Source organism: Hymenobacter coalescens (assembly GCF_054783195.1).
The window spans coordinates 57,335-113,498 of record NZ_BAAGRA010000016.1 but is presented as its reverse complement, the minus strand read 5'-3'; the positions used below and the strand labels follow the sequence as shown (position 1 = coordinate 113,498).

General features: G+C 63.6%; 51 protein-coding genes (2 of these 51 cut by a window edge). 37 read left to right on the top strand and 14 right to left on the bottom strand.

Features of this window, described 5'->3' with window-relative positions; genetic code table 11:
- Positions 1–3,540 carry the 3' portion of a pectinesterase family protein gene (locus ACYVKQ_RS11935; RefSeq protein WP_460675563.1) on the top strand. It extends 60 nt beyond the left edge of the window, so the window shows 3,540 of its 3,600 coding nt (coding positions 61–3,600); its start codon lies beyond the left edge, outside the window; the stop codon is at positions 3,538–3,540.
- Between the two features lie 120 nt (positions 3,541–3,660).
- Here the strand turns inward: ACYVKQ_RS11935 and ACYVKQ_RS11930 are convergent, their stop codons facing one another.
- Complete coding sequence (locus ACYVKQ_RS11930) at positions 3,661–4,083, bottom strand: hypothetical protein (protein ID WP_460675562.1); 423 nt, start codon at positions 4,081–4,083, stop codon at positions 3,661–3,663.
- A gap of 123 nt (positions 4,084–4,206) precedes the next feature.
- On the opposite strand from ACYVKQ_RS11930, the gene ACYVKQ_RS11925 reads away from it, so the two are divergent.
- The 6 genes from ACYVKQ_RS11925 (at position 4,207) to ACYVKQ_RS11900 (ending at position 9,570) form a co-directional block, all read left to right on the top strand.
- Complete coding sequence (locus ACYVKQ_RS11925; protein WP_460675561.1) at positions 4,207–4,803, top strand: HupE/UreJ family protein; 597 nt, start codon at positions 4,207–4,209, stop codon at positions 4,801–4,803.
- Positions 4,804–4,984: 181 nt separating this feature from the next.
- Positions 4,985–7,345, top strand: a complete 2,361-nt coding sequence (locus ACYVKQ_RS11920; RefSeq protein ID WP_460675560.1) for a M1 family metallopeptidase — start codon at positions 4,985–4,987, stop codon at positions 7,343–7,345.
- Between the two features lie 163 nt (positions 7,346–7,508).
- Entirely contained in the window at positions 7,509–7,928 is a 420-nt protein-coding gene (locus ACYVKQ_RS11915) for a hypothetical protein (RefSeq protein ID WP_460675559.1), read from the top strand.
- Between the two features lie 236 nt (positions 7,929–8,164).
- Positions 8,165–8,578, top strand: coding sequence for a hypothetical protein (locus ACYVKQ_RS11910; RefSeq protein WP_460675558.1), 414 nt, complete (start codon positions 8,165–8,167; stop codon positions 8,576–8,578).
- Positions 8,579–8,721: 143 nt separating this feature from the next.
- A complete protein-coding gene (locus tag ACYVKQ_RS11905; RefSeq protein ID WP_460675557.1) occupies positions 8,722–9,096 on the top strand; it encodes a PH domain-containing protein in 375 nt (124 codons plus the stop codon).
- 78 nt (positions 9,097–9,174) lie between these two features.
- The gene (locus tag ACYVKQ_RS11900) at positions 9,175–9,570 is read left to right on the top strand and encodes a hypothetical protein (RefSeq protein WP_460675556.1); all 396 of its coding nucleotides are present in this window, start codon (positions 9,175–9,177) and stop codon (positions 9,568–9,570) included.
- A 92-nt stretch (positions 9,571–9,662) separates the two neighbouring features.
- Here the strand turns inward: ACYVKQ_RS11900 and ACYVKQ_RS11895 are convergent, their stop codons facing one another.
- Both ACYVKQ_RS11895 and ACYVKQ_RS11890 read right to left on the bottom strand, forming a co-directional pair.
- Positions 9,663–11,039 carry an NAD(P)/FAD-dependent oxidoreductase gene (locus tag ACYVKQ_RS11895; protein ID WP_460675555.1) on the bottom strand — a complete coding sequence of 459 codons (1,377 nt, stop codon included), beginning with the start codon at positions 11,037–11,039 and terminating at the stop codon, positions 9,663–9,665.
- A gap of 258 nt (positions 11,040–11,297) precedes the next feature.
- Complete coding sequence (locus tag ACYVKQ_RS11890; RefSeq protein WP_460675554.1) at positions 11,298–11,987, bottom strand: carboxypeptidase-like regulatory domain-containing protein; 690 nt, start codon at positions 11,985–11,987, stop codon at positions 11,298–11,300.
- A gap of 115 nt (positions 11,988–12,102) precedes the next feature.
- Here ACYVKQ_RS11890 and ACYVKQ_RS11885 point away from each other — a divergent pair, with 115 nt between their 5' ends.
- From ACYVKQ_RS11885 to pruA, 5 genes are all read left to right on the top strand, one after another.
- The gene (locus ACYVKQ_RS11885) at positions 12,103–12,498 is read left to right on the top strand and encodes an ArsR/SmtB family transcription factor (protein ID WP_460675553.1); all 396 of its coding nucleotides are present in this window, start codon (positions 12,103–12,105) and stop codon (positions 12,496–12,498) included.
- Positions 12,499–12,503: 5 nt separating this feature from the next.
- A complete protein-coding gene (locus ACYVKQ_RS11880) occupies positions 12,504–12,824 on the top strand; it encodes a (2Fe-2S) ferredoxin domain-containing protein (RefSeq protein ID WP_460675552.1) in 321 nt (106 codons plus the stop codon).
- Between the two features lie 50 nt (positions 12,825–12,874).
- On the top strand, positions 12,875–13,573 hold the full coding sequence (locus ACYVKQ_RS11875) for a YjjG family noncanonical pyrimidine nucleotidase (protein ID WP_460675551.1): 699 nt from the start codon (positions 12,875–12,877) through the stop codon (positions 13,571–13,573).
- Positions 13,574–13,632: 59 nt separating this feature from the next.
- Positions 13,633–13,932: a hypothetical protein gene (locus ACYVKQ_RS11870; protein WP_460675550.1), complete on the top strand. Its 300-nt coding sequence runs from the start codon at positions 13,633–13,635 to the stop codon at positions 13,930–13,932.
- Between the two features lie 64 nt (positions 13,933–13,996).
- A complete protein-coding gene (gene pruA, locus ACYVKQ_RS11865; protein ID WP_460675549.1) occupies positions 13,997–15,667 on the top strand; it encodes an L-glutamate gamma-semialdehyde dehydrogenase in 1,671 nt (556 codons plus the stop codon).
- A 75-nt stretch (positions 15,668–15,742) separates the two neighbouring features.
- Here pruA and ACYVKQ_RS11860 read toward each other — a convergent pair whose 3' ends face one another.
- Positions 15,743–16,339, bottom strand: coding sequence for a Uma2 family endonuclease (locus tag ACYVKQ_RS11860; protein ID WP_460675548.1), 597 nt, complete (start codon positions 16,337–16,339; stop codon positions 15,743–15,745).
- A 198-nt stretch (positions 16,340–16,537) separates the two neighbouring features.
- Here ACYVKQ_RS11860 and ACYVKQ_RS11855 point away from each other — a divergent pair, with 198 nt between their 5' ends.
- The 12 genes from ACYVKQ_RS11855 to ACYVKQ_RS11800 all read left to right on the top strand — a co-directional run bounded on the left by ACYVKQ_RS11855 (position 16,538) and on the right by ACYVKQ_RS11800 (position 26,058).
- Positions 16,538–16,924, top strand: a complete 387-nt coding sequence (locus ACYVKQ_RS11855; RefSeq protein WP_460675547.1) for an NADH-quinone oxidoreductase subunit A — start codon at positions 16,538–16,540, stop codon at positions 16,922–16,924.
- Between the two features lie 162 nt (positions 16,925–17,086).
- A complete protein-coding gene (locus ACYVKQ_RS11850; protein WP_460675546.1) occupies positions 17,087–17,644 on the top strand; it encodes an NADH-quinone oxidoreductase subunit B in 558 nt (185 codons plus the stop codon).
- 93 nt (positions 17,645–17,737) lie between these two features.
- Entirely contained in the window at positions 17,738–18,307 is a 570-nt protein-coding gene (locus tag ACYVKQ_RS11845; RefSeq protein WP_460675545.1) for an NADH-quinone oxidoreductase subunit C, read from the top strand.
- 176 nt (positions 18,308–18,483) lie between these two features.
- Complete coding sequence (gene nuoD, locus ACYVKQ_RS11840) at positions 18,484–19,674, top strand: NADH dehydrogenase (quinone) subunit D (protein ID WP_460676075.1); 1,191 nt, start codon at positions 18,484–18,486, stop codon at positions 19,672–19,674.
- A gap of 10 nt (positions 19,675–19,684) precedes the next feature.
- A complete protein-coding gene (locus tag ACYVKQ_RS11835; RefSeq protein WP_460675544.1) occupies positions 19,685–20,251 on the top strand; it encodes an NADH-quinone oxidoreductase subunit NuoE family protein in 567 nt (188 codons plus the stop codon).
- Between the two features lie 18 nt (positions 20,252–20,269).
- Positions 20,270–21,613, top strand: a complete 1,344-nt coding sequence (gene nuoF, locus ACYVKQ_RS11830; protein ID WP_460675543.1) for an NADH-quinone oxidoreductase subunit NuoF — start codon at positions 20,270–20,272, stop codon at positions 21,611–21,613.
- Between the two features lie 43 nt (positions 21,614–21,656).
- The gene (locus ACYVKQ_RS11825; RefSeq protein WP_460675542.1) at positions 21,657–22,664 is read left to right on the top strand and encodes an NADH-quinone oxidoreductase subunit G; all 1,008 of its coding nucleotides are present in this window, start codon (positions 21,657–21,659) and stop codon (positions 22,662–22,664) included.
- Positions 22,665–22,751: 87 nt separating this feature from the next.
- A complete protein-coding gene (nuoH, locus tag ACYVKQ_RS11820) occupies positions 22,752–23,822 on the top strand; it encodes an NADH-quinone oxidoreductase subunit NuoH (protein ID WP_460675541.1) in 1,071 nt (356 codons plus the stop codon).
- A gap of 45 nt (positions 23,823–23,867) precedes the next feature.
- On the top strand, positions 23,868–24,443 hold the full coding sequence (locus tag ACYVKQ_RS11815; RefSeq protein ID WP_460675540.1) for a NuoI/complex I 23 kDa subunit family protein: 576 nt from the start codon (positions 23,868–23,870) through the stop codon (positions 24,441–24,443).
- 53 nt (positions 24,444–24,496) lie between these two features.
- Positions 24,497–25,009: an NADH-quinone oxidoreductase subunit J family protein gene (locus ACYVKQ_RS11810; RefSeq protein WP_460675539.1), complete on the top strand. Its 513-nt coding sequence runs from the start codon at positions 24,497–24,499 to the stop codon at positions 25,007–25,009.
- 67 nt (positions 25,010–25,076) lie between these two features.
- Positions 25,077–25,598 (top strand): STM3941 family protein, encoded by a 522-nt coding sequence (locus tag ACYVKQ_RS11805; RefSeq protein WP_460675538.1) that lies wholly within the window; start codon positions 25,077–25,079, stop codon positions 25,596–25,598.
- A 148-nt stretch (positions 25,599–25,746) separates the two neighbouring features.
- Entirely contained in the window at positions 25,747–26,058 is a 312-nt protein-coding gene (locus tag ACYVKQ_RS11800; RefSeq protein ID WP_460675537.1) for a cupin domain-containing protein, read from the top strand.
- A 65-nt stretch (positions 26,059–26,123) separates the two neighbouring features.
- Here the strand turns inward: ACYVKQ_RS11800 and ACYVKQ_RS11795 are convergent, their stop codons facing one another.
- Together ACYVKQ_RS11795 and ACYVKQ_RS11790 are read right to left on the bottom strand one after the other, a co-directional pair.
- A complete protein-coding gene (locus ACYVKQ_RS11795; RefSeq protein ID WP_460675536.1) occupies positions 26,124–26,501 on the bottom strand; it encodes a hypothetical protein in 378 nt (125 codons plus the stop codon).
- A gap of 89 nt (positions 26,502–26,590) precedes the next feature.
- The gene (locus ACYVKQ_RS11790; RefSeq protein ID WP_460675535.1) at positions 26,591–27,193 is read right to left on the bottom strand and encodes an RNA polymerase sigma factor; all 603 of its coding nucleotides are present in this window, start codon (positions 27,191–27,193) and stop codon (positions 26,591–26,593) included.
- A gap of 228 nt (positions 27,194–27,421) precedes the next feature.
- Here ACYVKQ_RS11790 and nuoK point away from each other — a divergent pair, with 228 nt between their 5' ends.
- The 5 genes from nuoK (at position 27,422) to ACYVKQ_RS11765 (ending at position 34,095) form a co-directional block, all read left to right on the top strand.
- On the top strand, positions 27,422–27,754 hold the full coding sequence (nuoK, locus tag ACYVKQ_RS11785; RefSeq protein WP_460675534.1) for an NADH-quinone oxidoreductase subunit NuoK: 333 nt from the start codon (positions 27,422–27,424) through the stop codon (positions 27,752–27,754).
- A gap of 86 nt (positions 27,755–27,840) precedes the next feature.
- A complete protein-coding gene (gene nuoL, locus ACYVKQ_RS11780; RefSeq protein WP_460675533.1) occupies positions 27,841–29,796 on the top strand; it encodes an NADH-quinone oxidoreductase subunit L in 1,956 nt (651 codons plus the stop codon).
- Between the two features lie 117 nt (positions 29,797–29,913).
- On the top strand, positions 29,914–31,374 hold the full coding sequence (locus ACYVKQ_RS11775) for a complex I subunit 4 family protein (protein WP_460675532.1): 1,461 nt from the start codon (positions 29,914–29,916) through the stop codon (positions 31,372–31,374).
- A 12-nt stretch (positions 31,375–31,386) separates the two neighbouring features.
- Positions 31,387–32,820: an NADH-quinone oxidoreductase subunit N gene (locus tag ACYVKQ_RS11770; RefSeq protein WP_460675531.1), complete on the top strand. Its 1,434-nt coding sequence runs from the start codon at positions 31,387–31,389 to the stop codon at positions 32,818–32,820.
- A 99-nt stretch (positions 32,821–32,919) separates the two neighbouring features.
- A complete protein-coding gene (locus ACYVKQ_RS11765; protein ID WP_460675530.1) occupies positions 32,920–34,095 on the top strand; it encodes a serine hydrolase domain-containing protein in 1,176 nt (391 codons plus the stop codon).
- A gap of 151 nt (positions 34,096–34,246) precedes the next feature.
- On the opposite strand, the gene ACYVKQ_RS11760 is transcribed toward ACYVKQ_RS11765, so the two are convergent.
- The 4 genes from ACYVKQ_RS11760 to ACYVKQ_RS11745 form a co-directional block, all read right to left on the bottom strand.
- A complete protein-coding gene (locus tag ACYVKQ_RS11760; protein WP_460675529.1) occupies positions 34,247–35,578 on the bottom strand; it encodes an OmpA family protein in 1,332 nt (443 codons plus the stop codon).
- A gap of 166 nt (positions 35,579–35,744) precedes the next feature.
- Positions 35,745–36,539, bottom strand: a complete 795-nt coding sequence (locus ACYVKQ_RS11755; protein ID WP_460675528.1) for a 3'-5' exonuclease — start codon at positions 36,537–36,539, stop codon at positions 35,745–35,747.
- A gap of 576 nt (positions 36,540–37,115) precedes the next feature.
- On the bottom strand, positions 37,116–37,769 hold the full coding sequence (locus ACYVKQ_RS11750) for a response regulator (protein WP_460675527.1): 654 nt from the start codon (positions 37,767–37,769) through the stop codon (positions 37,116–37,118).
- Between the two features lie 127 nt (positions 37,770–37,896).
- Entirely contained in the window at positions 37,897–40,977 is a 3,081-nt protein-coding gene (locus ACYVKQ_RS11745; RefSeq protein ID WP_460675526.1) for a two-component regulator propeller domain-containing protein, read from the bottom strand.
- A 195-nt stretch (positions 40,978–41,172) separates the two neighbouring features.
- Between ACYVKQ_RS11745 and ACYVKQ_RS11740 the strand changes: the two genes are divergently transcribed.
- The 3 genes from ACYVKQ_RS11740 to ACYVKQ_RS11730 all read left to right on the top strand — a co-directional run bounded on the left by ACYVKQ_RS11740 (position 41,173) and on the right by ACYVKQ_RS11730 (position 42,822).
- Complete coding sequence (locus ACYVKQ_RS11740; protein ID WP_460675525.1) at positions 41,173–41,847, top strand: MCP four helix bundle domain-containing protein; 675 nt, start codon at positions 41,173–41,175, stop codon at positions 41,845–41,847.
- Positions 41,848–42,077: 230 nt separating this feature from the next.
- Positions 42,078–42,482, top strand: a complete 405-nt coding sequence (locus ACYVKQ_RS11735) for a hypothetical protein (RefSeq protein WP_460675524.1) — start codon at positions 42,078–42,080, stop codon at positions 42,480–42,482.
- 19 nt (positions 42,483–42,501) lie between these two features.
- Complete coding sequence (locus ACYVKQ_RS11730) at positions 42,502–42,822, top strand: hypothetical protein (RefSeq protein WP_460675523.1); 321 nt, start codon at positions 42,502–42,504, stop codon at positions 42,820–42,822.
- 160 nt (positions 42,823–42,982) lie between these two features.
- Here ACYVKQ_RS11730 and aspS read toward each other — a convergent pair whose 3' ends face one another.
- Positions 42,983–44,743, bottom strand: a complete 1,761-nt coding sequence (aspS, locus tag ACYVKQ_RS11725) for an aspartate--tRNA ligase (protein WP_460675522.1) — start codon at positions 44,741–44,743, stop codon at positions 42,983–42,985.
- A 242-nt stretch (positions 44,744–44,985) separates the two neighbouring features.
- Between aspS and ACYVKQ_RS11720 the strand changes: the two genes are divergently transcribed.
- The gene (locus ACYVKQ_RS11720) at positions 44,986–45,444 is read left to right on the top strand and encodes a hypothetical protein (RefSeq protein WP_460675521.1); all 459 of its coding nucleotides are present in this window, start codon (positions 44,986–44,988) and stop codon (positions 45,442–45,444) included.
- Between the two features lie 145 nt (positions 45,445–45,589).
- Positions 45,590–46,171: a hypothetical protein gene (locus ACYVKQ_RS11715; protein ID WP_460675520.1), complete on the top strand. Its 582-nt coding sequence runs from the start codon at positions 45,590–45,592 to the stop codon at positions 46,169–46,171.
- A gap of 75 nt (positions 46,172–46,246) precedes the next feature.
- Here the strand turns inward: ACYVKQ_RS11715 and ACYVKQ_RS11710 are convergent, their stop codons facing one another.
- Positions 46,247–47,026: a LytR/AlgR family response regulator transcription factor gene (locus ACYVKQ_RS11710; RefSeq protein WP_460675519.1), complete on the bottom strand. Its 780-nt coding sequence runs from the start codon at positions 47,024–47,026 to the stop codon at positions 46,247–46,249.
- A 15-nt stretch (positions 47,027–47,041) separates the two neighbouring features.
- Positions 47,042–48,310: a sensor histidine kinase gene (locus ACYVKQ_RS11705; RefSeq protein ID WP_460675518.1), complete on the bottom strand. Its 1,269-nt coding sequence runs from the start codon at positions 48,308–48,310 to the stop codon at positions 47,042–47,044.
- Between the two features lie 286 nt (positions 48,311–48,596).
- Here ACYVKQ_RS11705 and ACYVKQ_RS11700 point away from each other — a divergent pair, with 286 nt between their 5' ends.
- The 3 genes from ACYVKQ_RS11700 to ACYVKQ_RS11690 all read left to right on the top strand — a co-directional run bounded on the left by ACYVKQ_RS11700 (position 48,597) and on the right by ACYVKQ_RS11690 (position 56,033).
- Positions 48,597–51,197 carry a DUF5686 and carboxypeptidase regulatory-like domain-containing protein gene (locus ACYVKQ_RS11700; protein WP_460675517.1) on the top strand — a complete coding sequence of 867 codons (2,601 nt, stop codon included), beginning with the start codon at positions 48,597–48,599 and terminating at the stop codon, positions 51,195–51,197.
- 103 nt (positions 51,198–51,300) lie between these two features.
- Positions 51,301–52,203, top strand: coding sequence for an ABC transporter ATP-binding protein (locus ACYVKQ_RS11695; protein ID WP_460675516.1), 903 nt, complete (start codon positions 51,301–51,303; stop codon positions 52,201–52,203).
- Positions 52,204–52,349: 146 nt separating this feature from the next.
- Positions 52,350–56,033, top strand: a complete 3,684-nt coding sequence (locus tag ACYVKQ_RS11690) for a M1 family aminopeptidase (RefSeq protein WP_460675515.1) — start codon at positions 52,350–52,352, stop codon at positions 56,031–56,033.
- Positions 56,034–56,104: 71 nt separating this feature from the next.
- Here ACYVKQ_RS11690 and ACYVKQ_RS11685 read toward each other — a convergent pair whose 3' ends face one another.
- On the bottom strand, positions 56,105–56,164 hold the 3' end of the coding sequence (locus ACYVKQ_RS11685; protein WP_460675514.1) for a hypothetical protein. The gene runs 279 nt beyond the window's last position; 60 of the gene's 339 nt are visible here — the last part of the coding sequence; the start codon falls outside the window, past its right edge — the gene reads right to left on this strand; the stop codon is at positions 56,105–56,107.

Sequence of the window (56,164 nt, the reverse complement as noted above, 5' to 3'; positions counted from 1 at the left end):
CTCTGCCTGCTACTGTTCTCGGCGCTTAGCTCGCCGCTGCTGGCTTACGACCTGGTGGTGGCCAAGGATGGCAGCGGCAACTACACCACCGTGCAGGCGGCCATCAACGCCGCGCCCACAGGCCGTACCGCCGTCTACTCCATCTTCATCAAAAACGGCCGCTACAAGGAGAAAATCAGCGTGCCGTCGAACAAGCCGTTTCTGCAGCTGGTGGGCGAAAGCGTGGCCGGCACCGTCCTCACCTACGACGACGGCGCCAGCACGCCGGCCCCGGGCGGTGGCACGCTGGGCACCCAGAATTCGGCCAGCTTCTCCGTCAACGCCGACGACTTTTCGGCCCTGAATATCACGTTTGAGAACAGCTTCGGCGACGGGTCGCAGGCGGTGGCCGTGCTGCTGAACGCCGACCGCGCCGCCTTCAAGGGCTGCCGCTTCCTAGGCAACCAGGACACGCTCTACACCAAGGGCAACGGCACGCCGCGCCACTACTTCAAGGACTGCTACATCGACGGCAACGTCGACTTCATCTTTGGCTCGTCGGTGGCCCTGTTCGAGAACTGCGTGGTGTACGCCAAGGCGCGCACGGCCGCCGGCAGCTCGTTTATCACGGCCGCCAATACGCCCGCGGGCCAGACCTACGGCTACGTATTCAAGAAAACCAAGCTGCCGGCCAACACCGGCGGCACGCAGTACTTCCTGGGCCGCCCCTGGCAGAACTCCACGGGCTCGTCGCCGCTGGCGGCCAACAAAACCGTGTTTATGAGCAGCACCGTGGGCGCGGGCCTGCTGCAGCCGGCCGGCTGGACCACCTGGGACGCGGGCACCAACACCGGGCTGATTACCTACGCCGAGTTTCAGAGCAAGTACTACAGCGGCCCGCTCATGCCCACCGCCCAGCGCGTGAGCTGGTCGCAGCAGCTGGCCCCGGCCGATACGGCGCAGTACTCGCGCGCCAACCTCTTCGGCACCTGGGACCCCTGCGCCGTGGCCACGGGCTTCTGCACGGGCACCGCGCCGGACATTGCCGTGTCGAACTTCCGCGCCGTGAAGGGCGCCTCGCAGGCCACCCTGAGCTGGAACATCAGCTGGGCCATGAGCCAGATCAAGTACGAGCTGTTTCGCTCGGCCGACAACACGACCTTCAGCAAGATCTACGAAGTGACGGCTCTCAGTGACTCGACCGTCAACTTCCAGACCACCGACGCGCTGCCGGCCGCCGGCTCGGCCTACTACTACCTGCGCGCTTCCAAAACCGGCGCGGCCACGCACACCACCGAAACCATTCAGCTATCGAGCATCCCGACGCTGACGGCGGCCGCCAGCCTGGGTGCCTTTGCTCAGTACCAGACCGGCGCCTCGGCCGTGCAGTCGTACAGCCTCACGGGCGTGAACCTGACCGACAACGTGACTGTGACTCCGCCCGCGGGCTACGAGGTATCGGCCAACGGCGGCACCACCTGGTTTTCCGCGGCCTCGCCCCTGGTGCTGACGCCGGCCGCCAATGCGTTGGCGGCCACCACCATTAGCGTGCGGCTGAACGCCACCGCGGCCGGCACCTACGCCGGCAACATCACCCACGCGAGCAGCGGCGCCACCGCCGTATCGGTGGCCGTGACGGGCGCCAAGGTCAACACCGCGCAAGTGGTGACGGCCCCGCTGCAGTGGTGGCCCTTCCGGCTCTCGGCCCAGGACAGCGCCGCCGTGCGCTCGGCCGGCGTGACGGCCAGCTCGGCCACCCTGCGCCGCCTGGCCGTGTCCGACGCCTCCACGGTAGCTGCCATCCGCGGCTACTCCAGCAAGTTCGGGCAGGCTGCGGCCCTGATTGCCGCCGGCTCGTGGTCGACGGCCGCCACGCCGCCCGCCCCCGTCACCGTGGGCGCCAGCCTCGACCGCCGCTTCTACCAACAGTTCACCATCACGGCCGCGGCCGGGCGCACGCTGCGCCTCGATACGCTGCAGATGACGGCGGCCTTCTACAACTCGTCTAACGGCCGCATGGCTCTGGTGTACTCCCTCACGGGCTTCACCTCCGCCGATTCGACGAACATTCCGACCGGCGGCAAAGTGGGCGCGGCTTCGCTGCCCGCCGCCAACTACGGCGCCTTCAACGCCCCGATCATCCTGGCTAACCAGACCGGCGGCCCCACCAACGTGTACCGCTTCCCGCTGAGCACGGCCACCACGGGCCTTACCCTGACGGCCGGTCAGACGCTGACCGTACGCGTGTACTTCGGCGCCGGCACCAGCAGCGCGGGCCGTTACGCCCTGCTCAAGGACGTGATGTTCAAGGGCGAGGACGTGACGCCGGTGGCCTGCAACGCGGCCTTCAGCTACGCGGCTGCCACGTTCTGCCAGACGGCCACCAACCCCACCGCCACGGTGACGGGCACCACGGGCGGTACGTTCAGCTCGACCACGGGCCTGAGCCTGAACGCGACGACCGGTGCTATCAACCTAACCGCTTCCACGCCCGGCACCTACACCGTCACCTACACGGCCAGTGCCAGCTGCAGCAGCACCGCGACGGTCACCATTACGGCACCGGCCGCGGCGGGCTTCGGCTACGCCAGCGCCAGCTACTGCACCTCGCAGAGCAGCACCGTAGCACCCATGCTCGGCACGGGCGCCACGGCCGGCACCTTTTCCTCCACAGCCGGCCTGACCATCGACGCCACGACGGGCACCATCACGCCCGGCTCCAGCACGCCCGGCACCTACACCATCACCAACACCGTGGCCGCGGCCGGCGGCTGCGCCGCCGTCACCAGCACGGCCACGGTTAGCATCAGCGCGCCCCAGGTAGCCACGTTCAGCTACCCCGGCACGAGCAGCTACTGCGCAGGTTCCGGCGTTGTCGTCAGCCCCGCGCTGGCCACCGGCGCCACGGCCGGCACCTTCTCGTCGACCCCGGGCCTGACGATCAACGCCACGACGGGCGTCATCACGCTGGCCACCTCCGCGGCGGGCACTTACACGGTGACCAATACCCTGGCGGCCGGCGGCGGCTGCGCGGCCGTGACGAGCACGGCCGTTATTGTGGTGCAGCCCACGCCGGCGCCGCATACCTTCACGGTGCAGTACAACGGCCCGACCACGACGCTGACCTCCAGCTCATCAACCGGCAACCAGTGGCTGCTCAACAATCAGCCGATCCTGGGCGCCACGGCGCAGACCTACGTCATCAACTCGGCCGCGCAGTACGGCTCCTATACCCTGGTGGCCACCAATTCCGCCGGCTGCATGTCGGCGCCGTCGGCGCCGCTGGTGGTGACGGCCACGGCCAAGCCGCTGGCCGGCTCCGCGCTGAACGTATACCCCAATCCGACGCCCGACGGGCAGCTGCGCCTGGAGCTGACGGGCTACGCCAAACCCGCGCAGCTGACCGTGCTCAACGCCCTGGGCCAGGTGGTGCGGCAGCAGGCCGTTCCGGCCGGCCAGTCGAAAGTAGCCGTCGACCTGACGGCGCAGCCCGCCGGCGTGTACCTGCTGCGCGTGAGCACCGACGGCGGTATCGACACCCGCCGCATCGTGCGCCAGTAACCGCCATTTCGCCTTAAGCTAAAAAGCCCCGCCGGCACTGCCGGCGGGGCTTTTTGTTTTCTGGGCGGTGGTTGAACTGCGCAACCGCGCTACCTGGCGGCACTGTTGCGCGCTTGGGTATCAGCGCACCGGCTCGAAGTGCTCCGCGCGCAGCCGGCGCCGGATGGCGGCCGGCAGCGGCTGGCCTTTCTGGTACTGCTTGATAACGACGTCCTCGCGCTTGGTGCCGAAGCGCACCAGCTTGCTGATGCCGATGGCCAGAAACGGAGCCGACACCGCCGCCGAGACGCCCAGCCCCGCCGCGTACGGCCCCGACAGCACCCCGCGCAGCAGCACCAGTCCGCCCAACGAGGTGTACACGGTGCCGCCGTTGCGGCGCTTGCGAAACAGCGCGTGCACGGCCTGCACCGTGTCGGGCGCGGGGCGGCCCAGCGTGGGGTCGGGCGGGGGCACGGGCACGGCGGGCAACACGGGAGTATCCTGGGCCTGGGCGCCGACACCCAGCACTAGCAGGCCAGCGGCGACGAGCAATTGCTTGCGCATACGAAATCGGGCGGGGTTATCGGTGCAAGATACGGAGGCGCGGCAAGCCCGGTGCCGGCCGTGGGTCCACCGGCAGGTTATGGGCGCGGACTCGTTTTGGCGGCCTGGGGCTAGCTTTGCCGCATGTCGGTGTTTCAAACCTACCTCCAGCTCGGCTTTTTCCACATTTTCAACCTGCAGGCCTACGACCACCTCGTATTCCTGCTGGCGCTGTGCGCCCCCTTCGTGCTGCGTGACTGGCGCCGCGTGGTGGCGCTGGTCACGAGCTTCACCCTCGGCCACTCCCTCACGCTGGCCCTGGCCACGCTGGGCCTGGTTACGTTTCCGGCGGCCGTCATCGAGGCCCTGATTCCGGTGACCATCCTGCTAACCTGCGCGGCCAATCTGCGCCGTGCCGGCCACGTGCCGCGGCCCACCGATCCGGTGCTCTGGACGCTGCCCAACGCGCTGGCGGCCGGCTTCGGCCTGGTTCACGGGCTGGGCTTTTCCAACTACCTGCGCGAGCTGCTGGGCCAGCAAAGCCGCCCGGTGCTGGAGCTGCTGGCGTTCAACGTGGGCGTCGAAATCGGGCAGCTGCTGATTGTGGGGCTGATTCTGCTGCTGGGCCTGGTGGTGCTGCGCGTGGGCGGGGCCGGGCGCCGCGACTGGGTGCTGGTGGTCAGCGGGGCCGCGGCCGGCATTGCCGTCATGCTGCTGCTCGGCCAGCACGCCGGCGCGTAATACCCTGACCTTCAAGCTAGGTCGGCACTTTTTTTTCTAAAATCGGCTTTACCCGGTTTGCCGGCGCAGCCCCGGCGCTTTGCCGGCGTCCTTGGCCCTTGCCAAGACACCTAACCACGGCGCTTTTCCGGGCTTTCCGGCCGAGGTGCTATTTTACGAGTCCATTTTCGCCATTCACTGCATGCGTTTTCGCTTACTTCTCGCCGCGGGCCTCACGGCCGTGCTAGCCGCTCCGGCGCTGGCGCAGAGCACCAACTCCGGCACCGACAAATTTGCCCAGCTCGGCACGGAGCTGCCCACGCCGAACTCGTTCCGCACCGCCTCGGGCGCCCCGGGCCGCGACTACTGGCAGCAGCGCGCCGACTACAACATTAAGGTCACGCTCAACGACGAGAACCAGAGCATCACGGGCTCGGAGGACATTACTTACACCAACCTCTCCCCCGATAAGCTCAGCTACCTCTGGCTGCAGCTCGACGCGAACATCTACGCGCCGAACTCCATGACGGCGCTGACGCAGACCGCTTCGCTGCAGGAAAAGCTCTCGTTTCAGGCCCTGGAGCACATTCAGCGTACGGGCTTCGACGGCTCGTTTAAGATTGACGACATCCGCCTGAAGGGCGCGGGCAAGCAGCTGCCCCACACCGTCAACTACACCATGATGCGCGTGGACCTGCCCCAGCCGCTGGCCCCGAAGCAGTCGGTGACCTTCTCGGTGAAGTGGCACTACAACGTGAACGACCAGAAGAAGCTCGGCGGCCGCTCGGGCTATGAGTTCTTCCCGCAGGACAAGAACTACCTCTACGAAATTGCGCAGTTCTACCCCCGCATGGCCGTCTACGACGACGTGAACGGCTGGCAGCACAAGCAGTTTCTGGGCCAGGGCGAGTTTACGCTGCCCTTCGGCGACTACCGCGTGAGCATCACCGCCCCGGCCGACCACGTGGTGGGCGCCACCGGTACGCTGCAGAACGCCGAGCAGGTGCTCACGGCTACCCAGCGCAAGCGCCTGGAGCAGGCCAAGACCGCCTCCAAGCCGGTGGTTATCGTGGAGCAGCCCGAGGCCGTGAAGGCGGAGCAGGGCCGCGCCAAGAACACCAAAACCTGGGTTTTTGCCGCCAAAAACGTGCGCGACTTCGCCTGGGCCTCCTCGCGCAAGTTTATCTGGGATGCCATGGGCCTGACCATCGAAGGCAAGCCCGTGCTGGCCATGTCGTACTACCCGAAGGAGGCCAACCCGCTGTGGGGGCAGTATTCCACGCAATCGGTGGCGCACACGCTGAAGGTGTACTCGCGCATGACCGTGCCCTACCAGTACCCGGTAGCCATTTCCGTACACGGCCCCATCGGCGGCATGGAATACCCCATGCTCTGCTTCAACGGCTACCGCCCCGAAGCCGACGGCACCTACTCGGCCTCGACGAAGTACGGGCTGATTTCGGTGGTCATCCACGAAGTGGGCCACAACTTCTTCCCGATGATTGTCAACTCCGACGAGCGGCAGTGGACGTGGATGGACGAGGGCCTGAACACCTTCATGCAGTACCTCGCCGAGCAGGAATGGGAACGGGGTTACCCCTCGCGCCGCGGCGAGCCGAAGGACATCGTGCCCTACATGAGCATGGCCCAGAACCTGCAGAACCCGATTATGACCAACTCGGAATCGGTGCTGCAGCTCGGCAACAACGCCTACGGCAAGCCCGCCACGGCCCTGAATATCCTGCGCGAAACGGTGATGGGCCGGCAGCTGTTTGACTACGCTTTCAAAACTTACGCCCAGCGCTGGGCCTACAAGCACCCCACGCCGGCCGACTTCTTCCGCACCATGGAAGACGCCTCGGGCGTGGACCTGGACTGGTTCTGGCGCGGCTGGTTCTACGGCACCGAGCACACTGACCTGAGCATCGAGGGCGTGCAGTGGTACAAAGCCGACTCCAAGAACCCCGAAATCGAGAATGCCCGCCGCCGCGAGGAGCTGAACGCCGCGCCGCAGAGCCTCTCGCAGCAGCGCAACCTGCAGGATATCCAGAAGACGCTGGTGGACGACCGCCCCGAGCTGAAAGACTTCTACAACAGCTACGACGCGCTGGCCGTGACGGAAACCGACAAGGCCAAGTATCAGCAGTATGTCTCGAAGCTTACGCCCCAGGAGCGCGAGGTGCTCAACAAAGGGCTCAACTTCTACCAAGTAAGCCTGAAGAACCTGGGCGGCCTGGTCATGCCGGTCGTCATTCAGATGACGTTTAACGACGGCACCCAGGAAGTGGTGAACATCCCGGCCGAAATCTGGCGCAAGAACAATGCGGAGGTCACCAAGGTATTCGTGACCGAAAAGCCGGTGGCCTCGTTTACCCTTGACCCCTACGGGCAGACGGCCGATACGGACCTCTCCAACAACGGCTTCCCGCGCAAGCTGGCGCCCTCGCGCTTCGAGCTGTTTCAGCAGCAGGCCACGCCCGCGACCAACCCCATGCAGCAACGCAACGTGTCGTCGCAGCAGCCGCAGCAAAGCGGCGCCGGCAGCACCGGCGGCTCCAATTAACCTCCGCGCTTCGCGCCCCGAAAAGCCAGATGTACTCCACATCTGGCTTTTTTTATGCCCCTGCCCAGCTTTCGGAAGAGGCCTTGCAACCGCTGAGCCCGCCGGCGTCTCTTCGTGATTGAATAGTGTTTCCTTAATTCTTCACGTTTTAACCCTGCGTTTTATGCGTCACTTGTTCTCTGCCCTTGGCTTGCTTGCGCTGGGCACCCTGGCGGGCTGCAACCACATGATTCGCTGCACCGACGACCCCGAGCCCAGCTGCTACACCGGCACGGTGCTGGGCAAGAACTGCTTCGACGGTGTCCTCATCAAAGTCGACAGCCGCTACGCCATCGGGGGCGCCGCGACCCTTCCCTACCAGGGCGACACCGTCCGCTACACCAACGTCATTGCGGCATCGGTGCCGGGCCAGGAGGCCACGCTTACGACCGGCACGCAGGTGTATTTCAGCATCGACCACAACGCCCCGCTGCCGCCGCGCTTCTGCACGGCGCAGATGCCCGTGGTGCAGCTTCCGATTCCCCACATGGTGCTGACAAACGTCGCGTTTACGGGCTGTCAGAGCGCGGGGGCGGGCAACTAGCCTCTGCACCGAGCTGGCCGGCCCTGAGGCAGCCGTGGGGCGCGAGCCGGTCAGTTCGGCCGGCGTGCCCCGCGGCTGTTTTGTCTTGCCTGCTTGCGCAGCCCTGCTTCCGGTGGTGTTTCAAGATGGCCCATGATCTTTGGCACTTTTGGTTGAAAATCTTTAACCCGATTGCAACGAATTGCGGCCACCGCGGCTCTCCTTTTCACATCTGCTCCTTTACCCTTCCAACCCCTATGAAAACCTCCTTGCTTCTCGCCCCTCTGGCGGCGCTGGTGCTGCTCAGCAGCTGCGAGCGTGACAACTGCGAACCAAAACCCGAGTGCACGGCAGGCACGGTGCTCGGCCACACCTGCATGGCCGGCACGTTGATCCAGCTGCACGGCGCCCAGGCCGGTGGCCAGACCATTCAGTACGACGCCGACGGCACCGGCCCGAAAACCTACCACCACGTTATTTCGACCTACACCGACCTGGGCAAGCTGGGTGAAACGGGCACTACGCTGTATTTCACCTACCGCGCAGGCCGTGGTGCGGCTCCGGAGCTGCAATGCCTGGCCTTCGACGCGCCCGCCAACATGAAGCCTTACACCCTGACTAACCTCTCGGCCACGGCCTGCACCGATGAAGTACGTACCCAAAGCAACTAAACCGGTTTCTCTCAGCCGGTAGCCAAAGGCCCGCCAACCTGCGTTGACGGGCCTTTTTGCGGCGGCGCTGCAGCCTACCGGAGGCGCAAGTCTTAGCTATTCCGCCTACCTTGAGCGTGTCTCAACCCTTAGCTTCTTATTCCATGAGCATCTTCGACGGCCTCCTTGGCAACGCTTCCGAAAACGACACCCAGGAAACCCAGCAGGACCTCGCCCGCATCCTGGCCTCCGACGAGCGGGTGGAAAAAGCCTACGCCATCATCCGCGACCAGATCATCTTCACGAACAAGCGCCTGATCATGGTAGACAAGCAGGGCGTGACGGGTAAGAAGAAGGAATTCCTGAGCGTACCGTACCGCAGCATCGAGCGGTTCAGCATGGAAACCACCGGGCATTTCGACCTCGACGCGGAGCTGAAAATCTGGGTACGAGGCATGGCGGAGCCGCTGAGCAAAACCTTCCGCAACGACCAAAACATCCACGACATCAGCAGGGCCCTGGCCGAGTACGCGCTGTAGAGCCGGGCCGCACAAGGGCACAATTCGCCTACGGGCGCCGTTTATCTTCGTGCTCACCTTAGCTCCACTTCTCACCCGATGAAATCCTACTTATTATTTGCGTCGTTGCTGAGCCTGAGCGGCCTGCTCGCCGGCTGCGACGACGATGACCCCACGACCGTGGAATGCGTGGAAGCCACCGTTATTGGTCGGCACTGCAACCAGAATTCCGGCTCTTACGGCTTCGTGCTAAACTTGTCGCAGCCTAATACCAACGCCCAGGCCTGGATCGACTCGCTCGGTAATCAGTATTCCTTCACCGTCACGGCCATCAACCTGCCTGCGCAGCTGCGCCAGCCCGGCAAAAAAGTCTACCTGGTCGCCCGCCAGGCCACCGACGCCGACAAAGCGGCCCTGGGGACGCGCACTACTCAGTGCGCCGCACCACCACCCCTGGTTTTCCTGGAGCTGGTGCAAGACAAGCCCTGCCAGTAAGGCCACAAGTGGCCGATCTAAACGCAAAGGGGAGTGGCTGTTCGCACCAGTCGAACAGCCACTCCCCTTTGCGTTGGGCCGATGCCCTTCCGCTACGCAGCCGGCGTCTGGATGGCGGGCGGCGTCGGATTGTACTGCGGCGTGGCGGCCTGGTGCTCGGCGGCGCGCTTGCCTTTGTCGTCCTTCATGTCGCGGCGGTTGAAGGGACGGATAATGAGGCGCAGAGCCTGATCGGCGCTGAAGTAGCTGAAGGCCCAGTCGACGAAGGCCACCACCTTGTTGCGGAAGCCCACCAGCGTCATCAGGTGCACGAACAACCAGGTTAGCCAGCCGAAGAAGCCGTTGAAGTGCACGTTTTTGGGCAGGTCCACCACGGCCTTGTTGCGGGCCACAATGGCCATGACGCCCTTGTTGTTGTACACGAACGGCTCCGGCGGCTGCCCCTTGGCGAGGCGCCGGAAGTTTTCGGCCAGGTGGTCGGCCTGCTGCTGGGCCACGGGCGCCAGCATGGGCAGGCCCTTGGGCATGTCCTCGGTCACCATGTTGGCCACGTCGCCGATGGCAAACACATTGGGCAGCCCTTCCACCTGGTTCCAGCGGTTTACGGTGATGCGCTTGTTGCGCGTGACCACCGCCTCGGGCACGCCCGGCAGCGCGGCCCCGTTCACGCCGGCGGCCCAGATCAGGTTTTCCGTCGGGATAAAGTCCGTGTCGGAGTAGTAGGCGCGGCAGTCCTCGAAGCGCTTAATGCCCGTGTTCAGGCGCACGTCCACGCCCAGCTCCTGCAGGTAGCGCAGCGCCTCCCGCTGCGACTTCGGCGACATCGGGCCCAGCAGGGCCGGGCCGGCCTCCACCAGGATGATGTTCATTTCCTTGAGGTCCAGCTCGGGGTAGTCCTTGGGCAGCACCGTGCGGCGCATCTCGGCCAGGGAGCCGCTGATTTCGACGCCCGTGGGGCCGCCGCCCACCACCACGATGTTCATCAGCGCCTGCCGCTGCGCGGGGTCTTCCTTGAGCAGGGCCTTCTCGAAGTTCTGGAAGATGTAGCTGCGCAGGTTCAGGGCATTGGGAATGCTCTTGATCTGCATGGCATTGCGCTCAATGCTCTCGATGCCGAAAAAGTTGGTGAGCGAGCCGGTAGCAATGACGAGGTAATCGTAGCTGATGTCGCCGATGTTGGTGTGCACCGTGTTCGAGGCCGTGTCCACGCGCTCCACGTCGGCCATGCGGTAGAAGAAGTTCTTCTGCCCGGCAAAAATCTTGCGGATGGGGTAGGCAATGCTGTCGGCTTCCAGGGCGCCGGTGGCTACCTGGTAGAGCAGCGGCTGGAAGTTGTGGTAGTTGTGGCGGTCGATGACCACGACCTGCACCGGGTCGTGCTTCAGGGCTTGCGCGAGGCGCAGGCCCCCGAAGCCGCAGCCGATGATGACCAGGCGCGGGTGCGCCGATTTCGGAAGGTTCGTATCCATAAGGCAAACCTGGGTTGAGACGGGCCAAAGTAAGCCCGCGGTGGCACAATGCGGCCTGATTTGACTTTACCGGAAAACGGCCTGGGTGGTTACGAACCACGGCGACGCGAAGCCCTGCCTGCTACCCCAAAAACGACACTGCCCGAAACCACAGCTAGTGGTTTCGGGCGGTGTCCATGAAATGGTTCGTTGCGCCGGGCCGAAGAGCTATGGCGTTCTTCGTCCCTTGGCCCCGCAAGAACACGACGAGAGTCGGTGCTACTCGTCTTTCTTCTTGAACTCGCCGTTTTTGATCTGCTGGATGAGCTGCAGCCAGCTGAACGGGTTCAGCAGCGGGTTGTTGGAATACGGGTTCGGGGCCACACCCATGCGGCGCTGCTGGTCGAGCTGCTGCGCCTGCATGGTCTGCCGGTAGTTGGCCATGCTGGTGACGGGCGCGTTCAGGAAAATGCGCCGCATGATCTGCTCATTGAGGTTTTCGGCGGTGCGGGTGCCGCGCTCCTGGGGCAGCTTCAGGGCCAGGAAGGCGCGCTTGAAGTCCTTCTCAGTTACGTACGGGAAAATACGCACCTCGGGGAGCACCGTCGCGTCTTCCTTGAGCTGCACAATCACCGAGTAGCTCTGGCGCGGGTAGTCGGGCGGAATGACCACGTACTGGTTGCGGTAGCCCAACGAGCGGATAACAATGGAGTCGCCGGCCAGCACGGGCAGCGAGAAGTACCCATAAGCATTGGTGGCGGTGCCGCGGCCGGCCTTGGGCAGAAACACGGTGGCGCCGGGCACGCCCAGCAGGGAGTCGCCGGTGGCTACGATGCCCGAAAACTGCACGACCTGCCGCTGGCCCTGCGCCCAGGCGTCGGGGGCAGGCAGCAACGCGGCGGCCAGCACGAGCACCGACGACAGCAGGAAGGCGCGGAGGGTATGGCGAAAACAGACAATCAAGGGCATGTCGGCGGGAGGCGGTATAAGCAAAGATAAGGCTCTTTTACGAGGCTTCGGGCGGGCTCGGCGTACCTTCGTCGCCAAGGGCCGCCGGCTATAGAACCCGGCGGCTAGTCAAAAGATGCGCCTCAAACACTTTTCCGTTGCATTCGGCCTCAGCTTATACAAAGCCCTGGGCGACGAGTCGCGGGTGCGCATCCTGCATTTGCTGTGGCGCAACCAGGAAATGTGCATTTCCGACCTCGAGCAGGTGCTGGATTTCACCCAGACCAAGGTCAGCCGGCAGCTGGGCTACCTGAAAAACGCCGGCCTGGTCAATTTCCGCCGGCTCGACAACTGGATGTTTTATTTCATCAAGGAGGAGTTTGCCGAGCTGCTGCAGCAGCATCTGGGCTACATGGAGCGCGACGCGCAGCTGGTGCAGGACCAGAAAACCTACCAGACGCTCTGGTCGAATCGGGAGCTGGCCGCGTACAAGCTGCAAAACCGCCACTGGACCGGCACGCCGCGCCCCTGAAGCCCATGAAGTACCAGCACCACCTGTTCGTTTGCACCAACCAAAAAAGCGACGTCGGCAAGGACGTGGCCAAAGCCATCAAGAAAGAGCTGAAGAAGCAGGACCTGAAAAGCCTGCTGCTCGGCGGCAAAAAGCGCAAGAACCGGGTGCAGACCGTGGGCTGCCTCGACGTGTGCAAGCACTGCAAGAAAGGCCCCGGTGCGGCCCTGGTGGTGTACCCCGAGGGCATCTGGTACGGCGACGTGCAGCCCAAAGACGCCGACGCCATCGTGGCCGAACACCTGGGCAACAACAAGCCAGTGAAGCGGTTAACCTTTGAGCCCTAGCCCGTCCACCGCCTGCCCGAAATTATTCATTGCTCCTTGATCCTTGTTCATTGAAAGCTTACCGCCACCTCTTTTTTGACCTCGACCACACGCTGTGGGACTTTGAGCGCAACGCCGACGAGACGCTGCGTCACCTCTACGAGCACCACGCGCTGGGCCGCTTCGGCACGTTCACGGCGGACGAGTTCATCAGTCGCTACAGCGAAATCAACCACGCGCTGTGGCGCCTGTACCAGGGCGGCAAAATCGACCAGCACCAGCTGCGTAACGTGCGGTTTGTGCGCACCCTGGCCAAGTTCGGCGTGCCCGAAGAAGAGGTGCCGGCCACCATCAGCCGCGACTTCACCGACATTCTGCCGCAGAAGTCGGCGGTATTTCCCTTCACCTACGAGGTGCTGGATTACCTGCAAGGCCGCGGCTACGCGCTGCACCTGATTACCAACGGCTTCCGGGATATTCAGCACGTGAAGCTCGACTCCTCGCGGCTCACGCCCTACTTCCGGGAAATCGTGACCAGTGAGTGCAGCGGCTGCCTGAAACCCGACCGCCGCATCTTCGAGCACGCCCTGGAGCGGGCCGGCACCACCGCCCGGGAAAGCCTGATGATCGGCGACAACCTCGAATGCGACGTGCTGGGCGCCTACAACGCCGGCATCGACCAGGTATACTTCAACCCCGCCCAGCGCCGCCACACGGCTGAGGTGACCTACGAAATTAGCTGTTTGAGCGAGTTGAAGGGCTTTTTGTAATGGAATCAGCAAGCGCCACGCCGCGTGGTAGCAAGCTGAAAGCATAGAACCGCGTGACCATGCGGCAACAACATGTTGCCGCTGAAGCGGAGGCTTCTGCGCCTGACCTACGACGCTGGGTGTGCATCTATCCTTATCAAGAGTCGCCCGTCAACACGGAGCCCTACTTGTTTGCGGTCTATGATTTCGAATTGCCGACGGCAGAAATGGCCGAGTACGAAGGCGACGAAGACCTGATTATGACCAGCCGACGGCGTTATTATCTCAACAGCATCGCCGAGTTGGATGCCTTGCTGGAAAAGCTTGCTGTGACTCCCGCCCTATTTGATGCACCTTGGCGTGCGGATTACCCTTTGTAGCCACGTTGCACAATCCATTCTTTTACCTTTACCCCCTCAACGCGAACCATCGACATTCCCCGCTATGGCCAACGGCTTTTTCAACGTCCCCGCCCCCAAGAATGAACCCGTGAAGGGCTACGCCCCCGGCTCCCCCGAGCGCGCCGAGCTCAAGGCCATGCTCAAGGAGCTCAAGAAGCAGGAGCGCGACATTCCCATGTACATCGGTGGTCAGGAAGTGCGCACGGGCAACACCCAGCGCATCAGCCCGCCCCACGACCATAAGCACACCCTCGGCCACTTCCACCTCGGTACCGCCGAGCACGTGCAGCAGGCTATCGACGCGGCCCTGGCCGCCCGCCCCCTGTGGGTCGAGCTGCCCTGGCAGGAGCGCGCCGCCATCTTCCTGAAAGCCGCCGAGCTGCTGGCCGGCCCCTACCGCGCCAAGCTGAACGCGGCTACCATGCTGGGGCAGAGCAAGAATGCCTTCCAGGCCGAAATCGACGCGGCCTGCGAGCTGATCGACTTCTTCCGGTTCAACGTGCACTTCATGCAGCAGATCTACCAGCAGCAGCCCGAGTCCGCACCCGGCATGTGGAACCGCCTGGAGCACCGCCCGCTGGAAGGCTTCCTGTTCGCGCTGACGCCGTTCAACTTCACCTCCATTGCCGGCAACCTGCCCTCCGCGCCCGCCATGATGGGCAATGTGGTGGTGTGGAAGCCCGCCAACACCCAGATTTACTCGGCCCAGGTGCTGATGGAGCTGTTCCAGGACGCCGGCGTGCCCGACGGCGTCATCAACCTGGTGTACGTAGACGGCCCCACCGCCGGCGACGTCATCCTGAAGCACCGCGACTTCGCCGGCATCCACTTCACCGGCTCGACGGGCGTCTTTAACAACATCTGGAAGACCATTGGTGAGAACGTGTCGCGCTACAAGGCTTACCCGCGCGTGGTGGGCGAAACCGGCGGCAAAGACTTCATCCTGGCCCACCATTCGGCCAACGCCAAGGAAGTAGCTACGGCCATTACCCGCGGGGCTTTTGAGTTCCAGGGGCAGAAGTGCTCGGCCGCCTCGCGCGCTTACATTCCCTCGAACCTGTGGGACGAAGTGCGCCAGTACCTCATCGAGGACCTGAAGTCCTTTAAGATGGGCGACGTGGAGGACTTCTCGAACTTCATCAACGCCGTTATCAGCGAGGCTTCGTTTGATAAGCTGGCCAAGTACCTCGACAACGCCAAAAACGACGAGGGCGTGGAAATCCTGGCCGGTGGTGGCTACGATAAGTCGAAAGGCTACTTCATCGAGCCGACCATCCTCGTAGCCCAAGACCCGCAGTACGTGACCATGTGCGAGGAGCTGTTCGGCCCGGTGCTGACGCTGCACGTGTACGATTCGCAGCAATTCGAGAAGACTCTGGAGCTGGTGGATGGTACCTCGCCCTACGCCCTCACGGGCGCCATCTTCGCCAAGGACCGCTACGCCGTGGACCTGGCTACCCGCAAGCTGGTGCACGCGGCCGGCAACTTCTACATCAACGACAAGCCCACCGGCGCCGTGGTGGGCCAGCAGCCCTTCGGCGGGGCCCGCGCCTCCGGCACCAACGACAAGGCCGGCTCCATCCTGAACCTGCTGCGCTGGGTGTCGCCGCGCACCATCAAGGAAACCTTCGTGCCGCCCGTGGATTACCGCTACCCCTTCCTGGGCGTGGACAACCACGAGGATTTGAACGTGACCGGCAAGGGCGGCTTCTAAGCCCCCTGGCTGGTAGAAAAGGAAAGCCGCTCCGGGTAACCGGGGTGGCTTTTTTTGTTGTATCGTTTGTCGGATCTACCGGATATCGGGGCTAAGCTGCGGTGGCTTTTGCAGCTTCACCCGCTTGTAAAGTTCAGCCAGCGGCAGCGTGATGCCCAACGTCGACAATTCCAGCTCATCCGTCAGCGAGTCATACACGCGCAGGCTCCATTCGTCGGCCGCCCGCGTCAGACAGTCTACCCAGCAGTAATCCTGCCGGATCAGCACGTAATGCTGCAGCGACGGCAGCCGTTGGTATAGCCGCAGCTTGCTGGTGCGGTCGTAGTCGGCCGTTTTGGGCGAAAGAACCTCGATGATGACCGACGGGTGGCGCAGGATGCGGTCCGAGGCCAAGTCTTCATCGTGGCAGGATACTATTACATCGGGATATAGATAGCATTCGGAACTGATTTCGACCAAGGCGCCGTCGATAAACGCCTCGCAGACGTCCGGATTCAGCCGGTTCATCAGCGCCATGTAACTGTTGCCCAGCACCCGGTTGTGCGGCAGCGAAGCCCCGGACATGGCGAATATTTCGCCCCGGTAATACTCGTGCCGCACCTCCGACACCTCTTCCAGCGCCAAGTATTCTTCTACCGTATAAATACGCTTATCAGGTTGAGGATGAGCCATAGCCCGGGAGAGGTTGAAAGGATGGCAGAGGTTCGCAAACTGGCGTCATTCGTTAATGTTTGGTGTCGTCAGTCACCCCGCCGCGCAGTTTCTCCAAAGATACGCCGCGCTACCTCTGGGATTCGTTGCACCCCCCCGGTTTTCGTCCTACCTTTGCCGCCAATGCCTTTTTTCAACAGCACTTTCCACTCTTCTGTCATGCTGTTAGCCACCACCGCTGCTTACCAACCGGCCGATTATCTGCCGATTCTAATTCAGTTTGGCCTCGCCCTGGCCTTCGTCGCCTTCTCCATGGTGGCTTCGCACCTTATCGGCCCGAAGCGCCACTCCAAGGTGAAAGACTCGTCGTTCGAGTGCGGTATCGAGTCAGTGGGCAACGCCCGCACCCCGATTTCGGTGAAGTACTTCCTGACGGCCATCCTCTTCGTGCTCTTCGACGTGGAGGTCATTTTCATGTACCCCTGGGCCGTGAATTTCCGCGAGCTGGGCATGTTCGGCTTCGTCGAGATGCTGATGTTCATGGGCCTGCTGCTGGCCGGCTTCCTCTACATCATCAAGAAGGGCATCCTGAAGTGGCAGAACTAAGCTGGGTTTAGAGCCCCGAGGCTGGAACCAAAGCTGAAAAGCAGCTTCTCTGAGTTCTAGTCTCTTAGTTCTAAAACCGCTGGCAAACCTTTATTTCCGGGTCGATGTTCGGAAAGGTGGAGTTGCCGCCGCGCTTACTTCCCCAACCAGAGACCATTCCTCATGAGTGATATCCGCGTTCCTGAAATCAAGACCGTAGCCGCGCCCGAAGGCATCGAAGGCGCCGGTTTCTTCGCCACGTCGCTGGACAAGGTGGTGGGCATTGCCCGCGCCAACTCCCTGTGGCCCCTGCCCTTCGCCACCTCCTGCTGCGGCATCGAGTTCATGGCCACCATGGGCGCCCACTACGACATTTCGCGCTTCGGCTCGGAGCGTCCGTCGTTTTCGCCCCGGCAGGCCGACCTGCTGATGGTAATGGGCACCATCGCCAAAAAGATGGCTCCCATCGTGAAGCAGGTGTACGAACAGATGGCCGAGCCCCGCTGGGTGCTGGCCATGGGTGCCTGCGCCTGCTCGGGCGGCATCTTCGATAGCTACTCCGTGCTGCAGGGCATCGACCGCATCATCCCGGTCGACGTGTACGTGCCCGGCTGCCCGCCCCGCCCCGAGCAGGTGCTGGAGGGCCTGATGCGCGTGCAGGATCTGGCCAAAAACGAGTCGATTCGCCGCCGCAACTCGCCCGAGTACCAGGCGCTGCTCGAGTCCTACAACATTAAGTAGTCGGTAGTAGGTGGTAGGTAGTTGGATTTGTCAATGGGCACCGGCCCGGCAGTTTTGTCCTACTACCTACTACCCATTGCCTAATACCCGAATATGACTGACCTCAACACCTCGCCGGCAGCTCAGAAAAAGGCGGCTGACTATGTGAAAGCCCACGCGGCCATCAGCAACGAGCAAATCCTCGCTCGGCTGCAGGAGCTGTTCGGCGCCGACACGTTTTCGGACGTGGGAGAGCAATACGGCCTGCTCACGGCCACCGTCAGCCGCGAGAAGATTCACGAAATCATCGACGTGCTCCACGGCGAGGAGCAGCTGCAGCTGAATTTCCTGACCACCATGTGCGGCGTGCACTGGCCCGAAAACGAGGGCAAGGAGTTGAGCGTGGTCTACCAGCTGCACAGCCTCGTGAACAACATCCGGCTGCGCCTGAAAATTTTCTTCCCCATCCAGGACCCGGTCGTGCCCACCCTCACGGACGTGTACGCCACCGCCAACTGGATGGAGCGCGAAGCCTTCGACTTCTACGGCATCATCTTCACCGGGCACCCCAACCTCATCCGCATCCTGAATGTGGAGGACATGGACTACCACCCCATGCGCAAGGAGTACCCGCTGGAAGACGGCACCCGTGAAGACAAAACCGACCTGTTCTTCGGCCGATAGATTTTGAGTAGTAGGTATTAGGTAGTTGGTAGTCGGACAGAGTTTTCAAACGCCCGGCCAACCTCATCCTAATACTTAATACCAACTACCAACTACCACTCAACATGGCAACGAACGACGCCCTTACCGCGACGGGACATATACACCACGAGGCTGCCCAACAGCAGCGCGGCGTGATGGTGACCAAAACCGAAGACTTCGGCCAGGAGCTCACCACGCTCAACCTCGGGCCGACCCACCCGGCCACGCACGGCATTTTCCAGAACATCCTGCAAATGGATGGCGAGAAAATCATTTCCGGCGTGCCCACCATCGGCTACATCCACCGGGCATTCGAGAAGATTGCCGAGCGGCGCCCCTTCTACCAGATTACGCCGCTGACGGACCGGATGAACTACTGCTCCAGCCCCATCAACAACATGGGCTGGCACATGACGGTGGAAAAGCTGCTGGGCATCGAGGTGCCCAAGCGTGCCCAGTACATCCGCGTCATCATGATGGAGCTGGCCCGCATTGCCGACCACCTGGTCTGCAACGGCATTCTGGGCGTGGACACCGGCGCGTTTTCGGGCTTCCTCTACCTGTTTGAGGAGCGCGAAAACATCTACGAAATCTACGAGGAGGTCTGCGGCTCGCGCCTCACGACCAACATGGGCCGCGTGGGCGGCATGGAGCGGGACCTCTCGCCGGTGGCCATCGAGAAGCTGCGTACCTGGCTGAAGCGCTTCCCGGCGGTGATGCGCGAGTTCCAGAACCTGTTCGACCGCAACCGCATCTTCATGGACCGCACCATCAATGTGGGTCCGATTACCGCGGAGCGCGCCCTGAACTACGGCTTCACCGGCCCCAACCTGCGCGCCGCCGGCGTCGACTACGACGTGCGGGTGATGAACCCCTACTCCTCGTACCAGGACTTCGACTTCGAAATTCCGGTGGGCACCAACGGCGACACCTACGACCGGTACCTGGTGCGCAACGAGGAAATCTGGCAGAGCCTGCGCATCATCAACCAGGCCCTCGAAAACCTGCCGGAAGGCCCCTACCACGCCGATGCTCCGCACTACTACCTGCCCCCCAAGCAGGAAGTGTACCGCAACATGGAGGCTTTGATCTACCACTTCAAAATCATCATGGGCGAAATCGACGCCCCGGCGGGCGAGGTGTATCACTCCGTGGAAGGCGGCAACGGCGAGTTGGGCTTCTACCTGATTTCGGACGGCGGGCGCACGCCCTACCGCCTGCACTTCCGCCGGCCCTGCTACATCTACTACCAGGCTTACCCCGAAATGGTGGTAGGCTCGACCCTCTCCGACGCCATCATTACCCTGAGCTCCATGAACGTCATTGCTGGCGAGCTGGACGCTTAACCCTGCGCTTATGGAATCGACAACCGCGCCCGTAAAGCCGCAATTCTCCGAAGCCGCCAAGGCCGAAATTGCCCGCCTGTTTACGCACTACCCCGCCGAGCGCCGCAAGTCGGCCCTGCTCCCGCTGCTGCACATTGCGCAGGCGGAGTTTGGCGGCTGGGTAAGCCCCGAGGTGCAGGATCTGGTGGCCGAAACCATCGGCATCCTGCCCATCGAGGTCTATGAGGTGTCCTCGTTCTACACCATGTTCAACCTCAAGCCGGTGGGCAAGCACGTGCTGGAAATCTGCCGCACCGGCCCCTGCATGCTGCGCGGCTCGGATGAGCTGACGGCCCAGCTGGAGCGCATCACCGGCGCCAAGGTTGGCGGCACCTCGCCCGACGGCCTGTTTACCCTGAAAGAAGTGGAGTGCCTGGCCGCCTGCGGCACGGCGCCCATCGTGCAGGTGCGCGAGAAGTACTACGAGCAGCTGGATACGCCGGAAGCGGTGGACGCCATGCTCTCGGAGCTTCGCAACCTGGTGCACCGCCCGCTGCTGCCCTGGGAGCAGACCGGCCTGCAGCACACCCAACAATAACCTCAAGTATAGACCGTCATGGGCCGCAAGCTACTGACCGAACATATTAACGTCCCCGGCATCGACTCCTTCGAGGTATACCGCAAACACGGCGGCTACCGCTCGGTGGAGAAGGCCCTGAAGACGATGACCCCCGACGAAGTGGTGGAAGAGGTGAAGAAGTCGGGCCTGCGCGGCCGCGGCGGCGCCGGCTTCCCCACGGGCATGAAGTGGAGCTTCCTGGCCAAGCCGGAAGGCGTGCCGCGCCACCTAGTGTGCAACGCCGACGAATCGGAGCCCGGTACTTTCAAGGACCGCCACCTGATGTCGAAGCTGCCGCACCTGCTCATCGAGGGCATGATTACGAGCTCGTACGCGCTGGGCGCCAACACCTCGTACATCTACATCCGCGGGGAGCTGTTGTACGTGCTGCGCATCCTGGAAAAAGCCATTGCCGAGGCCTACGCCAACGGCTTCCTGGGCAAGAACATCCTGGGCTCGGGCTACGACCTGGACTTGCACGTGCACCCCGGCGGCGGCGCCTACATCTGCGGTGAGGAAACCGCTCTGCTGGAGTCGCTGGAAGGCAAGCGCGGCAACCCGCGCAACAAGCCCCCGTTCCCGGCCGTGCAGGGCCTCTACGCCCGCCCGACGGTAGTGAACAACGTGGAATCCATTGCGGCAGTCGTGCCGATTGTCAACGACGGCGGCGAGGAATACGCCAAGCTGGGCGTGGGCAAGAGCACCGGCACCAAGCTGATTTCGGCCTGCGGCCACCTCAACAAGCCCGGCATCTACGAAATCGAGCTGGGCGTGCCCGTGGAGGAGTTTATCTACTCCGACGAGTACTGCGGCGGCATCTGGAAGGGCCGCGACCTGAAGGCCGTAGTGGCCGGCGGTTCGTCAGTGCCGATTCTGCCCAAGGAGCTGATCCTGAAAACGGCCGCCGGTGAGTCGCGCCTGATGACCTACGAGTCCCTGTCCGACGGGGGCTTCGTGACCGGCACCATGCTGGGCTCGGGCGGCTTCATCGCCATGGACGAGACGACCTGCATCGTGCGCAACACCTGGAGCTTTTCGCGCTTCTACCACCACGAGTCGTGCGGGCAATGCTCGCCCTGCCGCGAGGGCACGGGCTGGCTGGAAAAGGTGCTGCACCGCCTCGAGCACGGCCACGGCCACATGCACGACATCGACCTGCTGGTAAGCGTGGCCAAGCAAATCGAGGGCAACACCATCTGCCCGCTCGGCGAAGCCGCCGCCTGGCCGGTAGCCGCCGCCGTGCGCCACTTCCGCCACGAGTTCGAGTGGCACGTGACCAACCCCGCCGAAGCCACCCGCCCCGGCGCCTACTACTCGTCGAAAGCGGCGGTAGCGGTTTAACTTTACTGTAGAACTTTTCGCTCCCCTATCGGGAGTTCTGAAAATGGCTAAAATAACCTTCGACGGCATTGAGGTAGAAGTACCGGACGGTACCACTATCCTGAATGCAGCCCGCAAAATTGGGGGCAACATCGTGCCGCCGGCCATGTGCTACTACACCCCCATCAAGGGCACGGGCGGCAAGTGCCGCGCCTGCTTGGTGAAGGTGGCAGCCGGCTCGGCCAAGGACCCGCGCCCTATGCCCAAGCTGGTGCCCTCGTGCATCACCACGGTGCAGGACGGCATGGTGGTGGAAAACACCACCAACCAGTCGGTGCTCGACGTGCGCAAAGGCATCGTGGAGATGCTGCTCATCAACCACCCGCTCGACTGCCCGGTTTGCGACCAGGCCGGCGAGTGCGACCTGCAGAACTTCGCCTTCGAGCACGGCGTGGCCACCACCCGCTACGAAGAGGAGCGCCGCACCTTCGAGAAAATCGACATCGGCCCCTACATCCAGCTGCATATGACGCGCTGCATCCTGTGCTACCGCTGCGTGTACACGGCGGATCAGCTCACGGAGCGCCGCGTGCACGGCGTGCTGGGCCGCGGCGACGCCGCCGAAATCGGCACCTACATCGACAACATCATCGACCAGGACTTCTCCGGCAACGTCATCGACGTGTGCCCGGTGGGCGCCCTGACCGATAAAACGTGGCGCTTCAAGCAGCGCGTGTGGTTTACCAAGCCGGTAAACGCCCACCGCAACTGCGAAAATCCGAAGTGCGCGGGCAACGTGGTGCTCTGGTACAAAGGCAAGGACGTGCTGCGCGTCACGGCCCGCAAGGACGAGTACGGCGAGGTGAAGGAGTGGATCTGCAATACCTGCCGCTTCGAGAAAAAGGAAACCTCGGACTGGACCATCGAGGGACCCTCGCACATTCAGCGCACCTCGGTCATTTCGGCCAACCACTACGAGCTACCGGTGGTTAACCCGCAAGTCATTGCCGACCTGCCCGAAAGCTCGGTCCGCGACCTGGAAAACAACCCGCCGCTGAAGTTAGGCAGATAGTTGTCAGTTGTCGGTTGCTAGTTGTCAGACCCGTTCTGATGGCTCCAGCAACTGACTGACAACGGACAACTCGCAACTGACAACTACATGGAAATTCCCGCCCTGGCCTGGCAAGGCCTCGTTATTCTGGCTGTCTTCGGCATCACGCTGCTGATTGCGACCTACTCCACCTACGCCGAGCGCGTGGTGGCGGCCTTCCTGCAAGACCGCGTGGGCCCGGACCGCGCCGGCCCTTACGGCCTGCTGCAGCCCCTGGCCGACGCCGTGAAGCTGTTCACCAAGGAAGAGTTCTTCCCCGCCGGCTCCAACCGCGGCCTGTTCATCTTCGGGCCCTGCCTGGCCATGACCACGGCCCTGATGGCCTCGGCCGTCATTCCCTTCGGCAACACCATCCTGCTGGGCGACGGTACGGCTATCCGCCTGCAGGCCATTGAGGTCAACATTGGCATGCTCTACGTGTTCGGCGTCGTGTCGCTGGGCGTGTACGGGCTGATGATTGGGGGCTGGGCCTCCAACAACAAGTTCTCCCTGCTCGGCGCCGTGCGCGCCGCTGCGCAGGCCGTGAGCTACGAGCTGGCCATGGGCATGGCGCTGATTGCCCTGCTGATGGTGACCGGTACGCTGAGCCTGCGCGAAATTGCCCTGCAGCAGTACAGCGGCCTCTGGAACATCGTGTACCAGCCGCTGGGCTTCATCATCTTCTGCGTGTGCGCCTTCGCCGAAACGAACCGCACGCCCTTTGACCTGCCCGAGTGCGAAACCGAGCTGGTGGGCGGCTACCACACCGAGTATTCCTCGATGAAGATGGGCCTCTACCTCTTTGCCGAGTACATCAACGTGTTCGTGGCTTCGGCCGTGATGAGCACGCTGTACTTCGGCGGCTTCAGCTTCCCGGGGGAGCACCTGCTGCGCAACGCGCTGACGTCGTCGCAGGGCGAGCTGTTTGCCCACAACATGGTGACCATTCTCGGCACGGTGGTGCTGTTCGCGAAGATCTTCTTCTTCATCTTCTTCTTCATGTGGGTGCGCTGGACGCTGCCGCGCTTCCGCTACGACCAGTTGATGCGCCTGGGCTGGACCATGCTGTTTCCGCTGGCCATCCTGAACATCCTGCTGACCGGCGCTTTCATCCTGCTGAAGCCCTACCTCTTCGGCTAAGTCCGCCGCGCGAACCAACACGTGCGCACTACTTCCGACCTCATCATGAGACTGACCAATAGAGCAAAGCACCTCGAGAAGAAGCCCATGACCTTCATGGAGCGGGCCTACCTGCCGGCGGTGCTGACGGGCATGGGCATTACGCTCAAGCACTTTTTCTCGAAGAAAGCCACCATCCGTTACCCCGAAGAGCTGCGCCCCATCGCGCCGACCTTCCGCGGCCTGCACGTGCTCAAGCGCGACGAGCAGGGCCGGGAGCGGTGCACGGCCTGCGGCCTCTGCGCTGTGGCCTGCCCGGCCGAAGCCATTACCATGGTGGCCGGCGAGCGGAAAAAAGGTGAGGAAGGCCTTTACCGCGAGGAAAAGTATGCCGTCAGCTACGAAGTGAACATGCTGCGCTGCATCTTCTGCGGCCTCTGCGAAGAAGCCTGCCCGAAAGCGGCGGTGTACCTGCAGGCCGACAAGATGGCCCCGCCCCGCTTCGAGCGCGACGAGTTCATCTACGGCAAGGACCGCCTCGTGGAGCCCGTCGACCCTAACGCCCGCAGCAAGCGTGGCATTCAGCTCACGGCCGAGCAGGCCGAAGCCCTGGCCCGCCGCATGGCCGGCATGGATGCTTAATTCCCTGACGGCCCTGTTTTCCTAGTACCGAAGCCCCGCGCCTCTTCTCCCCTATGGGTACCTCCTTATTTTACTTCCTGACGTTTGTGGCGCTGCTCAGCGCCTTGGGCGTGGTGTTTGCCAAGAACCCGATTCACTCGGTGCTGTTCCTGATCCTGACGTTCTTTGCCATTTCGGGGCACTACCTGATGCTGAACGCGCAGTTTCTGGCCGCCGTGAACATCATCGTGTACGCCGGCGCCATCATGGTGCTGTTCCTGTTCGTGATTATGTTCCTGAACCTGAACGCCGACACGGAGCCCCACAAGTCGGGCCTGGCCAAAATCACCGCCGCCATTGCCGGCGGTCTGCTGCTGCTGGTCCTCATTGCAGCCCTGCGCAACGTGAACCCAGTGGGCGCCGACGCGGCTACTTTCGACTCGCAGATCGGGATGGTCAACCGCCTGGGCCTGGTGCTCTACCAGCAGTACCTGCTGCCATTCGAGCTGGCTTCGGTGCTGTTCCTGGTAGCCATGGTGGGCTCGGTGATGCTGGGCAAGCGCGAAACCGGGGAGCGAAACTTCTAAGCAGCCTCCGTTTGGAAACCGAAAAGCAGCGCCCATAAATTGGGCGCTGCTTTTTTTTGTAAGTGCTATGGAGGAAATCACGCTTTACAAATCGCGCTGGCAAGCCATCCGGATCATGTTGCTGTGCTCGGTGTTCGTGCTGGGCGGCATCTGGCTGCTCCTGCAAACGGATGCACCGCGCTGGGTGGGCTGGGCGAGCGTGCTGTTTTTCGGCCTGGGCTACCCGCTGGGCATTTACAATCTGCTGGACCGCCGGCCGCTGCTCATCGTCAACAACATCGGGCTGTACCACCGGGAGGCGCACCGGGAGCTCATCAACTGGGAGCTGATCCAGGATGCGTACCTGGCCGAGGTACACAAGCAACAGCTGCTTTGCCTGGTAGTGCCGCCCGACTTTGAGCCTTCTACCCGCAAAGGCAAGCTGGCGCAGCAACTAGGTGGCGTGTCCCGAGCCATGGGCTTTCAGGAACTAACGCTGCCGCTGAGTGCTACGGGCGTGGATGCCCCAAAATTCCTGGAGTTGGTGCTGCTACTGAAAGACGCCGCCCCCACCACCCGCCAAAACCTGCTGCGCGCATTCGTTGGGTAGCAGGCGGCGCCCGGTGCATCCCCCAGCGCGCCAGCGTGTTCTGCTGGCCCCTGAGCAGCGTCAGCTTTAAGTCTGATCCTAGTCATTATTGTCTGCGCTGCTAGTCCTGACTTTCGTCTATTCCAATTCCCTCCCGAAAGTCAATTCCATGAATACCATTCAGATCCAGAGCGGCAGCCTGCTGGCCGGCCAGCACGCGCCCGTTGGCGAACAGAAAGGCCTCGTGCTCTTCAGCCGCAACGGGCAGAAAGTGCTCTACAAAACCTTCCGGGCCGGCGAAGTAATGCCCACGCACCATTCGGCCGACGAGGTACTGGTGACGGCCCTGGCGGGTCAGCTCGAGCTGGAGTTGGGCGGCACGCATACCCTGCTCGAGGCCGGCGACTACCTCATCATTCCGGCCGGCGCGCCCCACGCCCTGCGCTGCCTGGAAGATGCCAAGCTGATGATTTTCCGCTAGGCCGACCGGTCTTCGACGGCCTTAAAACCCCGCGCGGCCCCGATCAATCGGGGCCGCGCGGGGTTTTATTCTGCCTGGGTGGATGGAACGGCTGGCGGCTCGGCCATGCGGGCCCAGGGCGGGCTGCAACGACGCATTTTCTGGCGGAATTTCTCGCGTTCCTCCTCGCTCATGCCCTGCATGCGCGACTCCATTTTGTGGCGCCAGTGTTCCTGTGCCTTGGCGCGCCAGGCGCCGCCCGCGCCGCCTCGAAAGCCGCCAAACAGGATTTTGCTGAGCACCAGCAAGCCCAGGGCTTGCCAGAAGCTGATGATGGGCAGGCCGAAAATGGCGGGCATCAGCCAGTTCCAAAGCGCCATGACGGCGAAGCTAGCCAGGGCAATGAAAGCTACTATAGCGAGCAGGAAGCGCAAGCCGCGCAGCAGCCAGAAGTTGCGGTTCATGGGAATGGGAGTTGTCTGTTGTCAGAAGGTAGCGTTGTCAGGACGTTGCGGTATCAGCGAGCTGACCACCGGCAAAAGTTATCCGACAACTAATCCAGGAAGAGGTCGGCGTAAAGCGCCTGCAGCTTGGTGCGGAGCTGCAACACCGCGTAGTGCTTGCGCGAAATCAGGGTTTTGAGCGGTACGCCAGTTTCCTCGGCCATCTGCTTGAAGCTCTTGCCTTCGAACTCGTGCCAGACGAATACCTGGCGCTGGGCCGGGGGCAGCTCATCGAGGGCGTCGAGGATGGCCTCCATGATGGTTTCGCGGGCCATGGCCGTCTCGGTCGAGTCGTCGGGGGCGGGCAGCACGTCGGCCAGCAGCAGGGGCTCGTCCGAGTCGGCTGCCGAGTGGTAGACCGCAGCTTCTTCCAGCGAAGCGGCTTTGGGTCGGCGGTACCGGTCGATGATCTTATTGCGGGCCACCCGGAACAGCCAGGCGGCCATCTGCTCCACGGGCTTCACGAGGCGGTAGCTCTGCACCAGCTCGTAGAACACGTCCTGCAGCACGTCCTCGGCGTCGGCCTCGTCGGGAATGCGGCGGCGGATGAACGAGAGCAGCTTGCCCCGTTGCTCGCGCACGGCCTGCTGCACCCGGTCGTTTTGCTCGGTCATGGCCGCGCTGGGGGGAAGTATGGTCAGTGCCTGTTCCATTCTGCTGGGGAAGACGCAGGCCCCGGCAAATTACTTTACCGGCCCGGGAAAATTTTCGCCGCCCGCGGCGAACGACCCGTCCTGCTCCCGTTTACCGGGCGGCCGTCCCGTCCGACCTCGACCAATAAGGCCAGTTTTCCGTGTGCGTTTTCCAAGTTTCGGGCTACCTTTGCCCGCTAATTGGCCCCAGTATGTTGTGGGCTTTTTTCCGCCGTTACCCCGTCCTGAATGGAACAGACGATACCGGAAGTCATTCGCACCATCCCGCTGCAGTACTACGTGTTCTTCGCCACGGCGCTGTTTAGCATCGGCGTACTGGGGGTGCTGACCCGGCGCAATGCCATCATCATTTTCATGTGCGTGGAGCTGATGCTCAACGCCGTCAACGTCCTGCTCGCGGCTTTCTCGGCCTACCGCGCCGATCCGAACGGGCAGGTCTTTGTGTTTTTCATCATGGCCGTAGCCGCCGCCGAAGTTGCCGTGGGCCTGGGCATTATCGTGATGATTTTCCGCAATACGCAGAACACCGACGTCAACCTGCTCGACCGGTTAAAATGGTGAGTTAAATGGCTAAATGGCTGCATTGTTAAATTGTTAGTCGTTCAACGACAGCAATTTAGCCATCCAGCAATTTAACAATTCAAAATATGGCTGAACAAGCGCCCCTCGCCGTCTTTGGCGGCTCGCCGCTGCTCTACATTCTCATTCCGCTGCTGCCGTTTCTGGGTTTCCTGCTCAACGGCCTGCTCAACCGCCGGCTTTCGGGCACGGTGGCCGGGCTGATCGGCAGCGCCGCCGTGCTGGGCTCGTTCCTGATTTCGGTAACGCTGTTTCTGCGGTTTCAGGCCAACCCCGTGCCCTACGTGGTGCACCTGTTCGACTGGATTTCGGTGGGCTCCATGCACATTCCGTTTTCCTACCAGATCGACCAGCTCAGCCTGATCATGCTGCTGCTGGTGACGGGCGTGGGCTTCCTGATCCACGTGTACTCCATCGGCTACATGCACCACGACGTGAACGTCGGGAAGTTCTTCAGCTTCCTGAACCTGTTCGTTTTCTCGATGCTGCTGCTGGTGCTCGGCGCCAACTACGTGATTCTGTTCATTGGCTGGGAAGGCGTGGGGCTCTGCTCCTACCTGCTCATCGGCTTCTGGAACCAGAACCACAACTACAACAACGCCGCCAAGAAGGCCTTCATCATCAACCGCATCGGCGACCTGGGCTTTCTGCTGGGCATCTTCCTGATCTACCAGACTTTCGAGTCGGTGCAGTACGGGGAGGTATTCCAGAAAGCCGCTGCCGGGCAGTTTGGCCCCTACACGGTGGGCATCGTCACGGTGATTACACTGCTGCTGTTCGTGGGCGCCATGGGCAAGTCGGCCCAGCTGCCGCTCTACACCTGGCTGCCCGACGCCATGGCCGGCCCCACGCCCGTGTCGGCGCTGATTCACGCCGCCACCATGGTGACGGCCGGCATCTACATGGTGCTGCGCTCCAACGTGCTCTACACCCTCTCGCCCGACACGCTCGACGTGGTGGCCTGGATCGGGGCGCTGACGGCCCTGTTCGCGGCCACCATCGGCCTGGCCCAAAACGACATCAAGAAAGTGCTGGCGTATTCCACCGTTTCGCAGCTGGGCTACATGTTCCTGGCGCTGGGCGTGATGGGGTACAGCTCCTCGCTGTTTCACGTGCTCACCCACGCCTTCTTCAAGGCCCTGATGTTCCTCGGCGCGGGCTCGGTGATTCACGCCATGAGCAACGAGCAGGACATCCGCCGCATGGGTGGCCTGCGCAAGGCCCTGCCGGTGACCTTCTTCACGTTCCTGATCGGCTGCATTGCCATCAGCGGCATTCCGCCCTTCTCGGGCTTCTTCTCCAAGGACGAAATCCTGGCCCACGCCTACGAGCACAACAAAGTGCTGTGGGCCATCGGCCTGCTGACGGCCTTCCTGACGGCCTTCTACATGTTCCGCCTGCTGTTCCTGACCTTCTTCGGCGAGTTCCGCGGCACCGAGGAGCAGAAGCACCGCCTGCACGAGTCGCCGGCCACGATGACCTTGCCGCTCATCATCCTGGCCGTGCTAGCAGCCATTGGCGGTTTCATGAACGCCCCGCTGGTGCTGGGCCGCGGCTACCTGGCCGATTTCCTCGCCCCGCTGTTTGCCTATTCGCGGCAGATCAACCCGGCGGCCTTCAGCGGTGAAATCGACCACGCTACCGAGTACATGCTCATCGGCCTTTCGGTAGCGGCCGGCGTGGCGGGCATCGCGCTGGCGTACGTCATGTACGTGGCGCGCCGCACCCGCCCGGCCGAGGACGAGCAGCCGCGCGGCTTCCTCGAAAACCTGGTGTACCACAAGTACTACGTCGACGAACTGTACAACACCCTGTTCGTGCGGCCCTCCATGTTCCTCTCGCGCGGCCTGCACGACTTCGTGGAGAAGCGCGTGGTGGACGCGGGCGTCAACGGCGTGGGCCGCGGCGTGTTCGGCGGCTCGCAGCTGCTGCGCAACCTGCAAACCGGCAAGGTGGAAACCTACCTGCTGCTGATGGTGCTCGGCATCGTGGTGGTACTGGCCCTGAATTTCGTGCGGCTCTAACCCGAAGCGCTGCCCCGGTTGGGGTAGCATCGAAGTCCTGTTTTCCTCAAGAAGATACTCGCAGCTTAAACCTCGTGGCGCTCTGGCCCGCTGCCGTAGCATCACTCCCCGACAAAAATGCTGACTGCCCTTCTGCTTATCTGGCCCGTGGCCGCCGCCCTACTGCTGCACTTCGTGCGTGGTGGTGCTGCGCGGGCGCTGGCCTTTGGCGCTTCGCTGGTGGAGCTGGCGCTGGCCGTGTACATGGCCTTCCAGTTTCAGACCAACTACTCCGTGCCGCACTTCGAAATCAACTACCCGTGGTTGGCTTCGGCGGGCATCAACTTCCACATCGGCGTTGACGGGCTGAGCCTGCTGATGGTGCTGCTCACCACTTTCCTGGTGCCGCTGATTTTGCTGGCCTCCTTCCGCCACGACTACGAGAACCCCTCCGTGTTCTACGCGCTGGTGCTCTTCATGCAGACGGGCCTGCTCGGCGTGTTCCTGTCCATGGACGCCTTCGTGTTCTACTTCTTCTGGGAAGTAGCGCTGATTCCGATTTACTTCCTGGCCGGTGTGTGGGGTGGCGAGCGGCGCGTGGCCGTCACGCTGAAGTTCTTCATCTACACCGTCGTCGGCTCGCTGCTGATGCTGGCGGGCTTCGTGTACCTCTACTACATGACCGGCACCAACGGTGCCGTGCGCAGCTCCGACCTCGATGCCTTCTACAACCTGCGCCTTTCCGCCCAGGAGCAGTCGTGGGTGTTCCTGCTCATCTTCTCGGCCTTCGCCGTGAAGATGCCCATCTTCCCGCTGCACTCCTGGCAGCCCGACACCTACGAGCAGGCGCCCGCGCCGGCTACCATGCTGCTGTCGGGCATCATGCTCAAAATGGGGATTTACGGCACGCTGCGCTGGGTGTTCCCGGTGGTGCCGCTGGGCGTGAGCCAGTGGAAAGACGCCGTGATGGTGCTGGCCGTTATCGGCATCATCTACGGCGCGCTCATTGCCATCCGCCAGCGCGACGTGAAGCGCCTGATTGCCTTCTCCTCGCTCTCGCACGTGGGCCTGATGATTGCCGGCATGTTCTCCTTGACGGACGTAGGCCTGCAGGGCACCGTAATTCAGATGCTGGCTCACGGCGTGAACGTGGTCGGCATGTTCTTCATCGCCGACGTAATTGAGCGCCGCACCGGCACCCGGCAGATTCCTGAGTTGGGCGGCCTGACCCGCGCCACGCCGCTGCTGTCGGTGACCTTCCTGGTGCTGCTGCTCGGCACCGTGGCCCTGCCGCTCACCAACGGCTTCGTGGGCGAGTTCCTGCTGCTGATGGGCGTGTACCGCTTCAACCCCTGGCTGGGCGCCGTGGCCGGCCTCACCATCATCTTCGGCGCGGTGTACCTGCTGCGCATGTTCCAGCGCGTCATGCTCGGCCCGGACTCCTCGTTCTCCAGCGTCATCCGCGACCTGACGGGCGCCGAGCTGGCCGTCTTGGTGCCGCTGGTGGTGCTCGTGTTCTGGATCGGCCTGTTTCCCGGCACCTTCCTGCACATCTCCGAGCCGGCCATCAACCTGCTGCTGTTGAAGATCAACCGCTAAGCCTCCCGCCCCATGCTCTCGATTATTCTGCTTTCCGTTTCCGGGCTGGCCAATCTCTTCCTCGGCTTCCTGCGCTCCAACCGCCTGCTGCTGCCGGCGGTGCTGCTGGTGCTGGCAGTGGTCTTTGCGGTAAACGTTGCCGGCCTCGACACCGGCCCGCTGGCCGCCTGGAACCGCTCGCCCTACTTTGTGGGCATGCTCACCTTCGACCGTTACGCGCAGGTGTTCACGGCCGTGATGGTGCTGACCACGCTGCTGCTGCTGCCTTTCTCGCACAAGTACGTGCGCGACGGCGAAGCCAACCTGGCCGAGTACTACAGCCTGCTGCTGTTTTCGCTGGTGGGTGCCATCATGATGGTGAGCTACAACAACCTGCTCGTCCTCTTCCTCGGCATCGAAACGCTGAGCATTGCCCTCTACGTGCTGGCCGGCTCCGATAAGAGCAACCTGCGCTCCAACGAGGCTGCCCTGAAGTACTTCCTGATGGGCTGCTTTGCCACCGGCGTGCTGCTCTTCGGCATGACGCTGCTCTACGGCGCTACCGGCACCTTCGACCTGGCCCAGATGGGCGTGGCCGTGCGCGCCATCCCCACCGCCGACGCTGCAATGACGCCCATGATGTACATCGGCATCCTGCTGATGCTGGTGGGCATCGGCTTCAAGATTTCGGCCGCGCCGTTCCACTTCTGGACGCCCGACGTGTACGAGGGCACCCCAACGGTGTTCACCGGCTACATGAGCACGGTGGTAAAAACGGCCGGTATAGCGGGCTTTTTCAAGCTGCTGATCGTGGCTTTTGGCGGCGACACCATTGCGTTCTGGCTGCCCACGCTCACGGCTATGCTGGTGCTGACGTTGCTCATCGGCAACGTGGGGGCAGTGGCTCAGACCAGCGTGAAGCGCATGCTCGCCTACTCCAGCATCTCGCACGCGGGCTACCTGTTGCTGGCCCTGGTGGCGCTGCGCAGCGGCTTCCTGTCGGCCAACGCCATCTTCTTCTACTCGCTGGCGTACTCGGTGGCTACCGTTATTGCCTTCGGCGTGCTCAAGCTCGTGCACGACCAGCGCCAGCGCGACGACTACGAAGGCCTCAACGGCCTGGCTCGCACCAACCCGCTGCTGGCATTTGCCATGACCGTGTCGATGCTTTCCCTGGCGGGTATTCCGCTCACGGGCGGCTTCTTCGGCAAGTTTTACCTGTTTTCGGCTGCCGCGCAGCAAGGCTACATCGGCCTGGTCATCTTCGCCGTGGTGATGTCGGCCGTGGGGATTTACTACTACCTGCGCCCCATCATGGCCATGTACATGCGCCCGGCCGTGGAAGGCGCCGAGGCCCCGGTAGCGGTGAACAGCTTCCAATCGGCGGTGCTCGTGCTGTTGGTCGGCATTACCGTGCTGCTGGGCTTGGTGCCGGGCATCGTGGAAAATGTACTGAACGTGCAGTAAGCACTCGGTGCTCATTTTAAGACAAAAAGGCGGCCACTCAGCCGCCTTTTTTATTGGACCGAACAACGTCTCCGACGCTCCGGCCATCTACCAAAGTCTATGCGTGTTCCCTTCACACTTTGCTTGTTGGCTGGCCTGCTGCTGGCCGTATTCCGCCCGGCTAGCGCCCAGCAGCACAAGGCCGATTCGCTGACGGCCGTCCTGGAAAAGCGCTACCGCAGCTCGGAGCTGCCGGGCTTTGGCGTGGCCATCGTCACCAAAGATTCGGTGTGCTACCAACGCGGTTTCGGCTTCGCGGATGTCGGGCAGCAGCGCGCTTATACGCCTGAGACCATTCAGAACCTGGGCTCGGTGAGCAAAACGGTGGTAGGCGTGGCCCTGATGAAGGCCGTGGAGCAGGGTTTGTTTACCCTCGACACGCCCATCAACGAGCTGTTGCCCTTCGCGGTGGTGCACCCGCGCTACCCCGCACAGCCCATTACGGTGCGCCACTTAGCCACGCACACAGCCGGTATTCTCGACCGCCCCGCGGTGTACCGCAAGTCTTACCGGTTTCAGCGCGGGCGCGCAGGCCAAGCGGTACCGCCCCTGGCCGATTTTCTGCGCAGCTATTTCGAGCCGCGAGGCCGCTACTACCGAGCAGGTAACTTTGGCACCGCCGCGCCCGGCACAGCTTACGCCTACAGCAACCTCGGCACGGCGCTGGCAGCCTACCTGATCGAAGTCCGGACCAAGCAGCCGTTTGCAACTTACGCCCAACAGCACGTGTTCCAGCCGCTGCAGCTCCGCACCGCCGCCTGGCACTACGACGCCGCACAGGCGCCTAGCCGGGCCACCAACTACAAGCACCGCGGCCGCGCCTACCCGCCTTATTCGCTCATCACTTATCCCGATGGGGGCCTGCACCTTTCGGGCAGCGACCTGGCCCGTTACCTCGGCGAAATCCTCAAAGGCTACGCAGGCGAGCCATCTGCGCTGCTGCGCCCGGCGTCATTTCGGGCGATGCTCGGTCCGCAGTTTTCGGCCGAACGCCTGCCCCCAGGCTTGCCTTCCCGCGAAACCAATGCGGGCATCTTTTGGGTAATGCGCGCCAACGGCACCATCGGCCACACCGGCAGCGACCCGGGCAGCACCGTGTTCATGTTTTTCTCCCCGGCCACCGGCATTGGCAAACTGCTGATAACCAACGTAGACGCCTCAACTCGAACCACCGCCCAAATGGTTGCCATCTGGCGTGCACTGGAAGCCCACGAAGCCGCTGTGGCGGGTCGATAGGCCAGCCGGGGAATTAGCACGAGTTTAAGCTGGCTGCGGGTTTTGGCCACGCGTCTGCCTGACCGCCGATCAGGCTTAGCTTGCCGGCCGCGGCTGGGCAGGGCGATGTCGCTGCTGCCTCCCTACCGACCAGTCTGCTCAGCGCCTGGCTTCATTTCTGCGTCACGCGCACGCTGATGCGCCGGTTCAGCGACCGTCCCACCGGTGTCTCGTTGCTGGCGATGTTGTGCTTCTGCCCGTAGCCCTTGGCCTCGATGCGGTTGGCGGCAATGCCCATGTCCACCAGCGCCCCCATGGCCGCCAAAGCCCGTTGCTCGCTCAGGCGCAGGTTGTCCTTAAAATAGCCCGTCGTGTCGGTGTAGCCGCCGATTTTGATGTGCGCCGCCGGGAAGCTCTTCAGGATGCTGGCCACGTTACGCAGCTGCGCCATCGATTCGTCGGTGAGCGTGGCCTTCTTGGTGTCGAAGTACACCCGGTCGAAGTTGATCCAGCCTTTGGTGCGGTTGACGGGGTCGACCTGCATCGAGGCATCGGCCAGGAACGTGTAGAGCTTGTTTTCCGTGGAATTGGCCCCCACGGTCTGGGTCGAGCCGTCGACGAGCGTCAGCCGCACCGGCTGGCCGGTGTCGTAGATGTAGTTTTCGGTGGCCGCGTCGTAGCGCCCACTCACGGTGGTCACGGGTGTTGCGCTGGCCGTGGCACTGGCTGCGTAGCGGTCAGGCGCAGCCGCCGATGTCTGAGCTCCTGCCCCTACTCCCGCCGTGACAAGCGCCGGCGCCCCTGCGGTGGTGGCATCCAGGGCGGGACGGCGGCCCAGCCAGTAGCCTACCACTATGGCCAGCACGATGATGGCGGCCGGCACCAGCCACTGCATGGCCCGGGCGTTGCGCTCGGCACCGGATTCGGCCGCGGCGGGCGCGTAGCCCAGCCGTGCCGCGGGGGCGGGCTCCGGCGCCGACGCGGGGTGGTGCCCGTTGCCGGAAGCTCGGTTCAGGGCCGCATCGGTTAGCATCAGGCCCGTGACGCTGCTGCGCTGGCTCTGCAGCCAGCGGCCCAGGCCGGCGGCATCGAGCTGCTCGGCGGCGGCCCGGTCGCCGAGCACGCCGAGCATGACCGGGGCCGCCATGCCGAGCAGTTGCTCCACGGCCTCCGAGCGAATGCCGCTTTCGGTGGCCACCGAGGCAATGCGGCCGCTGTAGTGGTCGGCCAGCAGGGCTTTCATCAGCTCCTGCCCGCGGGGGGCGCCGACGGCCAACACATCGGCGCGGGTGCCGGCTTCGTGCGCATCGCGCGCCATGGACCACACCACATCGGTTCCGCCGATCTGCTCCGAAAGCTTGATGAGGCTGCTCAGGACCAACGGTACAATTTTGGGAAGGGCTTTGCGTACCCCGGCTTCGCTTTCGCCCACCGCCGCACTCGCCTGGCTAACGGCCGGAGCCGTAAAGCAAGCCGACACTTCCTCCAACACGTTCTGCGCCATTACCGTAGGGGTTAAACATTAGACCATAGATAATAATACTAATTTTTATAAACATATTTCAAATTCATTTATTGTGGAATAAAAAAAGGTGGCCCGCAGGCCACCTTGTATTTTAGGTCCGGCGTGCTTCCGGACTGCTCCACGGCCGTTTCGGCCGTCAGCCGCTTTAGCTGCGGAGGACCACCATTTCGGGCTGGTCGGCATACACCACGGCGTCGTCCTCGAAGGGCTCGTCGCCGCGGAACTTAAGCAGCAGGCGGGCGGTGGTGATGATGTCCTTCTGGCAGTACTTGACGATGCGCGGCAGGTCGCGCTCCTCGTAGTACACGCGGGCTACATCGGCGCCGTTGATGTCGTCCTTGGGCGTGGGAATGCCGAACATGGCCGCCAGCAGGGCCAGCGAGGTAAAGGATTTCCGGTCGCCGAACTTCCAGAGCTCCATCGTGTCGAGGTGGTTGATTTCCCAGGGTTTCTTGCCGGCCACGTCGAGCTGCGGGGGCAGCGCCACGCCGTTGATGAGCATGCGCCGCGAGAGGTACGGGAAGTCGAACTCCTTGCCGTTGTGGGCGCAGAGCGTGAAGGTGGGCCGCTTGCTGAGGGCCCGCACAAAGTCGCGCAGCAGCGTGGGCTCGTCGTCGCCGGCGAAGCTTTTCACCTTGAAGCGCAGCTGCTCCTGCGCGTCGTAGTAGAAGTAGCCCACCGAAATGCACACCACCCGCCCAAACTCGGCGTAGATGCCGGCCTGCGCGAACAGCGAGGCGGCCGTGAGGCGGTCGGGCATGGGCTCGATTTCCTCGGCACCCCAGCTCGGAAAGCCCTGTTGCCGACGCAGGCTCTGGGCCTTATGCTCCCAGAGGTGCCGCAGCATCTCGTCCAGCTCCTCGTGGCAGCCCACGCAGGGCACGGTTTCGATGTCCAGCACGAAAACGTCGGTCAGCTTCAGGTTACGGAGCAGTTGCATAGGGCACGGCTAAACGGAGGGTCGGTAACGAAGATAGGTTACCGGGGCTCAAACAGCCAATGCGGGGGCCTTTGTTTTGGCCGGCATCGGGGCGGGCCGGACAAAAAAATACGCCCGACCGGTAACCAGGACCAGTCGGGCGCACGGGGTATGCTCAGCTCCCCGGACGGCCGCTGCTACCGGGGCAATAGGTGTGTCGGGCGAAAAACGCGGCTGCGCCGCGTTACGCCAGGGCCGGGCTGCCGGTAAGCCACAGGCCCAGCATGGAAATCAGCAGCTGCCGACGGGATTTCGCAGACATGAGCGGTCGGTGGTGGAGAGTGGAGCATATCAGCCATACCCGCAGGGGGTAGACTCGGCCTCAAAGTCGACAATTTGGGGCGGCGCGTCAATCACATGATGATGTGATGCCCGGTGCGGGGCCCCGGCCGCACTTGTGCGCAATGCCCGCTGGTCGCCGGTAGAAAAACCGGCATGCTGCGCCGGTCGAGGCCTCTGTACCGCTTCGCTGGGACGAAGTTGTTCGGTGCAGATGCTTCGACCAGCGCAGCATGCCGGTCTATAATTACAAGCCTCTTAGGTAAGTCCTTGGCGCAGCGCTTTGCTTACAGCCTCCGTCATGGAGCGTACGTGCAGCTTCTCGTAGATCTTCTTGATGTGCGAGCGGACCGTATCGAGCGAAATGCCGCGGTCGTGGGCAATCATCTTGTAGCTGTAGCCTTCCACCAGCAGCCCCAGGATTTCCTGTTCCCGGGCGCTGAGGTTGGCCGGGGAATCCTCGTGCTGGCGCGGGGCCACGGGCTTGGGAAACAGCCGCAGCACCTGCCGGGCAATGGCGGGCGTCATCGGAGCCCCGCCGGCGCGCACTTCGCCGATGGCGTCGAGCAGCTTGGCGGGCGGCGTTTTCTTGAGCAAGTAGCCGTCGGCGCCGGCGCACACGGCCTGGAACACCCGGTCGTTGTCCTCGAACACGGTGAGCATCACCACGCTTACCTTGGGCGAGTTGGCCTTGATGCGCTTCAGGCCCTCGATGCCGTTGATGCCGGGCATGTCGATGTCCATGAGCACCACGTCGGGCTTGAGGCGCGGAATGTCGTGCTCCACCTGCTGGCAGTTGCCCAGGGCCCCCACCAGCTCCAGGCCCGGCGTGCCGCCGAGCAAATGGCTCAGGCTCAGGCGCAGGTCGGGGTTGTCTTCGTAAATCAGGACGCGGGTATCGGGGGTTTCCATGGGCTTGAACGGTGGTAAGGTGGTGCGGATCAGAGTGCTGCGAAGGTACGCAATGGGCACACGCGCCTTAGTCGCATGATGATGTGAGTCGGGCCGCAGCCGGCCGCGCCACGCCCGGCCCGTTTCACTACTTCATCGGCACGCGCAGCGCCATGCGCGTGCCCTGACCCGGGGCCGTGTCGATGGTCAGCTCGGCCTTGATGGCCGCGGCTCGGCTGCGCATGTTGGTCATGCCGTTGCCGCCGCCCTGGGCCGGGGCTTTCGGGTCGAAGCCGACGCCGTTGTCCTCCACGCGCAGCACCAGGCAGCGGTTTTCGTAGTCGAGCTTGATGCTGGCAAACTCGGCCTTGGAGTACTTCGCCAGGTTGTTGACGGCTTCCTTGAAGAGCAGGAAAAACTCCCGCCGGGCCCGCATGGGCAGGCGGTGCTCCACCACTTCGGGCGCCACTTTAAAGATAAAGTCGATGCCGCGGGCTTCGAGCACGTCGGAAGCGAAGGAGCGCATGCGCGACGTCACCGACTCCATCGAATCGTGCGCCGGGTTGATGGCCCACACAATGTCGTCCATGGAGTCGAGCATGCGGCGCGAGGAGTCGCCGATCTGCTCCAGCAGCTGCGAGGACTGCTCGGCGTTGCCGCGCTGCTGGTGGGTGCGCGCCAGCTGGCTCAGGATGCTGATGGACGAGAGCGTGGAGCCCATGTCGTCGTGCAGGTCACGGGCGATGTTGTGGCGCACGCGCTCCAGGGCCAGCAGCTGGCTGACGCGCACGCGGTAAGCCAGAAACAGCAGCCCGAACACCAGCCAGCTGGCCAGGATGCGGAACCACCACGTCTGGTACCACGGCGGCTCCACCACCAGGCGTAGGGAGGCGCCCACGTTGTTCCACACACCGTCGTTGTTGGCGGCCCGCACCCGAAACACGTAGGTGCCCGGGTCGAGGTTGGTGTAGGTGGCCTGGCGCTGGTTGCCCGCGTCGATCCACTTGTCGTTGAAGTTCTCCAGCTTGTAAGCGAAGCGGTTTTTGTCGGACAGGCGGTAATTGAGCGCGGCGAATTCGATGGAGAAGAAGTTTTCGCGCGGGGCGATGGTGAGCTGCCGGCTGGCCGTGATGCTGGTATCGAGCGTGGCCCAGCGGTTGAACTTGCGGAAGCCGGTGAGCACCACGGGCGGGGGCACGGCGTTGAAGCGCACGGCCGCGGGCTGAAAGGCCACCACGCCGTTGCCGCCGCCGAAGAACAGGCGGCCGTCGGGGCTGCGCCAGTACGCGCCGGCGTTGTGCTCGTCCTGAGGCAGGCCGTCGCGCATGTCGTAAGTGCGAAACTGCCCGTTGCGCGGCGAAAACCGGGCAATGCCCTTGTTGGTGGCCATCCACAGGTTGTTTTCGCCGTCGGCGGCCATGCCGTAGATGACGTCGTTGGGCAGGCCCTGGGCTTCGCGGTAAATCAGGAAGCGGCCCTTTTCCGCGTCCACCAGGCAGGCCAGGCCGCCGCCCTCGGTGCCCAGCCACAGGCGCCCCTGCTCGTCTTCCAGCATGCAGCGCACAAAGTTGCTGCTCAGGCTATTCGGGTCGGCGGGATTCGCACGAAAGGTGCGGCAATGGCCCGTGCGCGAGTCGAACAGGCTCAGCCCGCCGCCGCCCACGCCAATCCACATCCGGTTTTTGCGGTCCTGATACACGCAGCGCACGAAGTTGCTGCTCAGGCTGAGCGGGTCGCGCGGGTTGTGGCGATACACAGCGCAGCGGCCGGTTACCGGGTCGAGCAAGTTCAGGCCGCCCTCGGTGCCCACCCAGATGCGCCCTTGCCGGTCTTCGTACACGCAGCGCACGAAATCGTCGGAAAGGCTGGTGGGGTCGGCGGGGTTGTGGCGGAAGCGGCGGAAGCGGCCGGTGGCCGGGTCGAGGTAAGCCAGTCCCTTGCTCTGTGTACCCACCCAGAGGCGGCCGGCGCGGTCGGGGCACAGGGCGCGGATAAAGTCGTCGGGCAGGGCCTGCGGATCGGCCAGGTTGGCGCGGTAGGTGGTCACGCGGCCCGTTACGGGGTCGTGGCGCAGCAGGCCGTTGTTTTCGGTGCCTACCCAAAGGCGGCCGGCGCCGTCCTGGGCAATGGACCATACCGAGCCGGTAAAGCGCGCCGGAATGGGCTGCGCGAAGGCGTTGGGCCGGGGCTCAAAGCTGCTGACGCCCTGATCGGTACCGGCCCAGAGCAGGCCCGAACGGTCCTGGTACAGGCTCATCACCTTGTTGGTGGGCAGGCTATGGCGGGTATTGGGCAGGTGCTGCCAGTTGATGAAGTAGTTGGCGGCGGCATCGTAGCGGCACAGCCCCTCCTGGGTGCCCACCCACACGCGCTGCTGCTGGTCCACGAGCACGGCGTGTACGTTGTTGGTGGGCAGACTGCCCACGCGGCCGGGCTCGTGGCGGAAGTGGTTGCGCTGCCCCGTGCGTAGGCTCAAATAGCAGAGCCCCCCGTTTTCGGCTCCCACCCACAGCCCCCCGTTCGCGGTGGCGGCCATGGTCTTGATGGCGTTGCCGGGCGCCCAGTCGGCCAGCGGCACCAGCGTCCCAACGGCCTCGTCGACGTAGCTGATGCGGCCTTCGCCGGTGCCCACCCACACGCGCCCGTCGCTGGTTTGCTCGATGCTGCGAATGGAGTTGCCGCGCACGCTGCCCGTGACGGCCTGCGGGTGCCGAAACAGTCGGAAGCGCCCGGTTTTGGGGTCGAGTAGGTTTACCCCGTTTTCGGTGCCGGCCCACACGCGCTGCTGCCGGTCCACGAGCACGGCCCGCACGAAGTTGTCGGCCAGGGCCCCGGGGCCGGTACCGCTCTCGTAGGTGGTAAAGGCTTCGTTCAGCGGGTTGTAGTGGCTCAGCCCCCCGCCGCCGGTACCCACCCACACCCCGCCGGCCGCGTCGGCGGCCAGCGCCTGAATAAAGTTGCTGCCGAGGCTGCCGCGCTGCTGCGGGTTGCTGCGAAATACGCGGAAGGAGGCCCCGTCGTAGCGGTTGAGCCCGTCCTGGGTGCCCAGCCACAAAAAGCCGCGGCGGTCCTGCACCACCCCGGCGACACTGTTTTCCGACAGGCCGTGCTGCGTGGAGAGCGTGCGAAACGTCAGGTTTTGGGCCGCGACCGGCCGGGCCAGCCAGCCGGTAAGCAAGGCTACAACCAAGGGCAGCCAAGCGGGCTGCCAGCGCATAAATGAACTCATTGCCTGCAAGAAAGCGTGTCGCGGGCAGCTTGTCAAATCAGCTGGCTCCCGAACGAGCAGTGCGGCCGGGCATGGTGGGCTACCGGTCCCCGCCGGTCCTGCAAGGGCCTCAACCGGCCGCCAAGCCCCATTGCCCGCATTGGTTTGTCAGCTTTTTAGTACTTTATAGATCCACTCCCTCCCGCCCTCCCTGCCATGAACCCCTTGCGTCGAATTCACCACAAGGCCAAGCCCGCCGCCATGTTCCTGATTGTGCTGCTGGTCGTGCTCGGCAGCAGCATATGGGAAAAGCGCTTGATGAGCGACATGAACAGCTCCGTGTCGTCGCTGTACCAGGACCGGCTGCTGCCGGCCGCCGGCCTTTTCGAGCTGAATGACCTGATGTATACCAAGCGGCACGTACTGGAAAGCTACCTCGCTCAGCCGTCGGCGGCCGGGCAGCAGCAGACGCAGCAAGAGCTGACCCGCCGCAACGCTGAAATTCATTCGCTGATCAGCCGCTACGAGGCTACCTACCTCGTGGCCGAGGAAAACCAGGTACTGCGCGACTTCAAAGCCCGGCTGCACCGCTACAACGCCGTGGAAAGCCAGTTGATGACCGCCCAAAGCCCCGTAGCCCCCGCGCAGACCGCCGAGTTGAGGCAGCAGTTCGGCCGCATTCACACCGATCTGGCCCGCCTCAACCAGATTCAACTGCAGGTTGGGCAGCAGTTGTCGCAAGGCTCCGCCGCCATCGAGGGCAACGCGGTGCTGCTGAGCAACATGCAGATTGCCCTGCTGGTCATTTTTATGCTGGCCATTCAGCAGGCGCTGCTGCTCGACAAGCACCCGCTGCTGCCGGACAGCCTGAAGAACTTCCGGCTGAACTAAAGCCTGTATTGGGTTAGCGCAATAGACTTGTCGGTACTTCGTTACCGCAGCGTTACTACCATACTTCGTCGTAGCGCGCCACGGAAGGCCGAACCGCTCGCCGGCAACGGCCTATCAAGTGGCAGGCAGAGGCACTGGCGCAACCCGGAAGCTACTCTTCGCTTACTTTAGGCCCAATTTATCCCGAACAGGAATTCCATTCTATGCAGCTCACCTCATTTCCGCGTCCGTTGTCTTTCTTGCTGCTGGGAGGGCTCCTGACGGCCTCGGCCTGCTCCAAGCAGCAAGACCCCGAGCCGACGCCCACCCTGGAAGGCTCCTGGAACAAGACCCGAACCATCGGGCACAACGTCGCCCCGGATGGCACGCTGACGCCGTGGTTCAACTCGCCGCACCAACCCGGCACGTTGCGCCTGGAGCTGACCGGTTCCGAGTGGATTTCCCGTCAATCGCGTCTGAGCACCGCCGACACTTATACCTACACGCGTAGCGGCGACACGCTCATTGTCAATGCCAACGTGCCCGGCAGCATCCCGAATAAAATGCTCATCGTCGAGCACACGCCCCGTTCGCTGCACCTGCGCTGGACCGACTCGAAGCGCACCGTCACTTACACCGACTATTACACCCGCTGAGGCCCGAACCCTGCGCCAGATGAGCCGCACAAGAGATATCCTGCGCAATTGGTTCGTGAAGCGTGGGAGGGTTTCTCTCAGCAACGAGCGAATTCAATTTGTGCAGGCCTGCTTAGCAAAAAAAGCGCCGCTAATGGCTGCTAGCACCGTTTACCTGCTTGCGACAGGGGTAACCCCAACGGAACTGAGTACTTATCTGCCCGCCGCCGATGTAGCCCGGCTGAACGCTAAGGCTTATCTGAGTGCGTTTGGAGCCATCGACCAGCTAGGCAACAAGTATTTTTTTACGAAAACTGGTTTGCCGATTACAGCTTTGAACGCTCCAGTTTGTACTTCGTAACCGAATGGCCGACTTTCAGGCGGCATTTCATCGATATGGCCAAGGATCAACTCCGCCACGGCCAGGCTTACTAGTTTGTCCTGCCAATCTCATGCTAAAACAACAGCGGCGCCTGAAGCTTCAGGCACCGCTGTTGTTTTAGCATGAGATTGGCCTGCAGTTACTTCCCCGCTTCCACCTTGGTATCGATGCTCAGCTCCTTGAGTTGCGCCGGCGAAATTTCCGAGGGCGAGTCGATCATCACGTCGCGGCCGGAGTTGTTTTTGGGGAAGGCAATGAAGTCGCGGATACTGTCGGCGCCGCCGAACATGGAGCAGAGACGGTCGAAGCCGAAGGCAATGCCGCCGTGGGGCGGGGCGCCGTACTCGAAGGCGTTCAGCAGGAAGCCGAACTGCGCCTCGGCCTCCTCGGGCGAGAAGCCCAGCAGCTCGAACATGCGCGCCTGCACGCCGCGGTCGTGGATGCGGATGGAGCCGCCGCCGATTTCGGTGCCGTTGATGACCAAGTCGTAGGCGTTGGCGCGCACCTGGCCGGGCGCGGTGTCGAGCAGCGGAATGTCCTCGGGCTTGGGCGAGGTGAAGGGATGGTGCATGGCGTAGTGGCGGCCGTCCTCCTCGTTGAACTCCAGCAGCGGAAAATCAACCACCCACAGCGGGCGGAAGTCCTCCTTGTTGCGCAGCCCCAGGCGTTGGCCCATTTCCAGGCGCAGCTCGTTCAGGGCCTTACGGGTTTTATCGGCCGGGCCGGCCAGGATGAGCAGCAGGTCGCCGGACTGGGCGCCAAACGCCTCTTTCCAGCGCTGCAGCACCTCCTGCGGGTAAAACTTATCCACCGACGACTTCACCGTGCCGTCGGGCTCCACGCGGGCGTACACCAGGCCGGTGGCGCCCACCTGCGGGCGGCGCACGAAGTCGGTCAGCTCGTCGATCTGCTTGCGGGTGAAGTGGGCGCAGGTCGAGGCGTTGATGCCCACCACCAGTTCGGCGTTGTCGAACACCGGGAAGCCCTGGCCCTGGGCCACGTCGTTCAGCTCCACAAACTGCATGGCGAAGCGCGTGTCGGGCTTGTCGGAACCGTAGAGACGCATGGCGTCGGCGTAGGTCATGCGCGGGAATTCGCCCGGGTCGAAGCCTTTCACCTCCACGAACAGCTGGCGCGTGAGGCCCTCGAAGGTCTGCAGGATGTCTTCCTGCTCCACGAAGGCCATTTCGCAGTCGATCTGGGTGAATTCCGGCTGGCGGTCGGCGCGCAGGTCCTCGTCGCGGAAGCACTTCACGATCTGGAAGTACCGGTCGAATCCCGACACCATGAGCAGCTGCTTGAACGTCTGCGGTGACTGGGGCAGAGCGTAGAACTGCCCGGGGTTCATGCGCGAGGGCACCACGAAGTCGCGGGCGCCTTCCGGCGTGCTCTTGATGAGCACCGGCGTTTCCACTTCCAGGAAGCCCTGCTCGTCCAAGTAGCGGCGCACCGACTGCGCGAGGCGGTGGCGCAGCTCCAGGTTGCGGCGCACGGGGTTGCGGCGCAGGTCGAGGTAGCGGTACTTCATGCGGGCCTCGTCGCCGCCGTCCGTCTCGTCCTCGATCAGGAAGGGCGGCAGCTTGGCCGGGTTGAGCACCGTCAGCGTCTCGGGGCGGATTTCCACGTCGCCGGTGGGAATGTTAGGATTTTTGCTGTAGCGCTCGGCCACGCGGCCCGTCACGCTCACCACGAACTCGCGGCCCAGCTGGCGGGCCTGCTCGCGCAGCTGCTCGGCCTCCACGCCCTGCTCAAACACGACCTGGGTGAGGCCGTACCGGTCGCGCAAGTCCAGGTAGAGCACGGCGCCCTTGTCGCGGGTGCGCTGCACCCAGCCGCTGAGCGTGACGGTCTGACCAACGTTTTCCTGGCGCAATTCGCCGCAGGTGTGGGTTCGGAGCATAATCGTAGCAGTGGGCCCGCGCACGGGGTGGCGGGCGTGTGGAGGCCGCTCGGACGCGGCCGGCAGATCAAATTCGGAGCCGGCAAAGATAGGCAAGCCGCGCGGCCGATCGGCACGTAGAAGGCGCGTTGTGCAATTTGGCCCGGAATGTGCAAAGGGCGCCTCAGCCTCGATTTCTGGCGCCGAAACCCGACCTTTACCCTGAATTGTCCGCCCGCTGCGGCGGAATTACTAGCTCCCCCATGAAACGCTCCGTTTACCTGCTCGCCGCCACCGCTCTGCTCACCGTTTCGGCCGCGCAGGCGCAAACCAAGGTCAAGACCAAAACCAAGTCGGAATCTACCGGCACCGAAATCAAGTCCAAATCCTCGGCCGAGCCGCTGATTCTGGACGGGGCGGTAAAGCGCGTGGAAACCCTGTCGGGCATCGACATCTTCCCCAAGCCGAACTCCAACTCGGTGCTGCTGAGCTTCACCCAGCAGTTCACCAAGCCCGGCAAGCTCACCATGACCAACTACAAGAAGGCCGTGGTGTACGAGCAGGAGCTTGACCCGGCCACCCACACCGGCGCCCCCGTCGACCTGGGCCACATTCCGGCCGGCACGTACCTGGTAGAAGCCAAAATCGACAACTACCTGTACTGGAAGAAAGTGAACATCAAGTACCCCTCGGCGCCGGTGGCCAAGCGAAAGCGCCGCTAGGGCGCCGTTGCCTCCCCTCGTTGGTCGTCATGCTGAGCCCCGCCTTTCTTCGGTTCGGCGGGGCTCAGCATGACGTTCTTTTCCCCCCCGCTCGCTGCGCCCGGCCGAAATTTTCCTGCTCGCCGCCGCGTTACCTTGCTGCCCGATGACTGATATGAAAAACCTGTCGCTTTCCCGTTTCTGGCGCCCGGTGCTGTGGCTGCTGCCGGTGCTGCTGGCCGCCTTCGCGCCGCCCAAGCTCAAAAAAGTACAGGTGGCCAAGAACCTGACGGTGGCCGTGCCCGCCGACTTTCAGCCCCTGCCCGACGACGCCATTGCCGCCAAGTACCCGGCCGTGCGCAAGCCGCTGGCCGTGTTCAGCAACCCCGCCGGCCGCATCGACTACAGCATTGCCGCCCGCAAGACCACCTTCACCAACAAGGATTACGCCCTGCTGCTGAAGATTTACGAGTCGAAGCTGAAGAGCACCTACTCCAAGGTCGACATCCTCACCCGCGACATCAAGACCGTCAACAAGCGCGACTTCATCGTGCTGGAGTTCGTCTCGACGCTGGGCGACACGCGCCGCGGCCGCGAGATGATGGCCCCGCTGCGCCGCTACGAGCTGATGCAGTACGCCATCGAGGGCGACCAGCAGTACGTGTTTCACTTCCTGAGCCCGGTGGAAGAGCAGGCCCAGTACCAGCCCGTGGCCCAGGCCATCATGCAAAGCGTGGAGCTGAAATAAGCTCGTTGGCCCCGTAAAAGAACAAGCCCCGTTTGGCACTGCCAGGCGGGGCTTGTTCGCGTAGACGAGGCGGCCCTAGAGCTGGTTGTAGGCGCGGATCAGGGCCATGAACCCGTCGCGGTAGGCGTCGCCGACGGGCAGCAGGCGGCCGGCCAGCTGCACCTTGCTGCGCTCCACGTGCTCGATGCGGTTCAAGGCCACCAAGAAGGACTTGTGGATGCGGGCGAAGCGCTGCGGCGGCAGCACCTCCTCCACCCGCCGAAACGACTGCAGCGTCAGGATCTTGCCGCTCTCGGCCGTGTAAATCATCAGGTAATCCTTCATGCCCTCGATGTAGAGGATGTCGTCGAAGGCCACGCGCTGCAGCCGGTGCTCGTTTTTGACGAACATGGCATCCGCCGCCACGGCCGGCGCCGCGGGCCCGGCCTCCAAGGCCGGAGCCGAAACCGGCGCGGCGGGCTCGGGGCCGAAGCTGTGGTAAAGCCGGTTGGCGGCCTGCACGAAGCGCTGAAAGCCGATGGGCTTGAGCAGGTAGTCGGCCACGCCCAGCTCGTAGCCCTGCACGGCATATTGGTCGTAGGCGGTGGTCAGCACGATGCGCGGGCCGCGGCCGGGCGGCAGCAGCTGGGCCAGCTGCATGCCGGTCAGGCCGGGCATCTCGATGTCGAGGAACACCACGTCCACGGGGTTGGCCTGCAGGAAGGCCAGGGCCGACATGGCATCGTGGAAAGTACCGACGAGCTGCAGAAACGGCAGCTGCGCGCAGTAGCGCTGCATGACGGCTGTGGCCAGCGGCTCGTCGTCGACGGCGACGCAGGTGAGGATACGGTTGGGCAATGCCGGGGCAGGTTCCATAGCGGCAAGATAGGGCTAGGCGGTGGCGAAGGCCGGCGCGGCGGGCTGGGGCACCGCGGCCGGGGTCAGCGTCAGCGTCACGTGGTAGTAGTCGGCCGAGTCGTCGACGTGCAGCGCGTGGCGGCCGGGGTACAGCAGCTGCAGGCGGCGGCGCAGGTTGGTGAGGCCCACGCCGCCGGGCTGCGGCGGGCCCGGGCGCGGCGCGCGGCGGCGGTTGCGCACCGAAAACGTCAGCTGCTCGGGGCTGCCCGCCAGCCCCAGCTCGACCACGTGGGGCCGGGCCGTCAGGTCGCCGTGCTTGAAGGCGTTTTCGACCAGCGGCAGCAGCAGCATGGGCGCCACCGGAATATTCGATTCGGCCAGCTCCGGCGCCACCTGGAAGCGCAGCCGCTCGGGGTCGTGGCCGGGCAGGCGCAGCAGGTGCAGGCTCAGGAAGTTCTGCAGGTGCGCCACCTCCTTGCGCAGGGGCACGGTATCGGTGGCCGATTCGTAGAGCAGGTAGCGCATCAGGTCCGCGAGCTGCAGCACGGCGTTGGCGGCGGGGGCATCCACGTCGTCGGCGCTGGCCAGGGAGTAAATGTTGTTGAGCGTGTTGAAGAGGAAGTGCGGGTTGATCTGCGCCTTCAGCAGGCTCAGCTCGGCGGCCAGGTGCTGCTTTTCCAGCTCCTGCCGCTGCCGCTCGGCTTCTTCGCGGCGGCGCTGCTCGTACTGATGGTCGTGGCCCAGCCGCAGGTAGATGCCCAGCAACATCACGATCAAAGCCGCGGGCACGATGTTCTTGCCGGTGGTGGCCCCTGGCTTCACCAGCCCTGCCTCGACTGCGACCTGCCGCGCCCGGTAGCCGGCCCGCAGCCCGGTCATGAACGACTCAGATATGGAACCCTCCTCCACTGCCTTGGGCGTGGCGGGCATGTTCAGCGGCGTCAGGCCCAGGGCCACGTTGGAGCTGTAGCGCACCACGCTCGTGGCGGCTACGGCCAGCAACACCACCAGCAGGAAACGCAGCGGCTGGTGGCGCAGGTGCCGGGGCACCACCACCTTCCAGGTAAAATAAAAAAGCCCCGCGTAGGCAGCTACCGTCAGCACCAGATCGGTAAGCATGAGCGGCCACGACCAGTCCGCGGGCCGGTCGACAAACCAGCGGGTGGCCAGGCGGAGCAGGTTGGTGCCCAGCAGCAGCGCCCACAGCAGCGCGTGGATGCTTACCGGAATGGCCCCCGGCGCGGCCGGCCGCAGCCACCACGCCGCCAGGGAGGTAGCCCCGCGCCTCAGAAATTCAGCCATACACAAGCGTAATGTCAAATTCGGCGGCGGAGAAAATCAGCCCGCACCGCAGCTTTACGAAAGTAACCTGCCGACGCGACCCGGCCCAGGGGAATTCGACTACCCGGCGCCCCAGCCGCCCCAACGGGGCCTGCGGGCACGCCAACGGCCGCGGCGTGGGCCGCACCGGGTTCAGGGGCGCGCGGCCGGCGTTGCCGACGCCCGCGGCGGAGTTAGTCGAAAAGGCCGGCAGCGGCCCGCGTCGCCGGATAGGTTTGCAGCCACATCCCCTAACCGCTCGCCGCTCATGCCTACTCTGCTTCGTTTGCTGCTGCCGTTTTGGCTACTGGCCGGCCTTTCCGCCGGGGCCAGGGCCGGGATAGTGCAGGGGCGGGTAACCGACGCCCAAGGCCAGCCGCTGAGCTTTGCCAACGTGGCCGCCCGCGGCACCGACCGCAGCGCCGCCGCCAACGAGCAGGGCCACTACCAGCTGCGCCTGCCCGCCGGCCCCTACTCGCTCGCCTTTCAGTACGTGGGCTACGCTACCCGGCTGGCAGCGGTGCGCGTGCCGGCCGGCGACTCGGTGCTGGTGCTGGACGTAACGCTGACGGCCGAAAACTACCGCCTGGGCGAAGTGGTGGTGCGCGCCCCGGGCCGCGACCCGGCCTACGAGCTGATCGAGCAGGCCATTGCCTGGCGTCGCTACCACCAGCGCGAGGTAGCCGCCTACCAGGCCCGCGCTTACCTCAAAACCGTGGTCGGGCTGGCCGAAATGCCCACTTCCCTGCTGGGGGCCAAGCTGCCCCCGCCCCCGCCAGGCCTCGACCCGCGGGTGCTGCGCTTGGAGGAAACGGTGTCGGAGCTGCGGTTCCGGCAGCCGGGCCCGGCCCAGGAGCGGGTGGTGTCGACGCGGGTAAGCGGCCGCAGCCAGGAGGTAGGCAACGGCGGCGTGGCGGCCGTGCAAATGGACCTGTACCAGAACCTGCAGCGGGCCAGCTTCGCGCCCCGCGGCATCGTGTCGCCTTTGGCCGACGGGGCCCTGCTTCACTACCGCTACGAGCTGGTGGGCAGCAGCCCCGAGGCTGATCGGCTGATTCACAAGATCCGGGTGACGCCACGCCACGCCCAGGACCCGGCCTATTCGGGCTTCATCTACCTGGTCGATGGCAGCTGGCACCTGCACAGCGTGGCGTTGAGCCTGGACCGCCGCGTGCTCAAGGACCTCGAAAGCCTGCGCGTGGAGCAGCAGTTCATGCCCGCGCCCGGCGCCCCCGAGGTGTGGGTGCGTCAGTCGCAGAAGCTCACGTTCGGCCTTTCGATGCTCGGTTTCAAGGTGCACGGCACCTTCCACGGCGTGTACCTGAGCTACCGCAACGTGGTGCCTACGTTCCCGCGCCCCCAGCCGGCTGCGGCGGCGGCCGCCGCCGCACCGGCCCAGACGCCGCCGGCCCCAGCTACGCCCCCCCGCCGCACCGTCCTGCGGCGGCTCACCCGCCAAGCCGCCCCGACGACCGCCGACGCCGAAGACCTGCGCCCCGGTGAGGTGCGGTGCGTGGAGGTGGGGGCCAACGAGCGGGACGGCGCTTACTGGGATGCACTGCGCCCGGTACCGCTTTCGGCCGACGAGCAGCGTCACCACCGCACCCAGGACAGCCTGGAGCGGCGGCGCCAACAGCCGGCCTACCAGGATTCTTTGGACCGCATCTTCAACCGCTTCCGCCCGCTGTCGGCCGTGGGTGGGGGCTACCGTTACCGCAGCACCCGCCACCAGCGCGAATTCGCCAGCCTGCCCCTGGAGCAACTCCTGCAGTACAATACGGTGGAAGGCGCGGTGCTCCACGCCAGCGGCACCTTCCGGCAGCGCTACCCCGGCGGCCGCAGCCTCACGCTGACGCCCACCCTGCGCTACGGCGAGGCGGCCCAGCTGCTGAGCCCGCACCTGGCCGGTCAGTACCTGCTTCAGCCCCAGCAGCGGCGCACCGTGCACTTCGCCGCCGGCCGGCGCATCCTCGACTTCAACGACCGCACCCAGCTGACGCCGGCTCACAACACGTACTACACGCTCTGGCGCAACGAGAACTACGCCAAGCTCTACCAGCAGGACGCCGTGGCCGCCAGCCTGGGCGGCGAGCTGCTACGCGGGCTGCACCTGCAGGCCGGCCTGAGCTACGCCGACCGCCGGCCGCTGCGCAACCATACCGACCGCCTGTTCTACGACGTGGCCGGCCGCCGCTTCACGCCGAACGAGCCCGTCAGCGCGGAAACGGGCCCCGCGCCCATCACCCGCAGCCAAGCCCTGGTGGCCGAAGCCACGCTGAACTGGCAGCCCGGGCAGCGCTTCCTTACCCTGCCCGAGCGCAAAGTAGTGCTCGGCTCGCGCTACCCTACCCTACACCTGCGCGCCCGCCAGGCCCTGCCTGTGTTCGGGGCCGACGTGCGCTACCTGCTGGCCGAGGCCGGGCTGCGCCACACCCAGCGCCTGGGCCTGCTGGGCCAGAGCACCGTAACGGCCACGGCGGGCGGCTTTTTCGGGCCGCGCCGGCTGCAGTTCATGGACTACCGTCACTTCGCGGGCAACCGACTGCTGCTCACCTCCGATTTCGGGCAGTTTCAGCTGCTCGACTACTACCGCTACAGCACCCACCAGCGCTTTGTGGAGGGCCACTGGCAGCACGCTTTCCAAGGCTTTCTGCTAAACAAAGTACCCGTGCTGCGCCAGCTTAAGCTACAGGAGATGGCCACGTTGCACTACCTCCACACGCCTACCTTGGGCCCGTACGCCGAAGTGGGGGCCGGTCTGCAACGAGACTTTCTGATGTTTCATGCCCGCGCCGACGTGGTCACGACTCTGCTGCCGGGCCAGGCGCGCGAAGCGGGCCTGCGGGTGCGGCTCTGGCGCGACCTATAGGCCCCTGAAACACGAAAATGTGGCCACTAGGCAACTGCCCCCACCAAACGCCTATCTTATCCCCGATTCTTTCAACGCCTCCACCACCTAACCCTTTCCGTGCATGGAACTGCTCATCGAACACCTCTCCAAAACCTACCCCAACGGGACCAAGGCGCTCAACGACGTGTCGTTGCGCATCGAGCCGGGCATGTTCGGCCTGCTGGGCCCGAACGGCGCCGGCAAATCCTCGCTCATGCGCACCATTTCGACCCTGCAGGAAGCCGATTCGGGCTCCATTCAGCTCGGCGACATCGACGTGCTGCGCCAGCCTGAGCGGGTGCGCCAGGTGCTGGGCTACCTGCCGCAGGAGTTTGGCGTGTACCCCAAGGTGACGGCGGCCGAGCTGCTGGAACACTTCGCGGTGCTCAAGGGCATCAGCCACAAGGGCGAGCGGCGGCAGGTGGTGGACGCGCTGCTGCAGCAGACCAACCTCTACCACGTGCGCAACAAGAACCTGGGCGGCTACTCCGGCGGCATGAAGCAGCGCTTCGGCATTGCGCAGGCCTTGCTCGGCAACCCGCGCCTGATCATCGTGGACGAACCCACGGCCGGCCTCGACCCGACGGAACGTAACCGCTTCCACAACCTGCTGGCCGAAATCGGCGAGGACCGCATCGTCATCCTCTCCACCCACATCGTGTCGGACGTGTCGGACCTGTGCCGGCAGTTTGCCATCATCAACAAGGGGCAGGTGCTCTACACCGGCGACCCGCTGCAGGCCATCGAGGAGATGCGCGGACAGATCTGGCGCCGCTCCATCCGCAAGGACGAGCTCAGCAGCTACCAGCAGCAGTTTGCGGTGATTAGCTCGCGCCTGTTCGCCGGCCAGACCATCATCCACGTGCACAGCATCGGCCAGCCCGGCAACGGCTTCGAGGGCGTGGAACCCACGCTGGAAGACGTGTACTTCGCCCGCATCCACGCGGCCGAGCAGGTGGCGGCTAATCAGGCGGTAAAGGCTTAAATCAGCGCGTCAGGCCAGCCAAAGACCTTATCCAGGCCGTCATGCTGAGCTTGTCGAAGCATCTCTACCGCTTCGTCAGATTAGGTATCTGACGTCAGCACGCGAGATTGGCTCCGCCTTCCTGCGGTTCCTCGACTTCGCTCGGAATGACGCTCTGCAGTCTCGGCTGGGGCTTGACAACCAACGACCCCACGACCATGTTCCTGGAAATATTCCTTTTTGAACTGCGGTACCGGCTGAAGCGGCCGGCTACCTACATCTACTTCGGCATCATGGCGCTGATGGCTTTTATAGCCATGATTGCGCTGGGTGGCGCTTTTGGCGGCGGCATCATCATCGGCGACGCTAGCTCGGGCAAGGTACTGGCCAACTCGCCCTACCAGATCAACTGGCTGATGATGGTCATGAGCATGTTTGGGGTGTTTATCACCTCGGCCATGATGGGCACGCCGGTGTACCGCGACTTTGAGCACCGCACCCACTCGCTGTACTACACGGCCCCCATCACCAAGGCCGGCTACCTCGGCGGGCGTTTCCTGGGCTCGTTGCTGGTCACGCTGTTTGTGTTTACGGGTGCCGGCATTGGGGCGTGGCTGGCCACTTATTGGCCCACGCTGCTGCCCGAGAAAATCGGCCCCAACTCCCTCGCCGCGTACGTGCAGCCCTACCTGACAGTGGTGATTCCCAACGTGCTGCTCACCGGGGCGCTGTTCTTCACGGTGGCCACGCTTACGCGCTCGGCCTTGTCCATTTACCTGGGCGGCATCGGCTTCTTCGTGCTGTACTTTATCAGCCAAACCCTGCAGCAGGACGTGGAAAAAGACACCCTGCAAAACCTGCTGGACCCGCTGGGCGGCAGCGCGGTGTACCTCACCCAGCGCTACTGGACCGTAGCCGAGCGCAACAGCATGCTGCTGCCCTGGAGCGAGTACCTGGTGATAAACCGCGCCCTGTGGGTGGGCATCGGGCTGGCGGTGCTGGCCGCGTGCTACTTCGTGTTCCGCTTCTCCTTTGCCAACAACGCCGATTCCGGCCCCCGCCCCAAGCCCACCAAGGCGCTGGGCGTAGCCGAGGTGCCTCAGGGGCTGAAGCTGCCCAAGGTGCAGCCGCTGTTTACCACCGGACTGGCCATCCACCAGCTGGGCCGGCTGTTGCGGTTGGAATTCTTTAGCACGGTACGCAGCGTGTACTTCATCGGCATTGCCGGGGCCGGGGTGCTGTTCCTGATTATGTCGGGGCTGCAGATCGGGAAGATGTACGGCACCAACACCTTCCCCGTAACCCCCGAGGTGGTGAAGGTGCTGGGCGGCACGTTTAGCCTCTTCATGCTCATCATCATCACCTTCTATTCCGGCGAGCTGGTGTGGCGGGAGCGGGATTCGCGGGTAAACCAGATTTACGACGCCATGCCCATGCCGAGCTGGGTGCCGTTTGTGGCCAAGCTAGGCGCGCTCATGCTCATTCAGGTGGTGCTGCTGGTGGTGGTCATGCTCTGCGGCATTTTGCTGCAAACCTTTAAAGGCTACTTCAACTACGAGCTGGATATCTACCTCAAGGAGCTGTTTGGCTTCCGCCTTATTGATTTCTGGCTGATGTGCGTGCTAGCCATGCTGGTGCAGGTGCTGGCCAACAACAAGTACATGGGCCACTTCATCATGGTGCTGTACTACGCCTTCAACCTCTTCAAGGGCCAGATGGGGCTGGAGCACAACCTCTATTCCTACAACTCCGACACCGGCGGCAGCTACTCGGCCATGAACGGCTACGGGCATTTCGTGTGGCCGTACCTCACCTTCAAGGCCTATTGGGCCGCCTTCGCCGTGCTGCTGGCCCTGGCCAGCTCCCTGCTGTGGCCCCGCGGCACCGAAACGCGCTTTTCCTGGCGCTGGATGCAGGCCAAAACCAGCTTCTCGCCCGCCCTGCGGGTGGTAGCAGGCGTGGCTCTGCTGGCCTTCGTGGGCCTGGGCGGCTACATCTACTACAACACCAACGTGCTGAACACCTACCGCACCTCCGACGAGCAGGAGGAGCTGTCGGCGCAGTACGAGAAGGAAATGAAGCGCTACGCCGGCCGTCCGCAGCCGCGCATCACGGCGGTGCTGGTGAATACCGACATCTACCCCGCGGAGCGCGACGTGCACTTCAAAGGCCACTACTGGCTGGTAAACCGCACCCGACAGGCCATCGACTCGGTGCACTTGGTGGGCAGCGACGACGCTGAGGTAAAACAGATGGAACTGAGCCGCCCGGCCAAGCAGGTGTTCCGGAAGGAAATCGGCGGCGTGGAGTACCGCATGCTGCGCCTGCAGCAGCCCCTGCAGCCCGGCGACTCCCTGCAGCTGCTTTTCGACCTGGCCTACACCAACCCGGGCTTCCGCAACTCGGGCTCCAACACCGACATGGTGTACAACGGCACCTTCGTCAACTCGCTGCTGCTGCCCCACATCGGCTACCAAGATGGCGTGGAGCTGAGCGACGACGACATTCGGAAAGAGCAGGGCCTGAAGCCCAAGCCGCGCATGGCGGCCGTGAACGACTCGGCGGCGCGCATGAACACCTACCTCGGCAACGACGCCGACTGGGTGCGCTTCGAAACCACCGTGAGCACCTCGCCCGACCAGATTGCCATTGCGCCGGGCTACCTGCAAAAGGAATGGACCAAAGACGGCCGCCGCTACTTCCACTACAAGATGGACGCGCCCATCCTGAACTTCTACTCCTTCCTCTCGGCCCGCTACGCCGTGTACAAAGACCGGTGGAAGGACATTCCCATTGAAATCTACTACCAGCCCGGCCACGAGTACAACCTCAAGCGTATGGCCACCGGCGTGAAAAAAGGCCTGGAGTACTTCACCACCAACTTCGGCCCCTACCAGCACCGGCAGGTGCGCATCCTGGAATTCCCGGGCTACAATTCCTTCGCGCAGTCGTTCCCGAACACGATTCCGTTCTCGGAAAGCATCGGCTTCATTGCCGACGTGGATTCCACCGACCCCAAGGACATCGACTACCCGCTCTACGTAACGGCCCACGAGGTGGCCCACCAGTGGTTTGCCCACCAGATCATCGGCGGCAACGTGCAGGGCAGCACGCTCATGTCGGAAACGCTGAGTCAGTACAGCGCCCTGATGGTAATGAAGCACCTCTACGGCGAGGAAAAGATGAAGAAGTTCCTGAAGTACGAGCTGAACTCTTACCTGACGGGCCGCACCGCCGAGCGCAAAAAGGAAGTGCCGCTGTACCTGGTCGAAAACCAGCCCTACATCCACTACCGCAAGGGTTCCTTGGTGATGTACGCCCTGCAGGACTACATCGGCGAGCAAAACGTGAACCGCGCCATCCAGGAATACCGCGCCAAAGTGGCCTTCCAGCGCGCCCCGTACACCAACTCGGTGGAGTTCCTGAGCTACCTGCGCAAGCACACGCCCGACTCGCTGCAGTACGTGGTAACCGACCTGTTTGAGAAGATTACGCTCTACGAAAACAAGGTGGACTCAGCCTCTTACCGCAAGCTGCCCAACGGCCAGTACCGGGTGCAGTTCACGGTGGATACCAAGAAGCTCTACGCCGACTCGCTGGGCAACGAAACGCCCGACCTGAAGTCACGCGACCTAATCGACATCGGCGTCATTTCCCGCAAAAAAGGCAAGAACGGCGAGTACCAGGACGTGCCCATGGTGTTGCAGAAGCGCCGCCTGAAGCCCGGCCGCAACCGTATCGAATTCACCGTGCCCCAGAAGCCCGACCGCGTCGGCATCGACCCGCTGAACAAACTGGTGGACCGCAACCCCGACGACAACGTGAAGGCGCCGGAGGAGAAGAAAGCCTAAGCCGACAATCCATCGGTCATGAAAAAGCCCCGCATCGGTCGATGCGGGGCTTTTGTGTTGTTGCGGGGTTCCTACCCGCCGATTTTGCCACCGAAAAACAAACTGGCAAATGAGTATAGTCCGACCAGCAC

Excerpts from the sequence above, each read along its gene's own strand:
- ACYVKQ_RS11775 (WP_460675532.1), top strand. The coding sequence starts at position 29,914 with ATGCTGACTGCCCTTCTGCTTATCTGGCCCGTGGCCGCCGCCCTACTG.
- aspS (WP_460675522.1), bottom strand. The coding sequence starts at position 44,743 with ATGCTCCGAACCCACACCTGCGGCGAATTGCGCCAGGAAAACGTTGGT.
- ACYVKQ_RS11800 (WP_460675537.1), top strand. The coding sequence starts at position 25,747 with ATGAATACCATTCAGATCCAGAGCGGCAGCCTGCTGGCCGGCCAGCAC.
- ACYVKQ_RS11815 (WP_460675540.1), top strand. The coding sequence starts at position 23,868 with ATGAGACTGACCAATAGAGCAAAGCACCTCGAGAAGAAGCCCATGACC.
- ACYVKQ_RS11845 (WP_460675545.1), top strand. The coding sequence starts at position 17,738 with ATGACTGACCTCAACACCTCGCCGGCAGCTCAGAAAAAGGCGGCTGAC.
- ACYVKQ_RS11790 (WP_460675535.1), bottom strand. The coding sequence starts at position 27,193 with ATGGAACAGGCACTGACCATACTTCCCCCCAGCGCGGCCATGACCGAG.
- ACYVKQ_RS11765 (WP_460675530.1), top strand. The coding sequence starts at position 32,920 with ATGCGTGTTCCCTTCACACTTTGCTTGTTGGCTGGCCTGCTGCTGGCC.
- ACYVKQ_RS11825 (WP_460675542.1), top strand. The coding sequence starts at position 21,657 with ATGGCTAAAATAACCTTCGACGGCATTGAGGTAGAAGTACCGGACGGT.
- nuoF (WP_460675543.1), top strand. The coding sequence starts at position 20,270 with ATGGGCCGCAAGCTACTGACCGAACATATTAACGTCCCCGGCATCGAC.
- ACYVKQ_RS11795 (WP_460675536.1), bottom strand. The coding sequence starts at position 26,501 with ATGAACCGCAACTTCTGGCTGCTGCGCGGCTTGCGCTTCCTGCTCGCT.
- ACYVKQ_RS11695 (WP_460675516.1), top strand. The coding sequence starts at position 51,301 with ATGGAACTGCTCATCGAACACCTCTCCAAAACCTACCCCAACGGGACC.
- ACYVKQ_RS11740 (WP_460675525.1), top strand. The coding sequence starts at position 41,173 with ATGAACCCCTTGCGTCGAATTCACCACAAGGCCAAGCCCGCCGCCATG.
- ACYVKQ_RS11720 (WP_460675521.1), top strand. The coding sequence starts at position 44,986 with ATGAAACGCTCCGTTTACCTGCTCGCCGCCACCGCTCTGCTCACCGTT.
- ACYVKQ_RS11715 (WP_460675520.1), top strand. The coding sequence starts at position 45,590 with ATGACTGATATGAAAAACCTGTCGCTTTCCCGTTTCTGGCGCCCGGTG.
- ACYVKQ_RS11700 (WP_460675517.1), top strand. The coding sequence starts at position 48,597 with ATGCCTACTCTGCTTCGTTTGCTGCTGCCGTTTTGGCTACTGGCCGGC.
- ACYVKQ_RS11880 (WP_460675552.1), top strand. The coding sequence starts at position 12,504 with ATGAAGTACCAGCACCACCTGTTCGTTTGCACCAACCAAAAAAGCGAC.
- ACYVKQ_RS11855 (WP_460675547.1), top strand. The coding sequence starts at position 16,538 with ATGCTGTTAGCCACCACCGCTGCTTACCAACCGGCCGATTATCTGCCG.
- ACYVKQ_RS11750 (WP_460675527.1), bottom strand. The coding sequence starts at position 37,769 with ATGGAAACCCCCGATACCCGCGTCCTGATTTACGAAGACAACCCCGAC.
- ACYVKQ_RS11905 (WP_460675557.1), top strand. The coding sequence starts at position 8,722 with ATGAGCATCTTCGACGGCCTCCTTGGCAACGCTTCCGAAAACGACACC.
- ACYVKQ_RS11730 (WP_460675523.1), top strand. The coding sequence starts at position 42,502 with ATGAGCCGCACAAGAGATATCCTGCGCAATTGGTTCGTGAAGCGTGGG.
- nuoL (WP_460675533.1), top strand. The coding sequence starts at position 27,841 with ATGGCTGAACAAGCGCCCCTCGCCGTCTTTGGCGGCTCGCCGCTGCTC.
- nuoD (WP_460676075.1), top strand. The coding sequence starts at position 18,484 with ATGGTGACCAAAACCGAAGACTTCGGCCAGGAGCTCACCACGCTCAAC.
- ACYVKQ_RS11690 (WP_460675515.1), top strand. The coding sequence starts at position 52,350 with ATGACGCTCTGCAGTCTCGGCTGGGGCTTGACAACCAACGACCCCACG.
- ACYVKQ_RS11910 (WP_460675558.1), top strand. The coding sequence starts at position 8,165 with ATGAAAACCTCCTTGCTTCTCGCCCCTCTGGCGGCGCTGGTGCTGCTC.
- ACYVKQ_RS11805 (WP_460675538.1), top strand. The coding sequence starts at position 25,077 with ATGGAGGAAATCACGCTTTACAAATCGCGCTGGCAAGCCATCCGGATC.
- ACYVKQ_RS11925 (WP_460675561.1), top strand. The coding sequence starts at position 4,207 with ATGTCGGTGTTTCAAACCTACCTCCAGCTCGGCTTTTTCCACATTTTC.
- nuoH (WP_460675541.1), top strand. The coding sequence starts at position 22,752 with ATGGAAATTCCCGCCCTGGCCTGGCAAGGCCTCGTTATTCTGGCTGTC.
- ACYVKQ_RS11930 (WP_460675562.1), bottom strand. The coding sequence starts at position 4,083 with ATGCGCAAGCAATTGCTCGTCGCCGCTGGCCTGCTAGTGCTGGGTGTC.
- pruA (WP_460675549.1), top strand. The coding sequence starts at position 13,997 with ATGGCCAACGGCTTTTTCAACGTCCCCGCCCCCAAGAATGAACCCGTG.
- ACYVKQ_RS11900 (WP_460675556.1), top strand. The coding sequence starts at position 9,175 with ATGAAATCCTACTTATTATTTGCGTCGTTGCTGAGCCTGAGCGGCCTG.
- ACYVKQ_RS11705 (WP_460675518.1), bottom strand. The coding sequence starts at position 48,310 with ATGGCTGAATTTCTGAGGCGCGGGGCTACCTCCCTGGCGGCGTGGTGG.
- nuoK (WP_460675534.1), top strand. The coding sequence starts at position 27,422 with ATGGAACAGACGATACCGGAAGTCATTCGCACCATCCCGCTGCAGTAC.
- ACYVKQ_RS11760 (WP_460675529.1), bottom strand. The coding sequence starts at position 35,578 with ATGGCGCAGAACGTGTTGGAGGAAGTGTCGGCTTGCTTTACGGCTCCG.
- ACYVKQ_RS11745 (WP_460675526.1), bottom strand. The coding sequence starts at position 40,977 with ATGAGTTCATTTATGCGCTGGCAGCCCGCTTGGCTGCCCTTGGTTGTA.
- ACYVKQ_RS11770 (WP_460675531.1), top strand. The coding sequence starts at position 31,387 with ATGCTCTCGATTATTCTGCTTTCCGTTTCCGGGCTGGCCAATCTCTTC.
- ACYVKQ_RS11835 (WP_460675544.1), top strand. The coding sequence starts at position 19,685 with ATGGAATCGACAACCGCGCCCGTAAAGCCGCAATTCTCCGAAGCCGCC.
- ACYVKQ_RS11755 (WP_460675528.1), bottom strand. The coding sequence starts at position 36,539 with ATGCAACTGCTCCGTAACCTGAAGCTGACCGACGTTTTCGTGCTGGAC.
- ACYVKQ_RS11860 (WP_460675548.1), bottom strand. The coding sequence starts at position 16,339 with ATGGCTCATCCTCAACCTGATAAGCGTATTTATACGGTAGAAGAATAC.
- ACYVKQ_RS11915 (WP_460675559.1), top strand. The coding sequence starts at position 7,509 with ATGCGTCACTTGTTCTCTGCCCTTGGCTTGCTTGCGCTGGGCACCCTG.
- ACYVKQ_RS11870 (WP_460675550.1), top strand. The coding sequence starts at position 13,633 with ATGCGGCAACAACATGTTGCCGCTGAAGCGGAGGCTTCTGCGCCTGAC.
- ACYVKQ_RS11885 (WP_460675553.1), top strand. The coding sequence starts at position 12,103 with ATGCGCCTCAAACACTTTTCCGTTGCATTCGGCCTCAGCTTATACAAA.
- ACYVKQ_RS11920 (WP_460675560.1), top strand. The coding sequence starts at position 4,985 with ATGCGTTTTCGCTTACTTCTCGCCGCGGGCCTCACGGCCGTGCTAGCC.
- ACYVKQ_RS11810 (WP_460675539.1), top strand. The coding sequence starts at position 24,497 with ATGGGTACCTCCTTATTTTACTTCCTGACGTTTGTGGCGCTGCTCAGC.
- ACYVKQ_RS11890 (WP_460675554.1), bottom strand. The coding sequence starts at position 11,987 with ATGCCCTTGATTGTCTGTTTTCGCCATACCCTCCGCGCCTTCCTGCTG.
- ACYVKQ_RS11895 (WP_460675555.1), bottom strand. The coding sequence starts at position 11,039 with ATGGATACGAACCTTCCGAAATCGGCGCACCCGCGCCTGGTCATCATC.
- ACYVKQ_RS11710 (WP_460675519.1), bottom strand. The coding sequence starts at position 47,026 with ATGGAACCTGCCCCGGCATTGCCCAACCGTATCCTCACCTGCGTCGCC.
- ACYVKQ_RS11850 (WP_460675546.1), top strand. The coding sequence starts at position 17,087 with ATGAGTGATATCCGCGTTCCTGAAATCAAGACCGTAGCCGCGCCCGAA.